Origin of the sequence: Candidatus Nitrosotalea bavarica, from assembly GCF_900167955.1 — an archaeon.
Classification (GTDB): domain Archaea; phylum Thermoproteota; class Nitrososphaeria; order Nitrososphaerales; family Nitrosopumilaceae; genus Nitrosotalea; species Nitrosotalea bavarica.
In genome coordinates this window covers 368,260-424,330 of record NZ_FUYK01000007.1, presented here as the reverse complement: position 1 = coordinate 424,330, position 56,071 = coordinate 368,260, and the positions used below count along the sequence as shown (strand labels likewise).

61 protein-coding genes and 1 pseudogene (1 of these 62 cut by a window edge) are annotated in these 56,071 nt (G+C 36.3%); 29 read left to right on the top strand and 33 right to left on the bottom strand.

Features of this window, described 5'->3' with window-relative positions; all coding sequences use genetic code 11:
- The coding region (locus C0Q33_RS05705) for a beta strand repeat-containing protein (RefSeq protein ID WP_133121021.1) at positions 1 to 2,439 on the bottom strand (2,439 nt) is incomplete at its 3' end.
- Positions 2,440 to 2,689: 250 nt separating this feature from the next.
- On the opposite strand from C0Q33_RS05705, the gene C0Q33_RS05700 reads away from it, so the two are divergent.
- Positions 2,690 to 3,019 carry a hypothetical protein gene (locus tag C0Q33_RS05700; RefSeq protein ID WP_101477586.1) on the top strand — a complete coding sequence of 110 codons (330 nt, stop codon included), beginning with the start codon at positions 2,690 to 2,692 and terminating at the stop codon, positions 3,017 to 3,019.
- 61 nt (positions 3,020 to 3,080) lie between these two features.
- On the opposite strand, the gene purD is transcribed toward C0Q33_RS05700, so the two are convergent.
- Positions 3,081 to 4,346, bottom strand: a complete 1,266-nt coding sequence (gene purD / locus C0Q33_RS05695; RefSeq protein WP_101477585.1) for a phosphoribosylamine--glycine ligase — start codon at positions 4,344 to 4,346, stop codon at positions 3,081 to 3,083.
- 64 nt (positions 4,347 to 4,410) lie between these two features.
- Here purD and C0Q33_RS05690 point away from each other — a divergent pair, with 64 nt between their 5' ends.
- Positions 4,411 to 4,728, top strand: a complete 318-nt coding sequence (locus tag C0Q33_RS05690) for a hypothetical protein (protein ID WP_394336915.1) — start codon at positions 4,411 to 4,413, stop codon at positions 4,726 to 4,728.
- Positions 4,729 to 4,775: 47 nt separating this feature from the next.
- Here C0Q33_RS05690 and C0Q33_RS05685 read toward each other — a convergent pair whose 3' ends face one another.
- Positions 4,776 to 5,078 carry a hypothetical protein gene (locus C0Q33_RS05685; RefSeq protein ID WP_101477584.1) on the bottom strand — a complete coding sequence of 101 codons (303 nt, stop codon included), beginning with the start codon at positions 5,076 to 5,078 and terminating at the stop codon, positions 4,776 to 4,778.
- Between the two features lie 35 nt (positions 5,079 to 5,113).
- Here C0Q33_RS05685 and C0Q33_RS05680 point away from each other — a divergent pair, with 35 nt between their 5' ends.
- The gene (locus C0Q33_RS05680; protein WP_101477583.1) at positions 5,114 to 5,860 is read left to right on the top strand and encodes a metallophosphoesterase; all 747 of its coding nucleotides are present in this window, start codon (positions 5,114 to 5,116) and stop codon (positions 5,858 to 5,860) included.
- 3 nt (positions 5,861 to 5,863) lie between these two features.
- Here the strand turns inward: C0Q33_RS05680 and carB are convergent.
- The 5 genes and pseudogenes from carB to C0Q33_RS05655 all read right to left on the bottom strand — a co-directional run bounded on the left by carB (position 5,864) and on the right by C0Q33_RS05655 (position 12,730).
- Positions 5,864 to 9,131 (bottom strand): annotated as a pseudogene (gene carB / locus C0Q33_RS05675) (carbamoyl-phosphate synthase (glutamine-hydrolyzing) large subunit).
- A complete protein-coding gene (gene carA, locus C0Q33_RS05670) occupies positions 9,118 to 10,290 on the bottom strand; it encodes a glutamine-hydrolyzing carbamoyl-phosphate synthase small subunit (protein WP_177996810.1) in 1,173 nt (390 codons plus the stop codon). The pseudogene carB and the gene carA overlap by 14 nt, the downstream one beginning before the upstream one ends.
- A gap of 92 nt (positions 10,291 to 10,382) precedes the next feature.
- Positions 10,383 to 11,567, bottom strand: coding sequence for an AAA family ATPase (locus C0Q33_RS05665; RefSeq protein WP_101477581.1), 1,185 nt, complete (start codon positions 11,565 to 11,567; stop codon positions 10,383 to 10,385).
- Between the two features lie 11 nt (positions 11,568 to 11,578).
- Positions 11,579 to 12,157 carry a hypothetical protein gene (locus C0Q33_RS05660; protein ID WP_101477580.1) on the bottom strand — a complete coding sequence of 193 codons (579 nt, stop codon included), beginning with the start codon at positions 12,155 to 12,157 and terminating at the stop codon, positions 11,579 to 11,581.
- 9 nt (positions 12,158 to 12,166) lie between these two features.
- On the bottom strand, positions 12,167 to 12,730 hold the full coding sequence (locus C0Q33_RS05655) for a hypothetical protein (RefSeq protein ID WP_133121020.1): 564 nt from the start codon (positions 12,728 to 12,730) through the stop codon (positions 12,167 to 12,169).
- Between the two features lie 159 nt (positions 12,731 to 12,889).
- Here C0Q33_RS05655 and C0Q33_RS05650 point away from each other — a divergent pair, with 159 nt between their 5' ends.
- The 7 genes from C0Q33_RS05650 to C0Q33_RS05620 all read left to right on the top strand — a co-directional run bounded on the left by C0Q33_RS05650 (position 12,890) and on the right by C0Q33_RS05620 (position 20,820).
- Positions 12,890 to 14,065 (top strand): TrmB family transcriptional regulator, encoded by a 1,176-nt coding sequence (locus C0Q33_RS05650; RefSeq protein WP_101477578.1) that lies wholly within the window; start codon positions 12,890 to 12,892, stop codon positions 14,063 to 14,065.
- A gap of 97 nt (positions 14,066 to 14,162) precedes the next feature.
- On the top strand, positions 14,163 to 14,798 hold the full coding sequence (locus C0Q33_RS05645; protein ID WP_133121019.1) for a hypothetical protein: 636 nt from the start codon (positions 14,163 to 14,165) through the stop codon (positions 14,796 to 14,798).
- An 84-nt stretch (positions 14,799 to 14,882) separates the two neighbouring features.
- Positions 14,883 to 18,080, top strand: a complete 3,198-nt coding sequence (gene ileS, locus C0Q33_RS05640; RefSeq protein ID WP_101477576.1) for an isoleucine--tRNA ligase — start codon at positions 14,883 to 14,885, stop codon at positions 18,078 to 18,080.
- A gap of 45 nt (positions 18,081 to 18,125) precedes the next feature.
- The gene (locus tag C0Q33_RS05635; protein ID WP_101477575.1) at positions 18,126 to 18,455 is read left to right on the top strand and encodes a hypothetical protein; all 330 of its coding nucleotides are present in this window, start codon (positions 18,126 to 18,128) and stop codon (positions 18,453 to 18,455) included.
- Between the two features lie 149 nt (positions 18,456 to 18,604).
- Positions 18,605 to 19,717 (top strand): succinate--CoA ligase subunit beta, encoded by a 1,113-nt coding sequence (locus C0Q33_RS05630; protein WP_101477574.1) that lies wholly within the window; start codon positions 18,605 to 18,607, stop codon positions 19,715 to 19,717.
- Entirely contained in the window at positions 19,710 to 20,630 is a 921-nt protein-coding gene (gene sucD / locus C0Q33_RS05625) for a succinate--CoA ligase subunit alpha (protein ID WP_101477573.1), read from the top strand. The genes C0Q33_RS05630 and sucD overlap by 8 nt, the downstream gene beginning before the upstream one ends.
- Before the next feature lie 22 nt (positions 20,631 to 20,652).
- Entirely contained in the window at positions 20,653 to 20,820 is a 168-nt protein-coding gene (locus tag C0Q33_RS05620; RefSeq protein WP_101477572.1) for a 50S ribosomal protein L40e, read from the top strand.
- Here C0Q33_RS05620 and C0Q33_RS05615 read toward each other — a convergent pair whose 3' ends face one another.
- Positions 20,821 to 21,117: a hypothetical protein gene (locus C0Q33_RS05615; protein ID WP_101477571.1), complete on the bottom strand. Its 297-nt coding sequence runs from the start codon at positions 21,115 to 21,117 to the stop codon at positions 20,821 to 20,823.
- A gap of 83 nt (positions 21,118 to 21,200) precedes the next feature.
- Here C0Q33_RS05615 and tpiA point away from each other — a divergent pair, with 83 nt between their 5' ends.
- From tpiA to C0Q33_RS05600, 3 genes are all read left to right on the top strand, one after another.
- Positions 21,201 to 21,863 (top strand): triose-phosphate isomerase, encoded by a 663-nt coding sequence (gene tpiA / locus C0Q33_RS05610; protein WP_101477570.1) that lies wholly within the window; start codon positions 21,201 to 21,203, stop codon positions 21,861 to 21,863.
- 46 nt (positions 21,864 to 21,909) lie between these two features.
- Positions 21,910 to 22,302 carry an MscL family protein gene (locus tag C0Q33_RS05605; protein ID WP_101477569.1) on the top strand — a complete coding sequence of 131 codons (393 nt, stop codon included), beginning with the start codon at positions 21,910 to 21,912 and terminating at the stop codon, positions 22,300 to 22,302.
- Between the two features lie 84 nt (positions 22,303 to 22,386).
- Positions 22,387 to 22,941, top strand: coding sequence for a CBS domain-containing protein (locus C0Q33_RS05600; protein ID WP_101477568.1), 555 nt, complete (start codon positions 22,387 to 22,389; stop codon positions 22,939 to 22,941).
- Positions 22,942 to 22,945: 4 nt separating this feature from the next.
- On the opposite strand, the gene mce is transcribed toward C0Q33_RS05600, so the two are convergent.
- From mce to meaB, 3 genes are read right to left on the bottom strand one after another with little or no spacing between them, the layout of a single operon-like run.
- Positions 22,946 to 23,341, bottom strand: a complete 396-nt coding sequence (gene mce / locus C0Q33_RS05595; RefSeq protein ID WP_101477567.1) for a methylmalonyl-CoA epimerase — start codon at positions 23,339 to 23,341, stop codon at positions 22,946 to 22,948.
- Position 23,342: 1 nt separating this feature from the next.
- Positions 23,343 to 24,917 carry an acyl-CoA mutase large subunit family protein gene (locus C0Q33_RS05590; protein WP_101477566.1) on the bottom strand — a complete coding sequence of 525 codons (1,575 nt, stop codon included), beginning with the start codon at positions 24,915 to 24,917 and terminating at the stop codon, positions 23,343 to 23,345.
- Between the two features lies 1 nt (position 24,918).
- Positions 24,919 to 25,833 (bottom strand): methylmalonyl Co-A mutase-associated GTPase MeaB, encoded by a 915-nt coding sequence (gene meaB, locus C0Q33_RS05585; RefSeq protein ID WP_101477565.1) that lies wholly within the window; start codon positions 25,831 to 25,833, stop codon positions 24,919 to 24,921.
- Between the two features lie 161 nt (positions 25,834 to 25,994).
- Here meaB and C0Q33_RS05580 point away from each other — a divergent pair, with 161 nt between their 5' ends.
- Both C0Q33_RS05580 and C0Q33_RS05575 read left to right on the top strand, forming a co-directional pair.
- A complete protein-coding gene (locus C0Q33_RS05580) occupies positions 25,995 to 26,288 on the top strand; it encodes a hypothetical protein (RefSeq protein ID WP_101477564.1) in 294 nt (97 codons plus the stop codon).
- A 97-nt stretch (positions 26,289 to 26,385) separates the two neighbouring features.
- On the top strand, positions 26,386 to 26,802 hold the full coding sequence (locus tag C0Q33_RS05575; RefSeq protein WP_101477563.1) for a cobalamin B12-binding domain-containing protein: 417 nt from the start codon (positions 26,386 to 26,388) through the stop codon (positions 26,800 to 26,802).
- Between the two features lie 33 nt (positions 26,803 to 26,835).
- On the opposite strand, the gene ilvC is transcribed toward C0Q33_RS05575, so the two are convergent.
- A complete protein-coding gene (gene ilvC, locus C0Q33_RS05570; protein ID WP_101477562.1) occupies positions 26,836 to 27,834 on the bottom strand; it encodes a ketol-acid reductoisomerase in 999 nt (332 codons plus the stop codon).
- Between the two features lie 225 nt (positions 27,835 to 28,059).
- On the opposite strand from ilvC, the gene C0Q33_RS05565 reads away from it, so the two are divergent.
- On the top strand, positions 28,060 to 29,007 hold the full coding sequence (locus tag C0Q33_RS05565; RefSeq protein ID WP_320416817.1) for an NAD(P)-dependent oxidoreductase: 948 nt from the start codon (positions 28,060 to 28,062) through the stop codon (positions 29,005 to 29,007).
- A gap of 2 nt (positions 29,008 to 29,009) precedes the next feature.
- On the opposite strand, the gene C0Q33_RS05560 is transcribed toward C0Q33_RS05565, so the two are convergent.
- From C0Q33_RS05560 to ahcY, 3 genes are read right to left on the bottom strand one after another with little or no spacing between them, the layout of a single operon-like run.
- Complete coding sequence (locus C0Q33_RS05560) at positions 29,010 to 30,239, bottom strand: MFS transporter (RefSeq protein ID WP_101477560.1); 1,230 nt, start codon at positions 30,237 to 30,239, stop codon at positions 29,010 to 29,012.
- Complete coding sequence (gene metG, locus C0Q33_RS05555) at positions 30,239 to 31,888, bottom strand: methionine--tRNA ligase (RefSeq protein ID WP_101477559.1); 1,650 nt, start codon at positions 31,886 to 31,888, stop codon at positions 30,239 to 30,241. The genes C0Q33_RS05560 and metG overlap by 1 nt, the downstream gene beginning before the upstream one ends.
- Before the next feature lie 27 nt (positions 31,889 to 31,915).
- Complete coding sequence (gene ahcY / locus C0Q33_RS05550; protein WP_101477558.1) at positions 31,916 to 33,157, bottom strand: adenosylhomocysteinase; 1,242 nt, start codon at positions 33,155 to 33,157, stop codon at positions 31,916 to 31,918.
- 80 nt (positions 33,158 to 33,237) lie between these two features.
- On the opposite strand from ahcY, the gene C0Q33_RS05545 reads away from it, so the two are divergent.
- A complete protein-coding gene (locus tag C0Q33_RS05545) occupies positions 33,238 to 33,540 on the top strand; it encodes a Rieske (2Fe-2S) protein (RefSeq protein ID WP_101477557.1) in 303 nt (100 codons plus the stop codon).
- A 63-nt stretch (positions 33,541 to 33,603) separates the two neighbouring features.
- Here C0Q33_RS05545 and C0Q33_RS05540 read toward each other — a convergent pair whose 3' ends face one another.
- From C0Q33_RS05540 to C0Q33_RS05505, 8 genes are all read right to left on the bottom strand, one after another.
- Positions 33,604 to 34,743, bottom strand: a complete 1,140-nt coding sequence (locus C0Q33_RS05540; protein WP_165776442.1) for a chitobiase/beta-hexosaminidase C-terminal domain-containing protein — start codon at positions 34,741 to 34,743, stop codon at positions 33,604 to 33,606.
- Positions 34,744 to 34,995: 252 nt separating this feature from the next.
- A complete protein-coding gene (locus tag C0Q33_RS05535; protein ID WP_245867333.1) occupies positions 34,996 to 35,745 on the bottom strand; it encodes a transporter in 750 nt (249 codons plus the stop codon).
- Positions 35,746 to 35,844: 99 nt separating this feature from the next.
- Positions 35,845 to 36,186, bottom strand: coding sequence for a winged helix-turn-helix domain-containing protein (locus C0Q33_RS09515; protein ID WP_245867332.1), 342 nt, complete (start codon positions 36,184 to 36,186; stop codon positions 35,845 to 35,847).
- A 10-nt stretch (positions 36,187 to 36,196) separates the two neighbouring features.
- Complete coding sequence (locus C0Q33_RS05525; protein ID WP_101477554.1) at positions 36,197 to 36,571, bottom strand: response regulator; 375 nt, start codon at positions 36,569 to 36,571, stop codon at positions 36,197 to 36,199.
- A gap of 75 nt (positions 36,572 to 36,646) precedes the next feature.
- Positions 36,647 to 38,308, bottom strand: coding sequence for a PAS domain S-box protein (locus C0Q33_RS05520; protein ID WP_101477553.1), 1,662 nt, complete (start codon positions 38,306 to 38,308; stop codon positions 36,647 to 36,649).
- 7 nt (positions 38,309 to 38,315) lie between these two features.
- The gene (locus tag C0Q33_RS05515) at positions 38,316 to 39,080 is read right to left on the bottom strand and encodes a hypothetical protein (RefSeq protein ID WP_101477552.1); all 765 of its coding nucleotides are present in this window, start codon (positions 39,078 to 39,080) and stop codon (positions 38,316 to 38,318) included.
- 1,260 nt (positions 39,081 to 40,340) lie between these two features.
- Entirely contained in the window at positions 40,341 to 40,523 is a 183-nt protein-coding gene (locus C0Q33_RS05510) for a hypothetical protein (protein ID WP_101477551.1), read from the bottom strand.
- Positions 40,524 to 40,533: 10 nt separating this feature from the next.
- Positions 40,534 to 41,616, bottom strand: a complete 1,083-nt coding sequence (locus C0Q33_RS05505) for a site-specific integrase (protein ID WP_101477550.1) — start codon at positions 41,614 to 41,616, stop codon at positions 40,534 to 40,536.
- A gap of 82 nt (positions 41,617 to 41,698) precedes the next feature.
- Here C0Q33_RS05505 and C0Q33_RS05500 point away from each other — a divergent pair, with 82 nt between their 5' ends.
- Complete coding sequence (locus C0Q33_RS05500) at positions 41,699 to 42,487, top strand: NAD+ synthase (RefSeq protein WP_101477549.1); 789 nt, start codon at positions 41,699 to 41,701, stop codon at positions 42,485 to 42,487.
- A 13-nt stretch (positions 42,488 to 42,500) separates the two neighbouring features.
- Positions 42,501 to 43,904 (top strand): cysteine--tRNA ligase, encoded by a 1,404-nt coding sequence (gene cysS / locus C0Q33_RS05495; RefSeq protein ID WP_101477548.1) that lies wholly within the window; start codon positions 42,501 to 42,503, stop codon positions 43,902 to 43,904.
- On the opposite strand, the gene C0Q33_RS05490 is transcribed toward cysS, so the two are convergent.
- Genes C0Q33_RS05490 through C0Q33_RS05480 form a run of 3 tightly spaced genes read right to left on the bottom strand, consistent with a single transcriptional unit; the run spans position 43,901 to position 45,939 of the window.
- The gene (locus C0Q33_RS05490) at positions 43,901 to 45,118 is read right to left on the bottom strand and encodes a redox-regulated ATPase YchF (protein WP_101477547.1); all 1,218 of its coding nucleotides are present in this window, start codon (positions 45,116 to 45,118) and stop codon (positions 43,901 to 43,903) included. The two genes, cysS and C0Q33_RS05490, sit on opposite strands and share 4 nt — an antisense overlap.
- A gap of 42 nt (positions 45,119 to 45,160) precedes the next feature.
- Positions 45,161 to 45,526, bottom strand: a complete 366-nt coding sequence (locus tag C0Q33_RS09510) for a hypothetical protein (protein WP_245867331.1) — start codon at positions 45,524 to 45,526, stop codon at positions 45,161 to 45,163.
- 2 nt (positions 45,527 to 45,528) lie between these two features.
- Positions 45,529 to 45,939 (bottom strand): CoA-binding protein, encoded by a 411-nt coding sequence (locus C0Q33_RS05480; protein ID WP_101477546.1) that lies wholly within the window; start codon positions 45,937 to 45,939, stop codon positions 45,529 to 45,531.
- Positions 45,940 to 46,014: 75 nt separating this feature from the next.
- Here C0Q33_RS05480 and C0Q33_RS05475 point away from each other — a divergent pair, with 75 nt between their 5' ends.
- A complete protein-coding gene (locus C0Q33_RS05475) occupies positions 46,015 to 46,575 on the top strand; it encodes a helix-turn-helix domain-containing protein (protein ID WP_101477545.1) in 561 nt (186 codons plus the stop codon).
- A gap of 79 nt (positions 46,576 to 46,654) precedes the next feature.
- Here C0Q33_RS05475 and C0Q33_RS05470 read toward each other — a convergent pair whose 3' ends face one another.
- The 3 genes from C0Q33_RS05470 to C0Q33_RS05460 all read right to left on the bottom strand — a co-directional run bounded on the left by C0Q33_RS05470 (position 46,655) and on the right by C0Q33_RS05460 (position 47,939).
- On the bottom strand, positions 46,655 to 46,963 hold the full coding sequence (locus C0Q33_RS05470) for a hypothetical protein (RefSeq protein WP_101477544.1): 309 nt from the start codon (positions 46,961 to 46,963) through the stop codon (positions 46,655 to 46,657).
- Positions 46,964 to 47,045: 82 nt separating this feature from the next.
- Positions 47,046 to 47,438, bottom strand: coding sequence for a hypothetical protein (locus C0Q33_RS05465; protein WP_101477543.1), 393 nt, complete (start codon positions 47,436 to 47,438; stop codon positions 47,046 to 47,048).
- 81 nt (positions 47,439 to 47,519) lie between these two features.
- Entirely contained in the window at positions 47,520 to 47,939 is a 420-nt protein-coding gene (locus C0Q33_RS05460) for a hypothetical protein (RefSeq protein WP_101477542.1), read from the bottom strand.
- Between the two features lie 136 nt (positions 47,940 to 48,075).
- Between C0Q33_RS05460 and C0Q33_RS05455 the strand changes: the two genes are divergently transcribed.
- The 7 genes from C0Q33_RS05455 (at position 48,076) to C0Q33_RS05425 (ending at position 53,662) form a co-directional block, all read left to right on the top strand.
- Complete coding sequence (locus C0Q33_RS05455; RefSeq protein WP_101477541.1) at positions 48,076 to 48,738, top strand: thioredoxin domain-containing protein; 663 nt, start codon at positions 48,076 to 48,078, stop codon at positions 48,736 to 48,738.
- A 38-nt stretch (positions 48,739 to 48,776) separates the two neighbouring features.
- Positions 48,777 to 49,781 carry a biotin--[acetyl-CoA-carboxylase] ligase gene (locus C0Q33_RS05450; protein ID WP_101477540.1) on the top strand — a complete coding sequence of 335 codons (1,005 nt, stop codon included), beginning with the start codon at positions 48,777 to 48,779 and terminating at the stop codon, positions 49,779 to 49,781.
- Positions 49,782 to 50,091: 310 nt separating this feature from the next.
- Positions 50,092 to 50,928 (top strand): arginase family protein, encoded by an 837-nt coding sequence (locus tag C0Q33_RS05445; RefSeq protein WP_101477539.1) that lies wholly within the window; start codon positions 50,092 to 50,094, stop codon positions 50,926 to 50,928.
- Positions 50,929 to 50,979: 51 nt separating this feature from the next.
- Positions 50,980 to 51,384, top strand: a complete 405-nt coding sequence (locus tag C0Q33_RS05440; protein WP_101477538.1) for a DUF2203 domain-containing protein — start codon at positions 50,980 to 50,982, stop codon at positions 51,382 to 51,384.
- Positions 51,385 to 51,430: 46 nt separating this feature from the next.
- Entirely contained in the window at positions 51,431 to 52,339 is a 909-nt protein-coding gene (locus tag C0Q33_RS05435; RefSeq protein ID WP_101477537.1) for a prenyltransferase, read from the top strand.
- 30 nt (positions 52,340 to 52,369) lie between these two features.
- Positions 52,370 to 53,476, top strand: coding sequence for an aldo/keto reductase (locus tag C0Q33_RS05430; protein ID WP_101477536.1), 1,107 nt, complete (start codon positions 52,370 to 52,372; stop codon positions 53,474 to 53,476).
- A gap of 39 nt (positions 53,477 to 53,515) precedes the next feature.
- The gene (locus tag C0Q33_RS05425) at positions 53,516 to 53,662 is read left to right on the top strand and encodes a heavy metal translocating P-type ATPase metal-binding domain-containing protein (protein WP_101477535.1); all 147 of its coding nucleotides are present in this window, start codon (positions 53,516 to 53,518) and stop codon (positions 53,660 to 53,662) included.
- Here the strand turns inward: C0Q33_RS05425 and C0Q33_RS05420 are convergent.
- The gene (locus C0Q33_RS05420) at positions 53,655 to 54,605 is read right to left on the bottom strand and encodes an asparagine synthase C-terminal domain-containing protein (RefSeq protein WP_101477534.1); all 951 of its coding nucleotides are present in this window, start codon (positions 54,603 to 54,605) and stop codon (positions 53,655 to 53,657) included. The genes C0Q33_RS05425 and C0Q33_RS05420 overlap by 8 nt on opposite strands.
- 86 nt (positions 54,606 to 54,691) lie before the next feature.
- On the opposite strand from C0Q33_RS05420, the gene C0Q33_RS05415 reads away from it, so the two are divergent.
- Positions 54,692 to 55,108, top strand: coding sequence for a transcriptional regulator (locus C0Q33_RS05415; protein ID WP_101477533.1), 417 nt, complete (start codon positions 54,692 to 54,694; stop codon positions 55,106 to 55,108).
- On the opposite strand, the gene C0Q33_RS05410 is transcribed toward C0Q33_RS05415, so the two are convergent.
- The gene (locus C0Q33_RS05410; protein WP_165776441.1) at positions 55,105 to 55,422 is read right to left on the bottom strand and encodes an AlbA family DNA/RNA-binding protein; all 318 of its coding nucleotides are present in this window, start codon (positions 55,420 to 55,422) and stop codon (positions 55,105 to 55,107) included. The two genes, C0Q33_RS05415 and C0Q33_RS05410, sit on opposite strands and share 4 nt — an antisense overlap.
- Before the next feature lie 57 nt (positions 55,423 to 55,479).
- Complete coding sequence (locus C0Q33_RS05405) at positions 55,480 to 55,986, bottom strand: DNA-directed RNA polymerase subunit K (RefSeq protein WP_101477531.1); 507 nt, start codon at positions 55,984 to 55,986, stop codon at positions 55,480 to 55,482.
- Between the two features lie 51 nt (positions 55,987 to 56,037).
- Between C0Q33_RS05405 and C0Q33_RS05400 the strand changes: the two genes are divergently transcribed.
- A protein-coding gene (locus tag C0Q33_RS05400) for a cyclophilin-like fold protein (protein ID WP_101477530.1) crosses the window boundary here: on the top strand, positions 56,038 to 56,071 show its 5' end (the start). 200 nt of this gene lie beyond the right edge of the window; the window shows 34 of its 234 coding nt (coding positions 1-34); it begins with the start codon at positions 56,038 to 56,040; its stop codon lies off the right edge, out of view.

Here is a 56,071-nt window from a genome sequence, read left to right as displayed (position 1 = left end):
GGGAGTTGGTGTAGAGGGAGTTGGTGTAGAGGGAGTTGGTGTAGAGGGAGTTGGTGTAGAGGGCGTAGGAGAAGGCGATGACGGTGATACAGTATTTACTGACACTGTGGATGTGCCAGTACTTCCTGAGTGAGTCGAGTCACCTGCATAAGTTGCAGTTATTGTTATACTATTAGTTGGATTTGATGGAGGAGTATATGCAAGACCACACTGATTATTTACCACTACACAGCTAGATGGACTAAATGAACCACCAGCCCCATTATCAGTCCATGTTACCAATCCTGCAATGGTTGAAGAAGGATTTGTAGTATCTGCTATTGATACGATAAAGGAGATTTGAGTTCCAACAGAAAATGTGGCAGGATTTGGCGTAATGGTTGAGGTTGTAGGATCAACTACACTTGCAGACAACGTGGATGAACCAGTACTGGACTGATGTGTGCCATCACCCGCGTAACTTGCAGTTATTGTTATTGCATTTGGAGGATTCACTGCAGGAATATACGTAACAGTACATGAACCTGATGAGGATAGGGTACATGAAGATGAGCTAAATGAACCTGCAGCATTTCCATCACTCCAAGATACAGAACTAGTGGGAGTAGTAGGAGAACTAGAAGTATCAGCAACTGTTGCTGTGAATATCACAGAACCACCAAGGGGCGCTGTAGACGGATTTGGTGTAACAGATAAAGTTGTAGAATCAGTTGTGTTTACGGTTAGATTTGATGTTCCAGAACTTGTTTGATACATAGTATCCCCACTATAGCTTGCAGTAATTACCACATTATTTGGAGAAGTGGTAGATGGAGTGTATGTAACATTACATGTGCCAGTTGCCAATGTGCAAGAAGTTGGATTAAAGTTTCCACCTATATTTCCGTCACCCCAAGTTATTGTTCCTGTTGGAGTGTTTTGAGAATTTGTAGAGCCTACAACTGTTACTGTAAATGTCACTTGTCCCCCAGAGGACACAGATGATGTAGATGATGTCATAGTAACTGTTGCAGGCGAGAGTGAACTTGGTGCCAAGATAGATGTTCCTGAATTGGCAGTATGACCTGTATCACCACTATAGCTTGCTGTAATAGTAATAGTATTTTGTACACTGGAGGATGCCGTATATGTTACATTACACGTGCCAGATGCTAATGTACAGGAAGAAGAACTAAATGTTCCTCCTACACTTCCATCACTCCAAGTTATGGTTCCTGTTGGAGCATTTTGAGAATTCGTAGGATCTGTAACTGTTGCAGTAACTGTCACTTGGGCTCCTGAAGATACGGTTGTTGTAGAGGATGTTACTGCGACAGACGCAGTATCTTGTGTACGTAATAATGATGATGTTCCAGAACTTGTTTGGTGTGTGGCATCTCCGCCATAGCTTGCAGTAATTGTTATGGAATTGGAAGCACTTACAGCCGGAGTGTATGAAGTGGTGCATGTGTTTGCTGACAAGACACATGTTGATGAGCTAAATGAACCTCCTGCATTTCCATCATTCCAAGAGACTTGTCCACTTGGTGTCGTAGGCGAACTGGAGGTATCAGTAACTGTGACAGTAAATGCAATGGCAGTTCCAGACACAAATGGGGAGGAATTTGGAGATATGACAACTGATGGAGTATCCAGTGGGGCAATTGCAACAGAATATGTTGAATAACTTGTCTTATGAGTGGTATCACCAGCATATGTTGCAGTAATTATTACATTGCTTGGAGAAGTGGTAGATGCAATGTATGTTACACTACAGGTACCAGATGATAAAGTGCAGGAAGTGGGATTAAAGTTTCCACCAACGTTTCCGTCACCCCAAGTTATTGTCCCTGTTGGAGCGTTTTGAGAATTTGTCGAGTCGGTAACTGTAGCAGTAACTGTCACCTGTCCTCCAGATGATATGGAAGATGCAGATGATGCCAATATTATTGTCGTAGTATCCTGAGCATTTGATAATGATGATGTTCCAGAACTTGTTTGGTGTGTAGTATCTCCACTATAACTTGCAGTGATCACCACATTACTTGGAGAAGTAGCAGATGTGGTGTATGTGACATTACATGTACTTGATGACAAAGTACAGGAAGATGAACTAAATGTTCCACCAGCATTTCCAGCATTCCAAGTTACTGTGCCTGTAGGCGTGGTAGGTGAACTCGAGGTATCTGTTACCGTTGCAGTTAGAATAACCTGACCTCCTGCAGATATAGTATTGGGATTGGATGTAACTGTAAGAGAAGTATTATCGATAGTAGGAGTATTATTTGTAGTGGCATTATTTCCCGTACTGGTTGTGTTACCACTTGCCATTGCCTGAGAAACAAGAGAACCATTTGAAAATAATGACGAGAACATCACAATTGTGAATAGAAATATGATGAGAATATTTTTTATGCTTTTTTTATTACTTTGTAATAGTGAATTATTATTAATTTCCACGTAAAACAGTAGGAATGATATGGTTTACAGGTATAATCCATTGTGTATCTTTGTTCACTAACATTGTTAATGAACAATGTTTGGCAAATTCTATATCTCAAACTGTCTAATTTCAATACATGTGGGCATTTTTGGATACTAGTGTATGGTCCAGAAATATTATCGCCAATTCCCCAATTCGCCGATAGAAAATCCGTACAGTAGATCCCCCCACAAAGATATTTAGTCTACATAACTCATGAAATCACATATGACACTGATTAAAAAATCGGAATTTTTAGATACCCTAAAAAATAAAATTGGTAAGATTGACAAGAAATCGATCATAGGGTTAATTCTATTACTATCACCATACGTTGTAGGTGTCATAACTCGCCAATCTGCCTCTATTGATAACACACTTCCAAAAAGATTCCCGGCATGTGACAGTTTCATTCATGGGCTCTGCATCCCTACAATGTACATTCCCGTACCTTTAGGAGTTGGTTTTCTTGTCATCAATTTGACCTCATTTCTTTTGAGCGCTTCACTCTTCCTCACAGGTTACTTCATAGTAAAGAAAAAAACAGTTTCAAAGTAAGTGTCATTACAGCAACTATTTAGTTTCTAAAATTATATTTTAAAAATAGGACATTCTATTTTTATTTATATAAAACAAGGCCTTTTTTGCCAATATCTGTTCTACAATATTTAGAAGGCCAAGTAATGGTATCCACTCGGACATAGGCATTTTTTATTGCATCCTCCAGTGTATCACCACTTGCAGTTACTCCTAGTACCCTTCCACCACTTGTCAATACTTTGCCATTTTCTTGTCTAGTACCAGAATGAAAGACCTGTGAATTTGGAGTTATGACATCAAGGCCCAGTATCTCTTCATTTTTGGGATAGGATTCAGGATATCCATTAGATGCCAATACAACACATACCGCACTTTGTTTCTTCCACAAAATAAGTGGTAATGAAGATAGAGTTCCATCGATGCTTGCCTTGATGTAATCAAACAAGTCAGAATCCATGCGCATCATTATTGGCTGACATTCCGGGTCACCCATTCTTGCATTAAACTCCAAGACATATGGCTTACCATCTTTTAGCATTATTCCAGCATACAAAAATCCCTTGAATACAATTCCTTCTTTTTTCATAGAGTGTATAGTCTTTTCAATTACATTTTTTTGAATCTCTTTTGCAGTAGAATTGTCAATTACAGGAGTAGGAGAATATGTCCCCATTCCGCCAGTGTTTGGTCCCTTGTCATCATCATAGATTCTCTTATGATCTTGGCTTGTTGCCATAGGATATGCGACATTTCCATCAGATATTGCAATAAAGGATGCTTCTATTCCATCAATTCTCTCTTCTAGAATAATTCTAGAGCCGGCATTACCAAAGTTTTTCTCAACTAACATCTTGTTTATGGCATCAATTGTTTCAAAAGAATTACTGCAAACAATCACTCCTTTTCCTGCTGCAAGCCCATCTGCTTTAACAACTAAAGGATAATCCACTGACTTTGCAAATTCAATTGCTTTTTTTGGATCGTCAAAGACTTCAAACCTTGCAGTCAATATACCATTTCTTTTCATAAAATTTTTTGCCCAGATCTTGCTTGATTCTAGCTGTGCAGCATTTTTTGTAGGACCAAATATTAAAAGACCTTTTTTTGTAAACTCGTCAACTATGCCCATAGATAATGGAACTTCTGGACCTACAACTGTTACACAGTTGTTCTCTTTAGCAAATTTGGCAAGACCTTCAATGTCATCAGATGAAATATCTACATTGTTTGGAGTGCCACCATTTCCAGGGGCAAAATAAATTTTGTCCACTTTATCACTTTGAGCAAGCTTCCAGCCCATAGCATGCTCTCGTCCACCAGAACCTACAACTAGAACATTGACCAATGCTTTCGGCTTTGATTATGAGGTATATAATCCAAGATTGAATTTAGCAATATTGATTAAAGCAATGATTAGATGTACTTTATTGATTCAAGTAGATACAACAAAAGCTGTTTATCTTTTCACACATGGTAGAAGAGATTTAGAACAAGCCGCAACAGATGCACTTGTTGCAAACGGTTTTGCAAAAGACAAGATATCATCGGCAAGCCCTGACGCTGTAGGAAATATCGGTGATTATATGGCAATGCTTTGGATGCCACCAACTCCTGATCATATAAAAATCCAAAAAATAACAAAGGTGGAAGCAGTAAAACCAGAAGGGATGATCGGACTATGGAAAGGAGTCTCAAAAGAAGATGTATTTACAATACCTCTAAAGTAAATCACAGATAATTTTTATTTTCAATCGAGATTTAGGTGGTATATTGTCTATACAAGATCTTGTACTAGAGCTAAAATAAAACTCTCAAACTCTGAATCTTGAAATTTTACCACCTCAATTTTGTCTTGTTCCACTGCAGCCTTGACTGCACTTAGATGATAACATTGTCTTCCAGTTTCCATTGCGTTATAGAAATAATCCTCACATGAGCAATACCCCAGATCCAAGTCAAGCCAGTGCTCATTTTCTTTTCCCACTACAGTCCAGATCTTTCTGTTGCTTGGCTCAAACAAGTGTAATTTTACACCATTTGATGATATGATAGATTCTACATTTCCAGACTCTTTCACAAGAATTTAATTGAAAAAAGTTACGTATATCTTAAATGGTAAAGACCAGAATCATCCCTTCACAACCAGCCTTAATTTTAGAAGATGAGCAGAGGTTTCTTGTTGTAACGGATTTACACATAGGATTTGAGCTTGGCATGATCTCAAATTATATCAATGTAAGACCAGAGGATATGATCCAAGAGATACATTCTAGTCTTTATTCCCTGATAGAATCTGAAAAGCCCGATACACTCATTCTCCTAGGAGATATAAAATCAGGAATAGAGTCAATCTCAAAGATAGAGTGGCAGACAGTGCCAATGTTTTTTGAGATTGGAAAAAAAATAAACACCATAGTAATACCAGGAAATCATGATGGTAATTTGTCCCGTCTGGTTCCAGAGTATATTACAATGACAGGTCCATCAGGTCTAGTTATAGGAGATACATTGCTGACACATGGGCATGTAATGCCATCTGAGAATTTCTCTCAGATAAACAGAATTGTAATGGGTCATCTTCATCCAGTATATTTCCAAGAAGATTCTGTTTTGGATGGACAACGATTATGGGTATCACTCAAGGCAGACAAGAGCAAAATATTTCCATCAAGTAAAGGTGAGATTGAAATAATCATCGTCCCATCTTTTAACAAGTATTTTTATGCCACAACTAAAAGATATCACAAAAAATCAATCTCTCCAATACTTGAGAGAATAAAAGATCTCTACTCTGCAAAGATTGTAACACTTGATGGAACAATAATTGGAGACGAATCCATACTCAAAAATGTAATTTGATATCTAGCCTATTTTCTCGTATGATTCCAATGGCTTTTTCGTAGTCTCATTATGCTTTAGCCACTCCAAAGTCTTTGCAAAAGAATCTGCAAGCTCTGTAGTTATCAATACAGGAATTCCAAGCTCTACTGCCTTTCTTCTAATTTGATATTCATCATAAAGCATGCCAACATATTTTTCAAGTGTCGAAGTGCTTGGGACGTTTATGATAAAATCAATTTTTCGCTCATATAACAAATCTGCAATGTTTGGTTTTCTTTCAGGCTCACTAATTTTATAGACCACTTCAACATCGCCTATTCTTTTATCAGACAAAAATTCAGCAGTGTGCTCTGTTGCAAGTAATTTGTATCCCAGACTTTTGAGCAAAAGTGCAGTCTGCAACAGTTTTTCCTTGTTCTCAGACCCACCTGCACTGATAAGTACAGAGCCTTCTTTTGGAAGAGAATATCCTACAGATGTCAAACCCTTTGCAAGTGCATCATAGAAACTCTCACCAAAGCATGCAGCCTCACCAGTTGATTGCATTTCTACACCCAATACAACATCGGCACCCTCAAGCTGCATAAAGGAAAACTGTGGTACCTTGATTCCATAATTATGAATTTTACGCCACCTATCTTTTGGAACATGTGGAAGGGTTTTACCCAATACCGCTCGTGCTGCCAAGTTGATAAGATTCATCCTTACAAATTTTGAGACAAAAGGCATGGAGCGTGATGCCCTGATGTTAAGCTCTATCACATAGACTTGATCTTGGTGAATCAAAAATTGCAGATTAAACGGTCCTTTGATCTTAAACGCAACAGCTACTTTTTGGGTATAATCAAGTATAGTATCAATTGCTTTGTTGTTTAGAGTCCAAGGCGGAATACACATCATCGAATCTCCAGAATGAACTCCTGCACCTTCAATATGTTCAATCACTGCACCAATTACAATATTTTCTCCATCACCCACACCATCAACTTCTGCTTCAAGTGAATTTAGCATGAACTTTGTAATAACTACAGGATAATCCGGTGATACATTGGTTGCCTCTTGAAGGTATTTTTTGAGCTGAGTTTCAGACCATACAACTTTCATTGCAGCCCCACTTAGGACATATGATGGTCTTACAAGAACTGGATATCCGACCTTGACTGCAAATTTTTTGGCATCAACGAGACTTGAAAATGCTTGCCATGGAGGCTGCCTGATATTTAGATCATCAAGTACTTTACTAAATGTAGAACGATTCTCCGCTCTATCAATATCTTCAAAAGACGTTCCAATAATTTTAATTCCATTTTGAGCAAGTTTTGGAGTTAGATTATTTGCAGTCTGTCCCCCTACTGCTGTAACAATGCCGTCTAATTTTTCAAATTCTGCAATATCTAAAACTCGTTCTAGTGTTAGCTCTTCAAAGTATAACCTATCACAGATATCATAATCAGTAGATACAGTCTCTGGATTGCAGTTAATTACAGACACTTCTTTTACACCATTTTCTTTTAATCCCCAAACCATGTTTACTGTTCCCCAGTCAAACTCCACACTGCTACCAATCCTGTATGGACCTGCGCCAAGTACTGCAATCTTTTGAGAGTCAGATGTTATCTCAAAATCGCTAGTCTTTCCACCATATGTTAGATACAGATAGTTAGTCTTGGCAGGCCACTCTGCTGCAAGCGTGTCAATTCGTTTTACTACAGGTAAAATTCCCTCCTTTTTCCTTATTTTTCTAATCTCAAGATCATCTCTTCCAGCAAGTCTTCCAATTTGTTTGTCAGAAAAGCCCAAGATTTTTGCCTCATGAAGCACGTCTTTTTCAAGTTTAGACTCTTTGATTCTTTTTTCAGAATGTACTATATTTTGAATTTTTTCTATAAACCACGGGTCAATTGCAGAGAGCTTGTAGATGCGCTCAACAGACATTTCTTGTCTTAATGCCTCTGCCACATAGTACAAGATCCGGTCATCTGCATGTTGAAGTTTATTTTCAATCTCTTCAATGTCGTATTTTTTATCGCCGTTACGATTTGCAACTAGGCCATCATTTCCAATCTCTAGCATTCGTATTGATTTTTGCAATGACTCTTCAAAGCATCTTCCAATTGCCATGACCTCACCTACTGATTTCATGGTAGGACCAAGATTACGATTAGCAAGCTCAAACTTGCCAAAATCCCATCTAGGATGTTTGCATACAATATAATCCAAAGACGGCTCAAAACATGCAGTTGTAGTTTTTGTGATACGATTTACAAGTTCTGGCAAAGTATACCCCATCACAATTTTTGCTGCCATGTATGCAATAGGATATCCGGTAGCTTTACTTGCAAGAGCAGATGATCGAGAAAGTCTCGGATTCATCTCAATTGCAACATACTTATCAGAATCAGGGTCTAGTGCAAATTGGACATTGCATTCTCCGACAATTCCCACATGTTTTGCCGCACGTAATGCTGCAGAACGCAATAACTGATATTCATAATTATCAAGTGTCTGCGATGGTGCAACTACAATATTGTCACCAGTATGAACCCTCATTGAAAGTACATTTTCCATATTACAGATTATCACGTTGTTTCCAGCATAGTCGGCCATCACTTCATACTCGATTTGTTTCCAATGACCCACATATTCTTCAATTAGAACTTGGCCTACAAGACTAGCATTAAGACCACGTGAAACGATTTCATGTAATTCTATTTCATTATGTGCAACGCCTCCACCTTTTCCACCTAGTGTATATGCAACCCTTACGATGACAGGATAACCCAATTCATTTGCAATCTTTTTTGCATCCTCAAAGTTGTATACAGTCCTACTTTTGAGGACAGGTACGTTGCATGCAATCATAGAATCCTTGAAGAGTTGTCTGTCTTCAGTGGCTCGTATTCCAAGCACCTGAGTTCCAAGTACTTTAATGCCATATTTTTTCAAGATTCCAAGTTCGTCTAGTTTTACTCCACAGTTGAGTGCAGTCTGGCCTCCAAAGCCAAGCATTAGACCATCGGGTCTTTCTGCTTCTATGATAGATTCCACATATGCTGGATTTACTGGAATAGAGTATACCTTGTCTGCAAATCTTGTATCAGTTTGAATTGTTGCAATGTTTGGATTTACAAGTACACTCTTGATTCCGTCTTCCTGGATGGCTTTGAGGCATTGGCTACCGGAGTAGTCGAATTGACGGTCACTTGAAGTGACTTTCGCCTGCTTCTCCGATTTTGATTGCCCCACTACCAAGAACTAGAATCTTCTTTAACGACTCATCTTTTGGCATTGTCCTCCCCTATGAGTTTCTTGAGCTCTTCAAAAATAAACATGCAATCAAAAGGTCCAGGTGATGCCTCTGGATGAAATTGTACAGCGATTATCTTTTTTTGTTTATGTTTTATTCCTTCTACTGTTTTATCATCTGCGTTTGTAAACCATAATTTAAAATCAGTATTTTTCAAAGACTCTGGGTCAATACAGTATCCATGATTTTGACTAGTAACATAGACTTGATTATTATCAAGATCAATACAGGATTTGTTTTGTCCTCGGTGACCATACTTTAGCTTGTAAGTATTTGCACCACCTGCCAGTCCCAATATTTGTGCACCGAGGCAAATTCCTAGTGTTGGAATGTTTTTTTCAATGAGTGATTTTGCAGTCTTCATTGTTTCACCACAATTGAGAGGATCACCCGGTCCATTTGAAATTACAACTCCTTTTGGATTATATGATAAAATTTTCTCAATAGAGTAATTCCATGGAACTTTGATTACCTTGTAACCCAGGCTGCGAATATTTCGCAGTATTGCATTTTTTACTCCAGTGTCAATTACTACAATTGATTCTGATTCTGAACCAAATGTTTGTGGCTCTTTTGTAGATACAATATTCATAAACTCCTCATCGTTGTATTTTGTAGCAGATACCAACTTCTTCTTAAGTTCAGATACATCAATTGGAGTATCAGATACTGCAAGTGCCGCCATCATTACCCCACTTGTTCGAAGTTTTATTGTAAGTTCCCTTGTATCAATTCCAGAAATTCCCGGAATTTTTTCATTATAGAGCCATTCATCAAGTGTCAGTGATAAATTCCAGTGGCTTGCAGTAAGGGATAATTCGTGTACGACTAGTCCCCTTACCTGTATCATTTCTGATTCAATGTTCTTTCGCATACCATCAGAGTCTTTTGCCACAGGGTCGGGAACACCATAGTTTCCTACAAGAGGATAGGTAAGTGTCAAAATCTGTCCGCTATAGGAAGGATCTGTGAGCGCCTCAGTGTAACCAGTCATACCAGTATTGAATACGGCTTCACCAAAGACAATAGTGGAATAACCAAAACCCATGCCCTCAAAGACAGTCCCGTCTTCTAAAATTAATACACCAAACTTGTTTGCGTGTTTGGCTTTTTTTGTTGGAATCCTTGAAACCCTCTGCATGTGGATTTTGATAGGAATTTAAATTTTATGCCGATCTAAATTTTTAAAACAGAGATTTCCAACAACTAGAACAAAATTTTTAAAAAATAAATCTAGAGTGCTTTGAATTGTTCAGTCCACTTGTAGTATGCCCTAATCATTTCCATGCTTACACTTGGTTTTCTTCTGGATATAATCTCCTTGAAGTCAGCTGTTGTCAATATACGTGGTTGTGATTTTGGTTCTCCCAATACTTCTTCTCCAAAGTTTGGAGAGTGGAATAAATCATTTACAACCATCAATTGTGCAGATTGACAGATGTCTTTGACATCAGATGCACTATACCCATCTGCAAGTTTTGCAAGCTCGGTGGACTTTACTTTATCATCCTTGTGCAATGGTGCAGTATAGAGATTGAAGAGTGCTTCTCTTGCTTCAAGAGATGGAAGTGAAACATAGACCCTCTTGGTAAATCTCCTAAGAAATGGCCAGTCAAGACTCCATGGCTTGTTTGTTGCACCGATGACATAGAGTTTGAGGTCTTTTCCTTTACCATTGATTCCGTCCATCTCGGTCAAGAATTGGTTTTTGACACGAATCTCTCCACCAATCTCACTGTTACGGTTACCAAGAAGTGAATCTACCTCATCAATGAATAGTATAACTGGAAGTCCTTCTTTTTCTGCCAATCCTCTCGCCATTTGAAATAGCTTGGATACATTTTTCTCAGCTTCGCCTAACCATTTACTCATCATAGAGGCTGCATCTACGTTGATAAAGTAACCATCAATTTCATTTGCAGTAGCTGCTGCAATGACTGTCTTTCCACAACCCGGTGGACCATAAAGTAAGATTCCTCTTGGCCATCCAAGCGGGAACAGGTCTGGTCTCTTTGCTGGATATACAATTGATTCTCGTAAAGCATTCTTTGCGTCATCTAAACCGATAACTTCTTGCCATGTTACGTTTGGCTTTTCCTTCATTATCAGTGAATCTAGTTCATTTTTGGTAAGAGATTGTTTTTGTTCTTCAGGAGTTGCCTTTGGATCTACAGCTGGCTCCAATTCAACATTGTTCATCTGTAATGCCTTGATGCGATTCTGATATGCTGCAGTTCTCTCTTGATATACCCTATTTAGTTTGTTTTCTGGATAAAGCTGGATTAATTTAACAAGTGATTCAATTGCTCTTTGATAATTTGCAATTGCCATTCCTCTGGCACCTTGTGAATCAAGTTTTATTGCCTCTGCGGCAAATTTGCTTGCACTATTTTCTAATTCTTGTGGGGCTAGACTCATAATATCATCAACTACATCTCGACTGCGGTTCTTTCAAGGTAATCACCAGTGTTAACTCGTCTAGCAGAATTTGTTAAATTAATTGAACCAACTTCAATTCTTGGTATTTCGGACTTTTCAGGTTCAATTGTCACAGGTTCAGATTTAGTGGTAAGAGTACTTAGAAGAGAAGGAATCCTAAAGTCATCAATATTTGTTCGAGTCGTTTTACCAAAGGCAAGGTTCTCAGTCACATCATCATGCAGTGTCTGAATCTGGTGTAGTGCAAATTCGGCAGATATTACAAGGTCTTCAAGTTCGGCCTTTAATCCATTAACAAAGTTTGATGCATTTAATATGATTTCAATAAACTCTTGCAAAAAGACTTTGATATCGCGTTTATCTTGATATTTCGTAAGTAAATACTCTGCAGCTAGCATCACCTGTCTTATGTCTTTTAGCTCATCTACAGAAAGTGTCTCAATAAAAGAATCATTTTCATCCTTGCCCTTTTGAGATATTTTTTGTTCAATTTTTGAAGACAATGTCTTGATTTTATCAAGATGGTTAGACAAGTCAGATTGATTATCGTTCTTTGTAAAATTTAGCATGTCAAGGCCTTACCAGAAATCTAGATTAGGGAACTGCTTGTATATTTTAGAGTCGGCGATCAATTTAGCTTCATCCAATAACCTGCTTGATACCTCATTTGCCTTGCCAAAGTCCAAGTTTGTGCTTGCCAAGTGGGCAGCGTCAATTATTATCCCTCCCAATAGCAAGGATAACTCTCCTAACTGAAAGTCCATGGCTGGCATAAGTGCCAAGAGTTTGGACCTAATCGTTCTAACAACAGATATTGTTGGAGATAGTACAGTGGGAACATTTCCAAGTCCAACTATACAATCAATACTTCGTCTTACCTGCCTTAGCGATTCAATTGTATAATATAGTTCAAGTTCATATCTAACTTGTTTCTCAAGCGTAGAAAGTAACTGGTAGTCTTTGTCTAGCCTGCCATACAAATCCAAATTATTTTTGTTTACATCTTGTCGATGTCGTGTAAGAACATCGAGTAAATCATCTACAATTTCAGTTGCATAGTCTATTCTTGGCTTGATTGTACTTGCCCGTACAAGTTGACTTTTACTATTATTTTCAATTATCCATTTTGATTGATTTATCATTCCCAACAAGAGACTTGGCTTTGCACTTATACGGTCCTTGTTACGTCAAGTCATGTCACTACAGTCACACAATCTGGAGTTACAGCTTAGTATTTTTTCAAAGCTTTGTTCAATGAATTTAGCTATTCAGCTTACCTTCCAACTTGATAAATCCAAGTAATGGTAAAAGGGCAAGACCTAGCCGTAAGTCTAGAAGAGTTTGGATTGAGCAAGTATGAGGCTCAAGCCTATGTCGCCTTGATTACAAAAGGTACGATTTCTGCAGGCGAACTTGCCTATTATTCCAATTTACCAAGAACCAAAGTCTATCCAACATTGCTTAAACTTGAGAAAAAAAAGATTGCAATAATATCAAAAAGCAAGCCAATCATGTGTACTGCAATTGCACCAGAAGATGCTTTTGATGAAATTATCCAAGAACAGATTAACCGAGTAAATGCCATGAATAGTCTAATTACTAAATTAAAAGAGCTAAGCGAAGACAGCAAAAAGGCAAGAGGATCAGAGGAGCAAAGATATTTCCACTTGGCCGCAAATTATGTATTCAAACAACTTCAGACAATGATAGAAGGTTCCAAGACATCAATACATGTAGTAATAGATTCATGGGGACTTAATCTTTTATCGCAATGCAAAGATGTTTTGCTACATGTTTTAAGAAAAGATATTGATGTCAAGATAGTAATTCCTCCAAGTCTTGTTGGCTCTGAGACTTTTCATGGACTTCCAACAGGAATCAAGATCAAGACAGCAGACATATCACAAAACGTATTCATCTTTGATGATTCTGAAATTCTCATGATAAACAGCAATAATGGAAAAGGTGCAATATTTCACTCAACGGATGTTCTAGGAACTAATCAAGTCAAATCATTTGAGCAAATATGGAAGAATGGAATCAAGATAAGCAATTTGGCAGACATGACAAAAAGTGATGCGCAGGAGACATTAAAAGCAATTCAAGTGATAACTGAAAATGGATTAGGGTATGTGCTCAATTCCATGATAAACTCAAAGGGTAAGGGAATAGACATATTAAATTTCTTGAATAAAAATGGCATAGATCTTGAATCAAAGACACTTGATGAAATAATAGCACTTGTTGATTCTACACTAGACATAACATGTTCTGGACATCTAAAGTATGAATCAAATGCAAACCACTTTGTTATCGAATCCAAAGTAAATAGTGGTCATTCTATTCCTTGGGCTTTGCTGCTTGAAGGGTATCTCAATAAAAAAGGAATCAAGACAAAGATGATCTACAATGGTCATGTTCACAATGGTGAGCGAATCCATATCAAGGTTGATTCAAAAATTAGCATAACATCATAGACTATAGAAATATTTTTTTATTTTCATACCATATCAAGCGTGATTGTGTGTCTGCATAGCATAAATAGTTATATGTACTCCACATAGAAAATAATTCATGAATAGCAAACTCGTTAAGGCAACAAGTGCTTTGACCCTGTTCGTTCTTATGGCATCAGTTGTTGCATCCAGTGCACCAGCTTTTGCGCTAAACGGACATGGTACAACTTATGGACGTGGACCACAGTTTGGTGGCGGAACCGGCATTACAGCATCAGGCGGTGCATATTTGACATATGATGATGGTCTTTCGATAAACGGTGCGTCGTTTGACATATCAAAATTCACAACTACCATCAATACACAAACATTGTATGTTAACATGCCATCAGACATAACATTCAAAATCTACGAACATGACGGAGTCCAATTGATTCAACATGGAGCATTATTCCTAGGCATTACAGGAACTCATCCTCAAGTATCTCAGAGCACTACATTCATCCAGTGGGACAAGACAAGTGGTGTATCAACATCAGATCCTAATGGATTGTTCAAAAGTGCAACTGCAACTGTGAAATATAGTGGCAAGTTCATGTACCTTACATTCCACATAACTCCAGCCCAAACATTGGATACAAGTCACATAATAGTCAGAGCATGGGATGAGAACCTTTCTCAGGGTCAAGTAATAGTACTTGATGCAATCAAGATAGGATATATTCCAAATGGATTCTCTGGCACTAGTCAATAAAAGACAAACATAAACAACAACTTTTCTTTTTCTATTTTTCAAGTTTGTACCTTTATAATATGATACAATTCATTTCAACCTTGAATGCAGTTAGCTACAGATTTTAATCCAAAAAAGATAGAAGATGAAGTAAAAGAACAATTGGCTAAACAAGATTTAGAGAAACTAATTTTTGAATCACAAAACAAGACAAAGAAGATTGCATTCATAGAAGGTCCTCCAACCATGAATGGAATACCGCATGCTGGTCACCTTCGTGGAAGGATAATGAAAGATTTGTGGTATAGATATGCAACTTTACGAGGCTACAAGGTAATTTTCAATGCCGGATGGGATACCCAGGGGCTTCCCGTGGAATTACAAGTAGAAAAAGAACTAGGCATTTCAGGAAGCAAATCCCAGGTTTTAGAATCTGCAGGGATTGAAAAAATAGTTTCAGAGTGTAAAAAAACAGTCCACAAATTTAATGAAAAATGGCTTGAAGTTGATAAACTTCTTGGCATGTCATTTAATCAACAAAAAGCATACTGGACATACAAGGATGAATATATCGAGCGAGAGTGGAAGTATCTAAAAAAGGCTCATGAAATAGGGATTTTATCAGAATCATACAAGGTAGTTGCATACTGTCCCAGCTGCCAGACATCACTTAGCCACACTGAAGCAACTCAAGAATATGATACTGTGGTAGATCCATCTCTATACTATAAAGTAAAATTGCAAGATGAGGATTTGTATCTAATCGTCTGGACCACAATGCCATTTACACTAGTAACAGATACCATGGTTGGGCTAAATCCTGATGAGAATTATGTTCATGTAAAAGTTGGAAGCGAGACATGGGTTGTTGGAGAAAAAAGATTAGAAGAATTTATGAAAGAAGCAAAAATAGAACAATATGTAATAATTAAAACTATCAAAGGAATAGAACTTGAAGGAAAAAAATACACACATCCATTACTAGATGAGATTACAGGACTACGAGAATTTTCAAAATCACCAAAATTTCACACCGCGGTTGCAGAAAGTTTTGTTGACATACAAACAGGCAGTGGTCTTGTCCATCTTTCTCCTGCAAACGGAGAGGAAGATTTTGAAATTGCATCAAAAAGATCAATACCAATATTTAATCCAATAAATGACGAGGCCAAATTCACAAAAGATGCAGGAGTCTATGCAGGATTATTTGTAAGAGACGCAGATGAAAAAATAGTAAACTCGCTAAAAGAAAAGGGTGCCCTAGTCAAGATTGGAAAGATAAAGCACCAATATCCACTGTGTTGGAGATCCCATCATAAAATTCTCTGGCTTGCGCGAAGAGGATTTTTCTATTTTTTGGATAGATTGGGCGACAAGGCAGTAAAAGCTGCAGAAAGTGTAGAGTATTTCTTTGAACCTCCGCGCAATAGATTTTTGGAGATAATAAAAGACAAACATCCTTGGTGTATCTCAAGGGAGCGCATATGGGGATGTCCACTACCCATATGGAATTGTAAAAAATGCAACCATAACAAATGGTTCTTCTCAAGAGATGAAATTGTAAAAGCAGCGTCTGAACTTCCAGATGGTCCAAATTTTGAACTTCACAAACCATGGATAGACAACATAATCATAAAATGTGAAAAATGTGGAAACAAGATGGAAAGAGAACAGTTTGTTTTAGACACATGGCACAATAGCGGTGCTGCACCTTATGCCTCACTTTCAGATTCAGAATACACCGAACTAATCCCCGCACTTTTTCTAACAGAAGGAATAGACCAGACAAGAGGATGGGCATATACACTTTTGATAGAAAATGTAATTTTCAATAATGCACCAATTGCACCATTCAAGTCATTTTTGTTTCAAGGTCATGTACTTGATGCAAACGGGAACAAGATGAGTAAGAGCAAAGGAAATGTGATGGATGCAGCAGAGCTGCTTGGAAAATATTCTGTTGATTTGATAAGACTATACTTTATGTGGAAATCAAGTCCAATTGAGCCAATTAATTTCAGTACAGATGAGCTTGTGTCAAGACCATATCAGATTCTAAGTACTTTGTATCATCTTCACCTATACTTTAAACAAAACAGTGAATACGACAAGTATGACAAAAACCATAACATCCAATGGGCAAAAGACAAAAACCTCTTAAAAGAATCAGAAGTCTGGGTTTTATCAAAACTTCAAAAATTAATTTCTTCAGTAATAGAATCTCAGGACAAGTGTAGATTTCATGAAGTTGCAAGATCGATTGATGATTATCTCATAAATTCGGTAAGTCAAGTATACATTCCAATCACCCGTGAAGAGTTATGGGCAGAAGATGAGTCTCAAAAGGATAGAAGATTTGCAATATATGCAACACTTGCAGAAATATTACGAAATTTGGACATACTGTTACATCCAATATGCCCCTTTACCACTCAGTATCTGTATAACATAATGTTTGCAGAAAAAACGAACATACTTTTGGAAGACTTTCCATCAGCACTTGATTCTCTTACAAATGACAAAGTCGAGGAAGCATTTGATTTGATGAAAGAGACAGTATCAGTTTCTGCAGCTGCAAGAATGAAAGGCAAACTCAAGAGAAGATGGCCATTAAACGATGCAATAATTTGTGTAGAACCAACTCAAAAGGCAAAACTAGAGACACTCTCAGAATTATTACTATCACAACTCAATGTAGAAAAATATAACATCATAGAACTACAAAAAGCAGAAGGACTTGATCTTGTGTCAAGTTTGTTACACGCAAAACTTCCAATAATTCCAAAAGTAGAACTTGAGAGGAAAAAAATAGGACCCAAAGCTAAACAAGATATGGGAAGACTATTAGACAAGTTTTCTCAGACTGATCCAAGTGTAATTGTAGATAGTCTTTTGAAAAACGGGGCATATACTTTTGATCTTGGAGACAGTAAAATCGAATTATCTAGAGATGATTTCATAGTAGGATATTCTGAAAAAGATGGCTTTGCAATGTCAAATCGTGATTCACTTATCGTATTTATCAGCACAACTAGAAACCATGAAATGCTTGCAAGGGGGTTGATACGTGACATTGCAAGAAGATTACAAGTATTAAGAAAAGAGAGAGGATACAACCCAACTGATGTATTAGAAGCGGCATATATCTTGGGTCTTGACGAAGAATCTCTTATGATGGCAAAAGAAAAACAATCGGATCTTTCATTTCTAGTCAGAGTAAAAAGAATTGAATTTGAAGACAAGGCCAAAAATTACAAAGATGAGGACTTGGATGGTCAAAAGATTCGAATCTCAGTGGAGTAGTGATTCATCCATTGAATTAAATAATAAAAAAGCACATAGTATTACATGCCAAAACAGATAACCCTAGACGGATGGCTCGTATCACATTTTGCAGTTTTACTAAAAAAAGCATCCTCACATGTTACAAAGACCAAAACACCTCTTGTTTTGTATCGAAATACATTAGAAGAAGAGGAAGAAGCATACCAAGAAACAGTATGTACTATAACAGATGGATATGTCGTAGTACAGGTCATCACATCGGGAGGAGGCGTAGTTCCAAGCTTTCAACAACAGTTTGTCTTCACATTAGACGAGTTTCCCAATTGGCTTATGCGAAAGAGTAAAGATTTGTTTCTACAATGTGTTGATCTCCTAGAAGAGCAATTCAGCTAAAGAGATTTACCAGTACAAGATTTGAAAATACTATGCTAGAAATAAAATGGCATATTTGCGATCAGAAATAAATTCAACGCCAAATAATGATTAAATCAATAACAAAGACATCAAACAGATTATAAAGACCATAAAAATGAAAAATCACAATGCGTTTACTAGAGTACCAAGCAAAGTCATTATTTGAAGACTATGGAATACCAATTCCAAAGGGACTTACATCTACAGACATCGAACAAGGTAGAAAGGATGCATCAGCATTAGGATTTCCGTTTGTAATCAAAGCTCAGATGGCAGTAGGAGGAAGAGGAAAAGCAGGAGCAATTCAGAAATGCCAAAACGCAGATGAGTTTGAATTAAAATATCCTGACATCATGCAGAAAGTGGTCAAGGGAGAAAAGACCAAAGCTATTTTACTTGAAAAAATGGCAGATATCAAAAAAGAACTTTATCTTTCATTGTTTTTGAACCGAGGCAAGAGATGCTATACAATAATAGCATCTGTAGATGGAGGTGTTGAAATTGAGTCTGTTAAAAATCAGATAATACATGAAGTTGGACTAGGAAACGTAGATGCAAAGACTGCAGAAGAAGTAGGAAAACAAATGGGATTGAAAGACAAGACTTTAACCCAGTTTATTGATATTTTACAAAAATTAGCAAAAATTACAGTAGAAAAAGAAGCAGAACTTGCAGAGATTAATCCTCTAGCAATACTAGGTGATGATTCAGTAGTGGCTTTAGATGGTAAAGTCATCATAGATGACAATGCAATGTTCAGACATGATGAATTACGCAAGTTCCAAGAAGTCTCAGAACTTGAAGAAAGAGCAGAAAAAAGCGGTTTTTCACTTGTAGAATTGGACGGAAATATTGCAGTAGTAGGGAATGGAGCAGGCCTAGTAATGTCTACTCTAGATATGTTATCAGATAACGGAGGAAAACCTGCTTGCTTTTTGGATGTAGGTGGAGGTGCAACTACTGAGACAGTATACGAGGCTCTAACTTTGATTAGTAAAATGAAAAAGGTAAAAGGAATTCTTGTAAATCTCTATGGTGGAATAGTCAAGACCACAACAGTTGCAACGGCATTTATCAAAGCATATGAAGATAAAGTAATTGATCTTCCAGTATTTGCAAGAATGTCAGGTGCAGAGGCAGACAAGTCAAAAGAAATGTTCAAAGGTTCAAGAACAAAGATGTTTGACACGATTGAAGAAGCAATAAATGCAGCAGTAATTGAGATGAATAAAAATGGTTGATCTTTTTGAAATATTAATTGGAAAAGAAGGTGACAAGGATTACCAGAAAAAACCAGTCATAGTACAAGGAATCACTGGCAAGTTTGGCGCGTTTCATACACAACAAATGTTAGCATATGGTACAAATATTGTTGCAGGAGTAACTCCTGGGAAGGGCGGACAAAAATTAGAGGGCGTTCCAATTTATGAAACAATGAACGAAGCTGTTGGTGCAACCGGTGCCAAGATTTCAATAATATTCGTACCAGCAAAATTCTTTCTTTCTGCAGCAAAAGATGCATTGGAGGCAGGAATCAAATTACTAATTGCAATACCAGAGCACGTACCTGTAAAAGACGCACTAACAATTGTAGAACTAGCAAAGAAAAAAGATGCCATAGTGATTGGTCCAAACACGCCAGGAATTATCATCCCAGGCGTAATGAAGATAGGAATCATGCCAGCATCACCTTTCAAACCAGGTAGAATTGCAGTCATATCTAGAAGTGGTACTTTGATGTACGAGTCATCCCATAATCTTTCAGTTGCAAATTTTGGTCAAAGCATATGCTTGGGAATTGGAGGAGATCCAATCAACGGAACTCCGTTAATTGAGGCATTTGACATCATAAGAAACGGTGCAAACATAGATGGAGTAATTGTCGTTGGAGAAATTGGAGGAGATGCAGAAGAGATGCTTGCACAGCATATCATTGATACCAAATTTGACAAACCAGTAGTTGCATATATTGCAGGAAGAGCAGCACCAAAAGAAAAGAGAATGGGGCATGCCGGTGCTATCGTATACGGAAATTATGGTTCTGCAGAATCCAAAGTATCCATGTATACCAAGGCAAACGTACCTGTTGCCAAGAGACCTGCTGAGATACCCATGCTTCTTGCAGGAAAACTTGGAAAAGGTAGAATCAAATAGCAGGAAAATGGAGAAATAGAAAATGCCTATCACCGATCCACTAAAAAAATCAATAGCCCAAAAGGCTAGACTTCACTTTAAAGTCTGTTTTTCATGTGGTGCTAAAAACCCAATTAGTGCAACAAGGTGTAGAAAGTGTCACAATATCTATCTGAGACTAAAGAATAGAACACTTGGAATTAAGAAGTAATTAACAATCTCCGCCGCAACCACAATCATCATGTGCCATTTTTAATGGATTTTTAGCATCAAATTTTGCTTTTTGATAATGGGCTACATTTAGAATTCTTTCAGCAATTACAGGATTGATTTTTTGTCCACCGTTAATCCAATTTTCAATCTCATTTATTGTATACATATCACCACTTGATAGAATTTTTTTGAACGTTTCCCGAATCAAATCATCCTGCTCACTTCCAATGATTTTATCAGGGTCTATAGATTTGAGATGATTTAGTAAAACAAGTGATCTTTCCGAGAGTGGCACAAATCATTTAATGTACAGTCAGTATAATAATTTTCTAAGATCTCTTGATATATGGGTAACTGTAAGATTTTTTTGAAAATAATTTGTTCATTATCAACTTTAAAAATTATGACGAGATTGCAGGTTCAAAATCACTGCGTTTGGCAAAGAGTGCTTCAAAGATTGCAAAAAAATACAAACTAAGAATTCCAGTATGTCCTCCCCAGCATCTCATGTCAGAAGTTACCAGGGTTTCTGCAGATGTGTTTGCTCAACATCTGGATAATTCAAAAGTAGGTAGTACAACAGGATTTGTCATCCCCGAGATTGTAAAAAAATCAAGAATTGCAGGCTCTCTCATAAATCATAGCGAGCACCGCATACCATCAAATGAAATCGAAGATTTAGTTGTAAGACTAAGAGAATTGAAAATGACATCGGTTGTTTGTGTCCAAGATGTAAATGAAGCATGGATGTATGCCAAGCTAAACCCAGACTTTATTGCAATAGAGCCCCCAGAGCTCATAGGTAGTGGAAAGGCAGTTTCTAAAGAAAAACCTGAAATCATAACAGAATCAGTCAAGGCAGTAAAGAAAGCAAACAATTCTACCCAACTATTATGCGGAGCAGGAATTGTTTCAGGCGAAGATGTATCACGAGCTCTGGAGCTTGGTGCAAAAGGCATACTTGTTGCAAGTGGAATAGTAAAGGCCAAGAATTGGGAAAAAACAATAGAAGAATTTGCAATGGCATTTACCAGAAAATGATTTGTTTTTTGTATAGATGATATACCCAGACTAGCAATTGTAAGGCATGGTCTTAGAAAATGACATACTTGAAGAGCTAAAGAAGATCAGAGAAGCAGTTACTCCTAAAGTTGCACCCCCAACACCAGAGCCAAAAGGTCTCATTGCAGAATTTAGAGACTTTATTGGCAAAGCTGGAGTTTTGGGGTTAGCAATTGGTTTCATCATGGGAGGTGCAATTGGAAAGCTGGTTTCAGCTCTAGTCCAAGATATCATCATGCCAATTCCGGGAGCGATCATTCCTGGCGGAGATTGGCGAAAAGGCATGATAACCATACCAGTAGGACATGGTATGAATTTTGGAATAGGAGATTTCATAGGTGCAATAATTGATTTTAGTATAATTGCTCTAGTAATCTTCATGATAGCAAAATTCGGACGAAAGGCGGGCGTAAAGTAGCCCTTACATAATTTTTTTTCTTTTGTACACATATTCATCCATTAAAGAACACTGAAATATTGAATCAGATATTTTATTCGCATAATGCTTCCAAGACTGGAATCAATAAAGCAAGGTAGAATGAAGATTGGACTGACTCAGCAAAAACTTGCGTCTCTAACAGGAGTCAGTACATCAATGATAAATCAAATCGAGTCTGGAAGATGTCAGCCAAGTTATTCTACTGCAAGAAAAATATTTGAAGTATTGTGGTCACTTGATAGTCAATCATCAACAAAGGCGGGAGATATCTGTAGTAAAGACATTGCCAAACTTAAAGCAAATGATTCATTGCAGGATGCAATAAAAAAGATGCAAGAATTATCAATTAGCCAGATACCAATCTTTGATGGACCTGAAGTAGTAGGTGTCATTACAGAAGACGGCATTGTAAGACATATTTTGGATAGTGACGAGACTGAACGAAAAAAGATCAAATTAGCTGAGATAATGGATGCACGACCTCCGATTGTAGACCATAACACTCCAGTCAAGACACTCGTATCATTAATCAGATATTCAAAATGCGTTCTGGTGTCAAAACAAAGTAAGATTGTAGGAATAATTACTGCATCAGATACTCTAAAGCTTGTAGATTAAGGCATTATTGTGGATGAGAGCAAAGCTCTGTCAATACACCATGTAATGATTTTGGGTGAATGAATGTTATTTTAGTTCCTCTTGAACCTGGTCTTACATCTCCCAAAAATTTTATTCCACACTCTTTCATTCTGTTTACTTCACCGTCAATACCATCAGTTTCAAGTGCAATGTGATGCAACCCTTCTCCTTTAGTTGCAAGGAATTTTTTAATTGGACTTGTTTCCTTAGTTGCCTCCATTAATTCAATTCTAGAATTGTCAAGATGAAGAATTGCTACCCTGACTCCTTCTGTTTCTACTGTCTCAAATTCTACTTCGCGTATTCCAAGTGCGGCTTGATATTCTTTTACAGCGTCATCTAGATTATTTACTGCAATTGCAACATGATCTATTCGCATTTTAGAATGTCTCCTTTGGTTGATAAATTCCAAAGACTTCTCTGAATGTGTTACTAATCTCTCCCAAAGTAGCATAACTTTTTACTGCATCTAAGATGTACGGCATTAGATTTTCATCCTTGTCAGCGGCATTCTTCATCTTTCCAAGCGCAGATTCAACTTTGGCATTATCACGCGTACTACGAAGTTCTTTTAGATGCTGTACTTGTTGTGTTTGTATACTATCATCTATTTTCATAATGTCTGATTTGTCTTTTGTCGAGTCTGTGAACTTATTGACACCAACTATAATTCTCTCTCCCCCGTCAATCTCTTTCTTAAGACGATAAGCATTTTGTCTAATCTCAGATTGGAAGAATCCACGTTCAATTCCAACAAGAGATCCTCCCATTCGGTCAATTTTCTTCAGATACTTATTTGCCTCTGCTTCTATAGTATCAGTCAGTTGCTCTACATAGTATGAACCGGCAAGTGGGTCTACAGTCTTTGTAATTCCACTTTCATGTCCAACTATCTGCTGAGTTCTCAGAGCAATTTTGACTGCTGCTTCTGTAGGCAAAGCTAGTGCTTCATCTTTTGAATTAGTATGAAGTGATTGGCACCCACCAAGTACAGCTGCCATAGATTGCATTGCAACACGAACAATGTTATTGTCTGGCTGTTGCGCAGTAAGAGATTCTCCACTTGTTTGGACATGGAATTTTAGCTGAATAGATCTTTTGTCTTTTGCGTGGAATCTGTCTTTTAGTATCTTGGCATAAATTCTTCGTGCAGCTCTGAACTTTGCAATCTCTTCCAAGAATTCACTAGTACAGCAAAAAAAGAAAGATAATCTTGGTGCAAATGAATCAATTTTCAATCCACGGTCAACACATGTCTCGATGTATTCTATTGCATTTGCAAGTGTAAATGCAACTTCTTGTACTGCATTGCACCCCGCTTCACGCATGTGATATCCAGATATCGATATTGGATACCACTGAGGAACTTTCTTTGAGCAATACTCAATCATGTCACCAATCAATCTCATAGATGGACGCGGTGGATAGATGTACGTATTTCTTGCAATGTATTCTTTGAGTATATCATTTTGAGTTGTACCTCGGAGTTGTTTACTGTCTACACCTTGTGATTCACCTGCTGCAATGTATAATGCAAGCAACGTCGAAGCTGTAGAATTTATTGTCATCGAGGTGCTAACCTTGTCAAGTGGAATTCCGTTAAAGCATTTCATCATGTCTTTAAGCGATGTAATTGATACACCCACCTTACCTACCTCACCTTCTGCATGAGAGTCATCTGCATCATATCCTATCTGAGTGGGTAAATCAAATGCCATAGAAAGGCCTGTTTGGCCCCTTTCAAGAAGATACTTGAATCTTTGATTTGTCTGCTCGGCAGTTCCAAAACCAGTGTATTGTCGCATTGTCCATAGTCTATCTCGGTACATTCCAGGATGAATTCCCCTGGTGTACGGATGTTTACCTGGCTCTTCGGTCTTACTTTTTGGTTTTACCTTGGAATCATAGAATCGTTTTACAGTAATATTAGAATCAGTTTTTATTGTTTTTATCATATCACATTAATCCCTTTGATATTTTATCTGCGGCTTCAAACGGATCAATTTTCTTTGATCGTACTTTTTTAAGATAAGATGCATATGATTTACTTGAATCAAGCATTGTGCTAACTTTAGACTTGACATTATTTAAAACAATATCTCTTAGTTCAGAATCAAGTCTAGATTCTTCCTCCTTGACTTTTGTCTTTTTCCGTGCCTTCATCAATTCTTCCAATTTCCTAGCAAAATCAGTAACCCCCTTGTTAGATTTTGCAGAAGTTAGCATTACAATAGGATTCTTTTCTGACATTCCAATAAAGTCTCGTACAGAGTCAAATAGTTGATTGGAACCGGGTAGATCACTTTTGTTTATCAAATATACATCACCAATTTCTGTTAGTCCAGCTTTTATGGTCTGGATATTATCGCCAGTATTTGGATTAAAGACTACGACTGTAATATCTACAACTTTTTCTATATCAACTTCGGTTTGTCCTGCTCCAACACTCTCTATTATTATTGGATCAAATCCTGCATATTCTAAAATTCTAATACTATTCCTAAGTGATAATGAGATTGCCCCAGTTGCTCCTCGTGAAGCCATACTTCTAATGTATGTTCCAGAATCAGTTGATTCTGTCATCCTTACTCGGTCACCAAGTATTGCACCACCTGTGATGTGACTTGTAGGATCGATTGCAAGAACCGCAGTCTTGTAACCAAGTTTGTTTAATTCAATACTTGTTCTGTTAATCAGAGTGCTTTTTCCTGCTCCAGCAGGTCCTGTAATTCCAATTTTCATAGATTTTCCGGAACTTTTGAATATCTTTTTTATGATTAACTTTGCTTCTTTTTCGTTATTTTCTACAATAGATATTGCACGTGCAATTGCTCTTCGGTTACCTTTTTTGAGTTCTGCCACAATATCCATAGAAAAGTCAGATAAGGAATACACAATAAATCTTGTTGTTATGCCAGATATGATATTAAAGAGAGTTCTTGGCCTAAAATGAACAAAACATGAAGTTAAAATTATGATTTGTTTGTATTGCATTTACATCTTTTTTTATACTCTTTATAACGACACGTTACATGAATCAGAAATTACTTGAAAATAGTGAGCGAATTGAACATGCAGTTGGATTAATTCTTGAGAATGCACTTCTCAAAACTGGGAAATCATACCATGACAAGGTGTCTAAAAAACTACAAAAAGAAGGTCTTGTTTTTTCAGATAGTTATCACAGGCCAGAAGTTCTAAAAAAAATCTTGAGTAAAACATATGGTAAAAGTCAGACAGCGTTAAGAAAAGAAGTTACAAAAGAGTTACTAGATTTTGCAGCGGGTAAAGATACGACCCATTTCATGGCAATAATAAACAAATGAGTGACTCAGATTTTAGAGACTTTAAACACGAAAGTATCAGAGGTTTTTAATCTTCTCAAATAAACCTTTTAAAAGCCAAAACCATAATTGAAAGTACATGTCACAAAAGGCCCAGACAAAGAGGATCAGAATCCTAGTCTCAAAGTTAGGTCTTGACGGTCATGATAGAGGAGCTCTTGTCTTATGCAGAGCGTTTAGAGATGCAGGAATGGAAGTAATCTATTCAGGATTATTTGCAACTCCTGAAAGAATTGCCCAAATAGTTGAAGATGAAGACATTGACGTTGTAGCACTCAGTCTTCTAAATGGAGCTCATCTTACATTATTTCCAAGAGTAGCCAAGGCAATCAAGGACAAAGGCATCAAGGATGTTCTAGTAATAGGAGGAGGGGTCATTCCAGAAGATGACAAGCCACAACTTGAAAAAGGTGGAGTATTAGGAAATTTTGGTCCAGGAACTCCACTTTCAGCAATAATTGATTTTATTCAGACCAATCTAGTAAAGAAAAAGTAATTTTATTCAGACCAATCTAGTAAAGAAANNATTTTATTCAGTAGAATCAGGCCACATCATCTTTCTCATGTTCTTTCCTACTTTTTCTATCTGATGTGCATCTATCTGTTGCATGTATTTGTCAAATGAGTTCTTACCATTCTTTTGATAATCAGAGATCCATTCTTGGTTAAATGTTCCATCCTGAATCATCTTCAATGCTTTCTTCATCTTTTCTTTAACATCTTTATCCATAACCATGGGACCTCTTGTCAGCCCACCATATCGTGCAGTCTCACTTACTCTTCGGTACATTCCTGCAATGCCGTATCTTTGAATCATATCTACTATCAATTTCAATTCATGTAGAACCTCAAAGTATGCAATCTCTGGCTGATATCCCGCTTCTACCAAAGTCTCAAATGCATTCATTACCATTGATGCAGAACCGCCACAGAGGTCTACTTGTTCTCCAAACCAATCAGTTTCCACTTCTTCTTTGAATGTAGTTTCAATAACACCAGCTCTTGTACTACCAAGACCCTTTGCAATTCCAAGTGTTCGCTCCCAAGCTTTCTTTGTATAATCCTGAAATACTGCAACAATTGATGGAGTTCCAAATCCTTGTTGATATGTTTCACGAACTTTGGAACCAGGTCCCTTTGGCGCAACCATAATTACATCCACATCTTTTGGAGCATGTATCCAGCCCCAGTGAATTGCAGCTGCATGAGAAAATGATAATGCTTTTCCTGCCTTCAAGTTTGACTCAATTAGATCTTTGTAGACCTTTGACTGGACCATGTCTGGAATCAAAATATGAATAATGTCTGCTTTTTCACACGCCTGTGGAATAGACATTACTTGATGACCATCCTGCTGGGCTTTTTTCCAGCTTGCACCTGATTCTTGCAAGCCAACAATAACCTTGAGACCAGAATCCTTGAGATTATTTGCCTGGGCGTGTCCTTGAATGCCATAGCCAATTACTGCAATTGTTTGATTTTTTACAAGATCTAAATTTACATCTGCATCTTTCCAACTTTTAGCCATGACGGACACTGGAAATCAAGGAAATAAAAACTTACAATTATTCAAAAACAAGCAAAAATTTACGGTAGAATCAGATATTGGACAAAATTAGCAGGTACTGTTAGAGCACTATCTGTTTTCCACAGTTTACGCATTTTACGATTGTTTCATCAGAAGGAATCCTATCAAACTTTTTTGAACCACAATTTGGACATATTGGGCATGCTCTAATTTTTTCCACAATTAATCATCTCTAGTCCCAGAGATATCATTTGCGCTCATTTTCATGCCAATAGAAAAAAATACCATCAAAGAAATCACCTTGTGATGAATGTTGGAATAATAGGTACCGGTCTTCTTGGAAGTGCCATAGCAAAGCGTTTGGCCTCATCAGGTCACAAAATTTTAGTACATAATAGAACTAGACAAAAAGCAGAATCTCTAAAAAATTTTGGAATTGAAGTTTTAGACTCACCAAAAGAAGTTGCAAATAAATGTGAATTAGTTATAACCATACTAAAAGACGCTTCAGTTATAGAACAAATGGCTTTTGGAGATAACGGGATAATCCATGGAAAACATGATGGATTAATTGTTGCAGACATGAGTACAATCAGTCCCACCTCATCAAGAAGCATATCTAAGAAATTTTCAGATGAGGGAATTTCAATGATTGATACCCCCGTAATGGGAGGACCAAGTTTGGCTGAAAAAGGTCAGATGATTGTAATGGTAGGAGGTAAAAAAGAGATTTATGAAAAATGCAAAAAAGTTTTTGATTTAATTGGAGAGAAAACATTTCTTTTGGGAGAGAACGGTTCTGGACATGCAATGAAGCTTACAATGAATTCACAGATTGCAATTCTTGCCCTTGCATTATCCGAAGGAATCATACTTGCAAAAAAATCAGGGCTTGACCCCATGACATTTCTTGAGGTTCTAAATTCGACATATTTTAAGACAGGAATGAGTGTCAACAAGGGGCCCAAAATGGTAAATGGAAATTTTGAACCTAGTTTCTTTCTTAAAATGATGCAAAAAGATCTTGATGAAATCAGTCATACTGCAAAAGAATTTGGAGCAAATATGCCAATGTCCAAACTTGCAAATGAAATTTATCAAAAAGCAATCAAGGAAGGACTTGGAGATATTGACTACACTGGAATTTTATCTTATCTTGAAAAATCTAGGTAGAACTATAGTTCTTCAGGCGGCTTTATCTTTCTAAAACTAAAAAACAGTCCTACGTCATATACAATTTTTAAGACTCCCCCAAAGACAAATGGTGCAGAAAGTGAGAGTGCCTGAATTATAATTCCACTAAGGGAGGGGCTTACTGCTTGAGCAATATTTCTTGAGGTATTTGTTATTGCAGCGGCTTGAATTCTCTCATTTTCACGTACTACTCCCATAAGGTATGACTGCCTAGTTGGCACATCCATCTGAGAGATACTCATCCTTGCAAAGTATATAGAAATGGCAATTGAGAATGTGGGAGCAAATGCAAGTATTATCAATAAAATATTTGATGGAATATGAGTAAACACCATCGTGTTTACCAGTCCAATTTTTGAGGCAAGTTTTGTAGAGGCCATAAAAGATAAGGCGGTGAGCACTCCAGCAATTGCAAAGATGTAAGATAGTGTAGACAGATCTGCTCCAAATCTAGTATAAAACCAGAATGAGACTATACTTTGTATTACAAAACCACCTCCAAAAGAATCAACTGCAAAAAGTGAAGACATTTTTGCAATGATGCCCCTAGATTTTGGAGATATGTTTTTTGTTGAAAGACCTGATTTTGGTGCACCGTCTTTTACTTCAATACTTTTAGAAAGTACTAGGTAAATTGCAAGAACTACTATTGCACATGCCGCATAAATTAGAAAAAGAGATTTTATTGCACCAATTTGATCAAATCCATAATGTTGTTGTAGTATAGATGGTAAACCTGAAACTAGTACTCCTGCAGACATGGCAAAAGTTCCGACAGTATTATAAATTGCAAATATAGAATTTCTTTTTTGTACATCACGTACAGTTTGTGGTAATAATGCTTGTTCTAATGACAAAAATGCTCCAACTTCAGATCCTGTGACGTTTATAGTTCCGACAAGTGCCGCAATAATAAGAGCTACATAGTTGTCTGTTACAAAAAATATAACAGATGAAATTATCATTAAAACTGCATACAAGACAAGAATTTTTCTTCGGCCTATCTTATCGGCATAAGCACTTGAAAAAAGATTGAAAAATACGCTGTTTACTAGAGTAGCGGTAAGTACTAGACCAATTAGAATATCATTAAACCCGATTAGTTTTAGATAGATTGCAAGAATTACACTTAGAAATCCATATGAAAAAGTTCGAACAATTCTTGCCCCAAGCAATAGTTTACCGTCTCGTGAAATCCATTCAAGGCTCATTATTTTCCAAGTCTTGCTTTGTGCAATTCAATATCAGATGCTTCCACCTTTTTGAAGAGAGGAGAGGCAGGACCTATCTTGTGGCCTTCTTTTATTTCAATTTTAGATATAGAACTCCAAGATTGTTCCGACACATTACCACTCATGCCAAGTTGCTCCCATATTCTTTGAGAGGATTCAGGCAAAAATGGACAAAGTGAAATTGCCAAGCTCTTGACAGCATTTACAGATATGAAGACACAGTTGTTTGAACCATCTCCACCTTTCCACGGTTCCTTTTTCTGAAAATATTGATTAAAATGGGCAGAAAACTCTATAATTTTTTTCAGTGCTTTATCAAGACTGTTATCTTCCATCAATCCAGTAAGTTCACTTGAAAAATTATTTATTTTATCTTGAGCCTCTTTGTCACTTACATCAAATTCGTTTGTATTTGGTACAACTCCTGATAGAGTTTTTTGCGTAAAACCAAGAGCTCTGTTTACAAAATTTCCAACATTTCCAATCAATTCAGAATTAATTCTTGAAGCAAATTCCTCCCAATCAAAATTAAGATCATCTTGACTATATGGAGTAATCAGTGCAAGATAAAATCTAAGATAATCTGCAGGATAAATTGCGACAAAGTCCTTAAGACCAATATACCAATTACGACTCTTTGAGATCTTTTTAGATTGCAACATGAGATGCCCCCGAGTTGGGATATAATCAGGGAGTTTGAACTCATTTTGTATTCCAATCCTCATTGCAGGCAAGAAAAGATAGTGATGATATACGATATCTTTTCCAATGAAATGATAAATATCTGCAGAGTTCCAAAAGTCTTTTCCGTTAATACCTTTATCGTTTAGAAATTTCATTGCAGTAGAAATGTAGGCAAGGTGATTGTCAAACCAACCATAGAATACCTGTCCTTTTGCAGATTCAAGAGGAATCGGAACTCCCCAATTCATGTCTCTTGTAATATCCCAGTCTACAAGGCCTTCTTTTATCCAGTTTTGTACATATTTTTTAACATCCTTTTGCAGGTGAGAGTCTGCCTCTAACCATTGATTTAGTTCGTTAACAAAGTTGGTTAGTTTAAAGAAATAGTGTCTTGTCTTTTCTTTCGTTGGAGGATTCTTGCATATTGAACATTTTGGATCTTCAATCTCCTCTGGCACTCTCCCACATTTTTCACATAAATCAGAATACTGGTCTTCTGCTTTACAATAAGGACATCTGCCTAGCACATATCTATCAGGTAGAAATTTTTTATCCACAGTACAATAGAACTGGATGATCTCTTTTTCGTAAATGTGGCCATTTGACTGTAATTTTTTAAAGACTTCCTGAACAAATGCCACATTTTCCGGTGAACTTGTTCTATAAAAAAAATCAAACCCTATTCCAAAAGCAGTAAAGTCTTCATAATCACGTTTGTTCCAGACTTTAACATATTCTTCTGGAGTCTTGTTCTCTTTCTCAGCCTGGATTAGAATTGGAGTTCCAAAATCATCTGACGCGCAAAAATAATATGCTTCAACTCCACTTAATTTTAGAAATCTAGTTGTTATATCAGCGGGCAAGTATGTAGATGCAACATGTCCAAGATGTATTTCGCCATTGGCATATGGTAATGCACTTGTAATAATTGCCCTTTTCATTATCAGAGTAAAGTCTGTGTATGATTTAAGCTATGCCCAACTTTGCCCGTATTTTATCTGAGCTGCAGTTGGCTTGTCCATGTCAACATTCATTGCTTTTAGTGCATCCACTGCAATCTGTTTGTCTATTTCTTGTGGAACTGTAATCACATTCTTTCCAATCTTCTTGTGATTCTTTGCAATGTATATCATTGAGAGTAACTGATTTGAAAATGATTGAGCCATAACTTCTGGTGGGTGTCCTTCTGCTGCAACAAGATTTGCAATTCGTCCCTTTCCAATAAGGTAAACATGTTTACCATTCTTGAGAACACATTCGTCAAGATGTGGTCGGACTTCTCGCACAGATTTTGATTCAGTTAGCAAGAATTTGGCATCGACTTCAACATCAAAGTGACCAACATTACCCATGATAGCACCATTTCTCATAGTCAAGATGTGCTCTTTTCTTATTACTCCAGTTTGACCTGTTGCAGTTACAAAAATTTCACCTATCTTTGCTGCATCGGCCATTGGCAAAACATCAAAACCATCCATATGAGCTTCTAATGCTCTTATTGGATCAATTTCAGTAACACAAACTTTAGCACCCATTCCACGACATCTTGATGCAACACCTCTTCCCACCCAACCATATCCTGCTATAACTACACGTTTTCCTGCAAATAACAAATTCATTGATCTGAGATAACCATCAATTGTACTCTGTCCAGTTCCATATCTATTGTCAAACATGTGTTTTGTATATGCGTCATTAACTGCAATTACAGGATACTTGAGTCTCTTTTCTTTTGCAAGTGCCTTCAATCGTATAACACCAGTTGTTGTCTCTTCTGTTCCTCCCAAGACTTTCAGTGACGCAAACTTTTTGTTTCCATGTATTTTGCTATGACTGTCAGAACCATCATCGGTGATGATCTGTGGTTTATGACTAAGCATCTGATCTATGCACCAGTCATATTCTTCAGTGGTCTGACCTGTCCAGGCGTAAATATGAATTCCATTTTCGGCTAAAAATGCAGCAATGTCATCTTGTGTTGAGAGAGGGTTTGCAGCACATGCACTTACATCTGCGCCCAACTCTTTTGCACCCATAATCAAAACTGATGTTTCTTTTGTAATGTGTAAGCATATTCCTATACGCAATCCCTTCAATGGTTGAGATTTCTTTAATCTTGAAACAGTATTAGTGAGAATTTGCATATGATCCCTTGCCCATTCATATGAGAGTTTTCCTTTTTCTGAAAGACTAGGATCTTTTACTTGACTCATAACAGTTCACGATTTTAAGGGGTATAAAACAGTATCAAAAATAACAATCTAAATATTGGATTGATTTAGTTTTACAAAACATGGCATGGAAAAAGGTAGCGGAGAAAGACGCAGTTGCACCAGGAAAGGGCCGAGAGTTTGTCGTAGATGGAAAGAGAATAGCTATATTCAATCAAAACGGCTTTCATGCACTAGATTCAGTGTGCGCACATCAAGATGGCTCTCTTGCACCAGGTAAACTAGATGGGGACATAGTAGAGTGTCCACTTCATTTCTGGCACTACAACATCAAGACAGGGGAGTTACTAGATTACATAAAAGGAGTAAAATTGCAGACCTATAATGTAGAAGTAAAAAAAGACGGAATATATCTAGACGTCTGATAAGTTTAATTGATTCCCACTAAAGATCCCTTTAGATAATTCTGTAAAATTTGCTCCAGAATACTATCTAGTATCATTAACAGGTATGATGATGGTACTGTTGGTCTTTGCTAAGACAGGCAATGTAGAGTTGGTATGTACTGCAGTCATGTTTTGAATAATTGCATGAACACTTGCAGTGCTGTTAGATGGTGTCAAGGTAGGTAATGTAGAGTTGGTATGTACTGCAGTCATGTTTTGAATAATTGCGTGAACACTTGCAGTGCTGTTAGATTGTACCATGACAGACAATGTGGAATTGGTATGTACTGCAGTCATGTTTGGAGTAATTGCAAGAACACTTGCAGTGCTGTTAGATGCTATCAAGGTAGGCAATGTAGAGTTGGTATGTGCCATAGTCATGTTTTGAGATGGTATTGTGAGTGTACTTGAAACAACGGAGGATACAGGTAAGACTGGAGTAACCAAGTGTACAGATACTGACGATACTGTTTTGTTTTCAAGCATACTTGTAGTGTATATTTTTTGTGTACTTTGCACCACAGTGCTAGCATTGGATAATACTGCTGGTGATGATGTTACATTGTCAATCATGTAAACCAGTGTATTTACATCAGACTTTGCTCCATAAGCATCTACTGCAAAGAATTTGAGAATTGTATTAGATCTAATTTCTGGCAGTGTAATAGAATCTTGTCCGTGTGGGCTAGACATGGCAGGTGTTGTACCATCCAAAGTATAGAATATAACAGCAGGTTCATTTGATTCAAGTTTCACAATTTGGGATTCCTTGTATGTGCCATTAGGCAATGATGCAATTGTTACAGGAGAATCATTATAGAGTGTAAACAATATTGTTTTGGATGTAACTAATCCTGCAGAGTTGGTAGCATTGATTTGTAAAGCATGTAGTCCGTTGGATAAATCAGGTATGCCAAGTGACCAAGAAATTGAGTTACCTGGAATAGTTCCAGGAATTGTCATAACATTTCCATTGTCTACATTCCATGTGAGAGATGAAATTTGTAGATTATCTGTAGCAGTACCAGATACTGAAACCGTAGGAGTCATAATAATTGCATTGTTAGACATAGATATAGAAAGATTCGGAGTATCGCCAACCAAATCAGATGCAAAAATAAGATGCGTGTTAATTATGAAAGAAATCATCACCACTAGTACAGGAAGTACGAGTATTTTCATGTATGTCATTATCATTTTAATTGTTGATAATGCTATTAGGTCGCGCTTACGTTTGTGTTAGTTTCATGGACGAATTTGTCACATAGATTCCAAACATGGGTTTTGTACTCTATCGTACATCTTTTTCTAGTTTCCAAGTGTTCAATCTGTTTATTCTCAAAATTCCATTTCCTCTGCTCTTCCATTGAAAAATGTTACATGATCATTAATTCAGTTTAATGATAAAAATAAAAAAAGGGAAGCGTGCTTAGATTAAGCTGCGCAGATTTGTTGTACTGTATTACCCGCTATTGTTCCTGAATTTGTGATTGATCCGCCGCATAGGTTGAATATGTTACCACTGTTAGTAATTGTATTACTATTGGTAATCAAACCTTGATTTGTCATGTCACCTGTGTTTCCAACTGGACCACTATTGGTAAATGTACCAGATGTCATCATAGTGCCGCTGTTAACCAGATTCAGTGTATTGGTAAATATACCACTGTTGACTAGTGCACCAGATTGGTTTATGGTGATTGCGCCAGATGATGTGATTACACCGCTGCTGGTTATGATACCGTCACTTTGTATGACGCCGGTTGGGCCGTTAGTTATTGTGCCAGATGAGGTGATTATGCCGAGGTTGTTGAATGGACCACTGTTTGTGATTGTGCCGCCATTGCTAGCAATGATACCGTTATTGTTAACAGTACCAGAGGTTGTCATGACGCCGCCGGTCACGATATGGATTGCTCCATTATTTGTGATAACGCCGCTGCTAGTCAATGTTCCAATGTTGAAAACAACATTTGATGCTACAACTAGTGTGTCACCAGGACCAATTACAAGAGTGCCGATATCACATACAGAAGTGGCGTTGTTCCATACTCCGCCTACGGATGGAGATTGGCACGATAGTAGATCAGACACTGTAAAGGTTTCTGCCATTGCATTTTGGGCAGAAATTCCCAGTACAGAAATCATCACTGCTAGTACAGGAAGTACGAGTGCTTTTTTCATGTATGTCATTATCAGTTTAATTGTTGGTAATGCTATTAGGTCGCGCTTACGTTTGTGTCAGTATCATGGACGAATTTGTCAGTGTTCTATACTAATCTATTAGATAATTTTTGAAATCACTGACGCAAATTCCCTGCCAGTTGTAGTCAAGGCAACACTAATTTTGTTATCTTCAATTGTTGATTTAGCAAGGCCTTTTTTCTCTAGCCAAACAATATGCTTTGCAAGTCTTGCATAGTTCAGATTGGTATCAAGGGATAACTGGGTCTTGCCTTTAGTGCCGTTTTCCATCATAACTTTCATGATACGTGATAGAGTTTTCATGCTTGGTTCAAAACTAGTCTCTAATTTTTTGCTCTTTACAATTTTGATTATTTTTGCTATCCTATTTTCCAACAGTTTGATCTGTTGAGCTTCACGAATTGTGTGCGTGTCTTTCATCGAAAGTCCTTCATATTGTTTTTATATTTTCAAACTGTTGCAAGTGACCCAAGAGAACGTCTGGATCGATTGGTTTTTTTAAACATGAATGAACTCCTTTGCTTTTCATTGTTGATTCGTCCTCATAGCTTATTGAAGATGCCGTCAATGTTACGATGTTTTGATTTTCTATTTTTCCACTTTTACACAATGCATCTATAACATCACTACCTGAAAATTCAGGCATTGCAAGGTCAAGTATTACCACATCAAATGTTTTATTCTCAATAAGGTTAAGGCCACTCCGACCATCATTGGCAACAGAACACGAGTGTCCTTTAATTGTAAAATACTTGGAGAACATTTTTGCAATATCTGCATTATCGTCAATGATGAGAATTTTCATAATCTAATTCCATATCTCAGTAATAGCATATAAGAACACGTATACCATACAAATTACGTTATATCTTATTTGCAATCATGATAAAAATTTCATGTAAAAAGTAGTTCCTGTTTTCCCATCACTTTCAACTGAGATAGTACCACCAAGTTTTTCCACTATTCCTTTTGAGATGGCAAGACCAAGCCCTGTTCCACCTATAGATCTTCTTTCCGACGTATCAATTTGATAGAATTTTTGGAAGAGTTCTTTTTGTTTTTCTTGTGATATTCCAATTCCATTGTCTCTTACATAAAAAACAAGGCTGTTGTTTTCTTTCATGCAACCAGTCTCAATCTTTCCCTTGTTCTCTGGAACAAACTTTATTGCATTACCTATCAAGTTGTCAAAAACTTGTCTCAATCTTGATTTGTCTGTTTTGATGACTAGGTTCTTGGCATATGGGTTTGTTGTAAACTGACATTTTTTATTTTCTAAGACCTTCCCATAATCAGAATCAAGATTAGAGAAAAACTCATCCAGAGATAGATCATCTATTCTGAATTTCAGCTGATTAAGATCAAGCTTTCTTACATCCATAATGTCAGCTATTAGAGCCTCAAGTCTTTTGGCATTTTTTTCTATTACTTCAATTGCTTCTAATTGTTCTTGGTCAATCTTGCCAAGCATTGATGTTTTTAACATCTTGCAGTATCCCAGTATTGGTACAAGCGGTGTGTTTAACTCATGGGTGATCATAGCAGAAAACTCATCTTTTGCAACTCCCTTTAATTTTTCTGACACTTCTTTTGCTAAAGTTTGTTCTGCTTGTCGTGTTTCTTTTGCTAAAGTTTGTTCTGCTTGTCGTATTTCTTTTGCTAAAGTTTGTTCTGCTTGTCGTTTTTCTTTTGCGTCAGTGTATTCTAATTGTAGTTTTTCTTTTGCTAAAGTATACTCTGCTTGTAGTTTTTCTTTTGTATCAGTTTGTTCTGCTTGTAGTTTTTCTTTTGTATCAGTTTGTTCTGCTTGTAGTTTTTCCACTTTCTTGCGTTCAGTGATATCTCTTGCTGCAGCAAAGACACCTAACACATTTCCTTTATCATCTTTATAGACAGATGCGTTGTAAAGTACATCTGTGATCTGTCCAGATGAATTTCTAATAGATAGAGGATAATCTGCGACAAATCCTTCTTTAAACACACGCTCATATCCCTCACGAGCCTTCTTTGGCTCTGTAAAGTAGTCTGAGAAATCACTACCGATGAGATTCTCTCTTTGTACACCTGTAATCTTGACTGTAGCTTCGTTTACGTCGGTAACCTTTCCTTTTGCACTAATTGTAACTAGCGGATCAAGACTTGCTTCTATAAGACTACGCGCATATGCGGATGCACGTTTTTGTCCAGATATGTCTCGAATGATTTTTGCAATTCCTACAATATTTCCCTTCTCGTTATTTATTGGCGATATGCTAAGAGATACATATATCAGACTTCCATCTTTACGCTTTCTCTCTGTTTCAAAATGTTCAATACGTTCATTTTTTTTGAGCTTAGCAATGATCTCATCGAATTCAGATTCCTTACCTGTAGGATAGATAGAATAAATTGATTTACCCATAATCTCCTTTGATGAATATCCGAACATTTTTTCAGATCCAGTGTTCCAACTAGTAACAATACCATCAAAATCCATACTCAAAATAGCATCTTCGGATGACTCCACAATAGATGCTAAAAGAAAATTGTAAGTATCAGGCAAGATGAAGTTAACTCCTTACACTTTCCACTAAATTCTTAGCTTTAATCCTTGCAGTTTTTTTCAGGTTTTCAGCTGTAATCCTTGCGCTCTCCATTAAATTCTCAGCTGTAACCCTTGCGCTCTCCATTAAATTATCAGCTTCACCCATTGCACTTTCTATTAGATTATCAGCTTCACCAATTGCGCTCTCTATTAGATTCTCAGCTGTAATCCTTGCAGTTTTTTTCAGGTTTTCATCTCCCATATTGACAGTTTTTTTCAGGTTTTCAGATGTAATCCTTGCAGTTTTTTTCAGGTTTTTAGCTGTAATCCTTACAGTTTTTTTCAGGTTTTCAGCTGTAATCCTTACAGTTTTTTTCAGGTTTTCAGCTGTAATCATTGCAGTTTTTTTCAGGTTTTCAACTTCAACTCTGGCACTTTCTTTCACATTAATGATTTCCATATCCGTATTCTCTTCCAGACTCTTGACCTCAACCATTGTACTCTTTATCAGATTCTCAGCTTTGTCCATTGAACTCCCTATTAGATTCTCAGCTGTAATCTTTGCACCCCCTATTAGATTCTCAGCTTCAACCCTTGCACTTTCTATTAGATTTTCAGCTTTACCCATTGCACTCCCTATTAGATTCTCAGCTTTGTCCATTGAACTCCCTATTAGATTCTCAGCTGTAATCTTTGCACCCCCTATTAGATTCTCAGCTTCAACCCTTGCACTTTCTATTAGATCCTCAGCTACTTTCTCAATAGTCTGTACTGTATTTTTATCATTCATTTTGATTTTTACCTGCTAACAATACAATACTAATCATAACACTTGGTAAAGAAAGTATTGAGGTTTGTTTCATGTTTGTCATTTAGTTATTATCGGCAAAACAATTAAGTCACACTTACATTTGTGTCTGTGTGATATGCAAATTTGTCAATACGGTGGACTAGATCTCGCAGAAAATTTTAGAAATATCTGTTTTCTGCAATTCTAGACAGCGAGTGACTTGATTTTCATTTAGTCACCATGTTCTTTCAAATTATTGAAATGACATTCCACCCTGTCAAATACCGAGTAACCTTGATTCTACAAACATTACACCATTCATACCTTAAGCTTCTGTCAGCACAATCAGGATTAAGACAATCTGATTCTTTTCTGCATAGAGGACAGACATGTTTTTCCATTTATGATCTCCTACTAGTATTTTGAATCAAGGTTATCCATTTGTTTTCACCATTGATCTCAATTCCACAAGCTTCACTTGGAGTTTTTCCGTTTAATCCCTCGTGTGTTCTGATATAATTATGGAATATCTCATAGTATCCACATAGAATATGATTTCGTATCTTCACCAGTTTATAGACATAAAGTAGTATCCTAAGTGCCCAGAAATAATTGTAATTTCAGTATCAAAACGGTGGTATCATTCCAGATCAGAGGTAAGACAGCATAGAAAAAAGGTGCAAAGAAGCGTGGTTTAGAACACATTCTCAAGATATCACACATTATGTATCCAAATCATTGTTTTAAGATGCATATTTCAGATATATTTTTCCAAAAATATATCATATCAGACATATTTGATAATAATCATTCATGTCAATTATCGAGAAACATATCTTATCAATGATAATTAGCACATGCCATTAATGAAACATATCATAGCCAATAGTGACATCATATCATTGGCGATATCTCTAGACAGTGGCATTGTATCAATATCATCAATATCCGCACAATATCTATCATTTTGTCATTGTTGGTAAATACGCCAGCGAATAAAACATATCATAAATTATATCACATGAATGCCTCTATGCCTGACCGCATGCTAATGCTATCGAAATATTATGCATTAGATTATGCATTGATATATCAAAATATCAAAGATAGTGTTATCCTACCTTTTTATGCCTAAAGTATAATTTGTAGAAATGATCTAATCCTATCTTTAAAATAATTTTTCAATATTATTTTCATGGTAAAATCAGATTAAAAATAAGATATGCTCTTTCTTTAACTAACAAAAATTATTTGAAAGAACTATTCGCCTCTACTTCCAAGATCAACGATTTTGGCAGGGAGTTTTGGAGGCAAGTCATATCCCAATTCTAACGACTTTAAGAGATTTGGATTGCCCGTTATTTTTCTCAAGGAATCCACAATGCCTGAGAAAGAGTCCATCATTGCATCGTATGTTTTCATCTTGGACTTGATTTCTTTCATGTCGATGCCTTCATTTTTTTTCTTCGAGTTCTTCTATTCGAATTGATTTGCGTTCAGAATCATCAATAGTAAGATCAATTATTGCCTTCTTAAATTCTGTAAAACATTCCTCCCTAGTAGGTGTTAGATATCTTCCATCAAGGCCTTTCTTATGATGCATTAGTTTCTCAGCTATGTTCGGATTAATAGAATTTCCAAGTTTCAAAATAGTGTTGAATCTCTTTCTGAATCCATAAACTATAGCCTTGTCAAATCTTTCATCGATTTTCTTTCTCTCTATACCCGCAGATTTTATGACAAGTTCTAGCGCGTCATAAATTCCAGCAACCTCCATGTGTCTATTTTTGACTATTCCGGTTCCAGGTTTAGAATATGTTACAAGTAATGGGTTTTCCTTGTCAAAAACCTCACCATTTAGTTTTCTAGATTTGAAATATACGTCAAGTGCGTTCCTTGCTTCAGGAGTTAAAAAGGCCCAATAGCCATGTTTGGAATTTTCAGAAAAGCCTTCTGGAGAATTATCATAAATTCGAACGGCATAACATCCCGTATCCTTGCCACTTTTATCATATTGAATGAAAAGATGTTTCATTCGCAATATTGGATCTGTAAAAGATTGCGGTCTTGCGCCAGTAGAATTAAAGAAGTGAATTATTGCTTTTGTTCTTAGTTTTTTTGTTCCTTCCAACATTCGTTTAATGTCGGTACCAGTATACGGTACATTACCAGATATCTCATCAGACTTGTTCCCATTTTCTCGGACCAAGCCCATCAATGCTTTTTTGTGATACAATCTACGATTCATATCCAAAAATTTCATTGGTCCTGCAAGCATCTTTTTGGTAGTGACTCCTTTGAGTCCTCGTTCAGTTAGGCTCATGACCCAATCTTCTAGATGATTTTGAAGAATGTCAATTTCCAATTTTACTATCTGATCATAATTCATCGATATGTGCTTACAAAACTTGTCTAGATTTTTTTTATAATCAAGATATGTTTTTTCTTCCTCAATGCCATTTCTAAAACGTCTTAATACTTGAGACTCTGATTTTTCTTCTTTTTGTTGAAATTTAGATTTTAATGCGTTTTGCACGTCATTTTAGCGTAAAAGTATTATTTATTTAGGATCTTTAGTATGTGATAAGTTTAATTCTTTATCAATATTTTAAAAAATATTGAATCGTCAAATAATAGAAGAATTAGTCAAAAAAGATTACGATTTAATTCAAAATAAAATTGGAAGTTTTTTAAAAAATGAGATAGAATTAAGAAGATCAAACGGAGTTGTTTTTGGATTAAGTGGAGGGATAGACTCTGCAGTTATGGCTACATTATGTGCCAAATTCATAAAAGAAAAATCACTTGCACTCATAATGCCAAATTCAAAGATTACACCAAAGAGTGAGACAGAGGATGCAATAAAGATAGTAGATAGTCATTTGATAGAATACAAACTAATTGATATTGGGTTTATTCATAAAGAATATTCCAAATACTTGGAAACCAGCCCTCTAGCATTTGCAAACTTGGGAGCAAGAATTAGAGCCAACATGTTGTACTATTATGCAAATGCAAGAAATTGTCTAGTACTCGGTTCCTCAGATAGGAGTGAATTTTTGATAGGATACTTTACAAAATTTGGAGATGGAGCATCCGATTTATTACCAATAGTTTCATTATACAAAACCCAAATAAGAGAACTTGCAAAAAGTATGGGTATTTTACCAGAGATAATTTCCAAACCGAGTGGTCCACATCTATGGGAGGGCCATACTGCTGAAACAGAATTAGGTTTAGCATACGAAGAAATTGATTCCATACTTCATTGTACGATTGATAAGAATCTTTCAATCGAAGAAACATCAAAAATAACAGAGATTTCAATTTCAGAAGTAGATAAGATTTACAGAATGTACAAAAAAAGCGAACATAAAAGAACAATGGCTACACCATGCATCCTATGAGGATAAGAGAAAATTGAGAATTCTTGATACATTAACAGTAACAGAAAAAAATGTAGATACATCTAATGCGGTAAGAATTTACCTATGCGGCGTAACAGTATATGATGAAAGTCACATAGGCCATGCACGAACAATTATCGTATTTGATACACTTCGAAGATATCTAGAATCAAATGGAATCAAAGTAAATCTTGTTCAAAATTTTACTGATGTGGATGACAAGATAATCAATCGTGCCAATAAAGAAAATACATCTGCAGAGGAAATATCCACTAGATACATAACAAATTATTTTAATGATTTTGACAAACTCAACGTAAAACGAGCTGATTCTTACCCCAAGGCTACAGAACACATTACTGAGATGATCAATCTAATACAAGGATTAATAGACAAAGGATTTGCATATACAGCCAAAAATGGAGTATATTTTTCAGTTTTAAAATTTAAAGAGTATGGAAAACTTTCCAAGAAAAAAATAGAAGAATTGATCGTAGGTGCTAGAGTTGAAGTTGACGAAACAAAAAATGAGCCAGTAGATTTTGCCTTGTGGAAGTTTGCAGATGACAGTCCAATATGGGAAAGCCCATGGGGTAAAGGAAGACCAGGTTGGCACATCGAGTGCTCTGCAATGAGTCTAAAATATCTCGGAAGTAATTTTGAGATTCATGGTGGTGGACGAGATCTGATATTTCCACATCATGAAAACGAGATAGCACAGTCAGAGTCTTTTTCTGGAATAAATTTTGCCAAGATTTGGATGCATGTTGGAATGGTGACAATCAATGGTGAGAAGATGTCAAAATCTTTGGGAAATACAAAGTCAATTGATTTTGTGCTCAACAAATGGGGTCCTAACATAGTCAGATTATTTTGTCTGTCAGGGCATTATTCAAAACCAATTGATTATTCCGAAGATCTTTTAAAGGAAACCATAACAAAATGGCGCCAAGTAGAAAATTGTTATTTTGAACTGGCTCTAGCAGACAATTTTATTTCAGAATCTGAAGAATTGGAAAAAATCAAAGAAATGGTAAGAGAATCAAAGATTGAATTCGATAATGCGTTAGATTCGGACTTTAACACACCACTTGCACTCTCTGCCTTTTTCAAACTAGTCAAGAGTGTAAATCAACTGGCATCTTCAGAGAAACTTATGCGTTCAATATCAGATACAATTTTACCAACATTTCATCAAATGTTATCAATTCTAGGTCTAAGTGTAATTCAAGTCAACGAGGATGAGAAAAACAAAATTTCAAATTTAATTGAACAACGAAACATGTTGCGTAATCAGAAAAAATTCCAAGAGGCAGATGTCATAAGAAAACAGATATCAGATATGAATATCATCCTAATAGATCATAAGAACAAAACGCTTTGGATGAAACAGGAAAAAATAGGTATAGAAAATTAAGATTTTTTGGTTTTTGTACTAACTAGAGAGACAACATCCCGATCTCTTAATTGATAGTTAACTGGCAATCTTACTCCGTATCTCACATCTTTTGCATAAAGCAATCCCTTTGTCAGATCAGTGTGTATTTCTTTTGCCAAATCTTCCACAGTCGCACCATCCTTGAGCAAAAGTAAATCAGGGAGAATACGACCTTTCTTATCAGAGAAATTTTCAGGATTTGCTACTGGATATATAGAATTCATCTTCAGCAATTTGAATACTGTAACATTGATTGCAAACTGGACACCTGTTCTCATATATTCTCCCAGTATTCCCTGAGTGATAAAATCAAGTGCTTCAAGTTGTTTTTTATTTAGTTTATCTTTTTGAAGAATTTCAAATTGTTCGGAACCTGGAACATATTTGATGAGGCCTTTCTGTTCTGCCCTTCTTAGTGAGAGTTCACTATCAGTACTGGCAGGAATTATTATACTATCAATGTACTTTTCCCTAAGCCTATCAAAGTTTTTTTCAGCACCTGGAACATCAATCTTGTTTGCAACTATCAAGGTGGGCTTGGAGATCTTTCTTAGATAGGCAGCAAACTTTTTGCTATCATGTATATCAAAATTTTCAAAGTGTTTATCTTCAAGACCTGTAGTTTTTAGTGTCTCTTTGACATGACTTTCTTTTACACCTATTCCTCTGAATACATCAGTTATTGCCACAACAGGATCTGTCTCAGACTGGATAAGCTTTGATATTTTATCTCGATTTCCTTCCAAGAGTTTTAGATACCACATGATAAGTTCCTCTTCAATATCAGAAACATCAGCTATTGGATCACCACTTCCTACTTCCGCTATTCTTCCTGCTGCATCTACACTTCCTGAAACATCTACAACATGCAAAATAGCATCAGATTGAGTAGCTATCGAAAGGAATTGATTTCCTAATCCTTTTCCTGCCCAAGCATCTTTTATCAATCCAGGAAGATCAATTAGTTCAATTGGAATAAACCTCCAGCCATCAACACATTTTGAATTTTGAGGGTTATCTTTGATATTAAATTCAGTATGGACACAAGGAGTAATAGCATTTCCTAATGCTTTTTCAGGTTTTTTTGTTGTGAATGGGTAAGTTGAGATTTCTCCGCCTGCCAATGTAGCAGCATTAAAAAAAGTAGTTTTACCAGTGTTTGTCTTACCTAAAAGGCCAATTTTTATTGGCATGTTTTCATCTGATGGTGCTTTGCTATTTATCTCTGCCGTAGATTATTCGCCATGACTATGAGAGGTGACATTGCTAGATGAATTCTTTATTTCTTCAACATACCACAGAATTTCTTTTATTTCATCTTCTGTAAGTTTATCATTCCATTTCTCCAGTACAATCTTTAAGATTTGTGAACTGTTGTATAAAAGACTCCAGTAAGGATGATGTTCAGCTGTAGTAAGAGCAAGTTCTTCAATTTCTTCAAGACCTATTTTTGCTAAAGTCAATCCATTAGATAGTTCTCCATATATTCTGATAATGCTAGAATCAGGATCTGAATTTAATTTCACTAGAACATTTTTCTTTTCAAATGATTTTACCAGTTCTAAAAGAGATTCATGAAATGTTGAAAAATTATCAGTCATGTCTAGAATAGTCTTTGATGTTCTGCAAGCATGCACCTATTATAAACAACATCAATTCCGGATTTTTGTGCAATTCTCTCTGCCTCGGGATTGTGTATTCCCTCTTGCAACCATACCACTTTGGGCTTGATCTTGATAGATTCTTCAATAACTTGTAGTACTTGATCAGAAGGTCGAAAGATGTCTACAATATCAATCTTAACAGGAATATCAAGCAGACTAGAATAACACTTTTTCCCTAAAATTTCAGTTGCAGTGGGATTTACTGGAATTATATTGTAACCTTGTTCGTAAAGATATTTTGGTACATAATGTGCCGCTTTATCAGGATTCTTTGACATTCCCACTACTGCAATATTTTTTAGTGAATAAATTTTCCTTATCTCATCATCTGTATGAGAATCGTGTTCCATATTTTGTAAATGACGTCATATGGCTTAATATCTTGTGGAATAACCGATTTATAGGGCAATTGCAATTATTTTTTTGTGGAACAAGAACCCAATGATGTTATGATATTAAGTGCAATAAGTCAAGGAGTAAAAAAGTTTGATAAGATTTCAAAAAAGACAAAGATAGATTCACAGGAGGTGCAAAATCTTCTTGAACGTCTCGAAGATAAAGGCTTCATCATAGTAATTGAGAAAAAAGGCCTTTTTGGTCTCAAGAAGGAAATAGTGCTTACAGATAAGGGCAGAAAGGAATTAGAGGAGAGAAAGTTTGAGCTGCAACAAAACTGGAATCAAATGATAGAAATATGGAAAGGTGGGGATAAACAAAAGCTTCAACAACACATGGATGAGAATCGTAGTATAATTCCATCAATGATGTTTCTAGGGATAATGGATATGATGATGTTCTCCACTATGATGGGATTCATGGGTATGACCATGACAAGTTTCATACCAGATCAATACACAGATGGAGGCGGTCACGACATGGGTAATCAGGACATGGGCCATGATACAGGTCAGGATTTTAGTAGTGGAGGAAGCGGTTTTGGAGACGGGGGACCTGGAGACATGGGTGGATTTGATGTTAATTTTTAATAACACCAAAAATACTAGAAGATTAAAAAACCGTTTTTTGAATTCCTCGTGAATTCGAATTTAATCGAAGTTTATTTTATCACGGGTTTTTGGTTGGTGCAGGAGTTGAGACTGCCAATTGTGCCATGACATCTTCACCAAGTGTATCTTTTGGGATTTTGCCATTAATACCCTTTTGTGATTGCCATACTGCATTATACCACTGAGTATGCTCACCGGGTGCACATTTATGATCTCCACAAATATTACTACTGCCATGAGTTGCTGTGGCAATATAATTTCTCACAGTAGCAGTAGTCAAAGCACTAGCTTGTGGAACAATCATTATTGCAGTGGATGTCAAAAGAACTATTGCTGCAAACATCAATAATGCTATTTTACTAGTCATCAATCAGGATACTCTAAATGGCATATAAAAGAATTATGCATCATTAATACGCTGAAAAATATTAAAATCAGATTTAGTGTTACTACTTGGTACCTTTTGTCATGTTACCATTAGCAGCCATATTTGTGCCCATGTTCATGTTGCCAGACATTGTATTTCCATGCATTGTTGTTGATCCAGCAGTTGAACCAGCCATGTTGTGCAAAACAGATTCGCCATGTTGTGATGTGCTAGAGATTTTGCCTTGAGATATGTTTTGATGATCCCATACTGCTTTCTCCCATGCTGTTCTCTCTCCAAGTGCGCATAAATGATCACCACAGACATTTTTTGCACCCTCAAATCTAGCCGTTACGGGAGTTTTGTTATATTCACCCATATTTTGATTGAGTGCGCTAGCCTGAGGAATAACCATTATAGCAAATGATGTCAAAATCACAGACATTGTAAACAAGAGCATCATGTTGTTAGACATGTATGGTAATTCAGAAGTGGGTTATAAAAGAATTATGCATTATAAATACGCTGAAAAATATTAAAATCAGATTTAGTGTTACTACTTGGTACCTTTTGTCATATTTCCAGCACTAGTCATGTTTTCACCCACGTTCATTTTTTCTGCCATGTTTAGGTTTCCATGCACAGATGTGGAATTAGACATTGGTGTGGTATTTGATGTAGGTGCAGGCGTTGTATTAGATGTGGGACTCAAGGTAGCTAGATAGGTATAGGCATTGGCAATTTTTCCAGGACCAGTACGCTGTAATTGAGATAACTTTTCAAGCCATTGTGTTTTTTCTCCAGATGCACATATGTGGTCACCACATACGTTAGTGCCACCATATGAGGCAGTACTATGATTATCGTTGAAAACAGTTCTTTGGGTCAATGCACTTGCCATCGGTAAAACAGATGCTGCAAAAGATGATGTTAAGACTGCAGTAACAAATAACAGTGCAAGCAATTTTTTCTGCATTTAGTTTGATATTCAATAGATCTATAAAAAAATTACCCCTCTGAGATCCTTTTCCTCACAAATTTGCAATTCGATTCATGTAATTCCGAGGCATACCAAACAAATAGATACAGAATATTTTCAAGAACGAATCAAAATGGTGGCAAAGATAGGCGCAAAAGCACCAAATCTGGGCGTATCAAAGTGGATTCAAGGATTACCGACTAATATCGATAAAGAAAAGGATAATGTTGTCCTAGTCGAAGTATTCCAAGTTAATTGTCCAGGTTGTTTTCTATATGGAATTCCTCAGGCAATTGACATTTATCAGAAATATAGAAAAGAAGGAGTTACTGTTTTAGGAATAGCAACAGCGTTTGAAGATTTTGATAAAAATACAATTGAGAATTTAGAATTATTACTTGCCAAGGGGGAAGTAATTGGTGAAACTCTAAAGGCACTTAGTCAATACGGACAGCTCATTGATGGAAATAAACTCCCTTACAAGATTCCATTTCCAGTTGGCATGGATTTACTAAAAAAAGAAGATGAGCCCATAAGCAAGACAAAGATGGATGAGATCATTCAAGCCAATGTTCCAGGATTTGAATCATATAGTGATAGTCAAAAATCTGAAATCATTGAAAGAGTAAAGCAATATCTAAAAAGTAAAGAATATTCAGCCCAAACTTTTGAAGAATTTGCATTACGTGGTACACCATCGACAATTTTAATAGACAAGAAAGGAGTATTACGAGATGTCTCATTTGGAACCAATAATTTTCTTGAAGAGAATATAAAAAAAATGTTAAATGAATAAGCATCAACTTATGAACTTGGAATAATTGTAAATACAACATGTATACATCGTTTGATGAAACACCACTTGACAAAATAATTACTTTATTAAAATCTCACCAATCAGAATTTTTATCAGGGGAAAAACTAAGTAAATCATTAAATCTTAGTAGAGCAGCAGTTTGGAAGAATATCAAAAAACTCCAGTCGTTAGGATACAAGATAGAGTCAAAACAAAGGACAGGTTACAAATTACATTTTGGTACTAATTTTCTTTTACCATGGGAGATTTCAGATGGACTTCAGACCGATATAATTGGAAGAAAAATATACTATTTTGATACAATAGACTCGACTCAAAATTTTGCTCTAAAATTATCCCAGAAACCTCATGAAAACGGATCTGTGGTTATTGCTAAGAGACAAACCAAGGGAAGAGGAAGATTAAATCGAAAGTGGGTATCGCCAAAAGGAGGAATATGGCTATCAATTCTTTTAAGACCAAACTTTGAGTTATCACAGACTTCGTTATTCCCTATGATCACATCTCTTGCCGTATCTATTGCAATAGAAAAAATATTAAAAATTAAACCAGAATTAAAGTGGCCAAACGATGTAACGCTGAAAGGGAAAAAAGTTGCAGGCATTCTAATTGATGTCGCTATAGAATCGAACAAGATCGATTATCTTGTAATTGGAGTAGGCATTAATTTTAGAATTCAGTCAGAAAAAATATCAAGACTTGTCAAGAGATCTCATAGACGTTATGGAATCACTACACTAGTAAAAGAAAAGCAAGATGGTAATCCTGTCGAATTGGTACAACAATTCCTATTAGAACTTGAACAAATGTATAACAAAGTAATATCAAACTCAGTTGAAGAAATTAGAAAAGAGTGGATCAGAAGATCTTCCACCATAGGAAAAAATGTAACTGCAATTACAACTACAGGAGTGTTAAAAGGTAAAGCAATAGGAATAGATGAAACAGGGGCACTTCTTTTATCAAATAGAGGAAAAATCCAACGTCTATTAGCTGGAGACATAACATACAAAAATCCATAATGAAGGAAATCGTATTTCGACAAAGATTTCTTTAGGATAGATCTTTATTTGTGAGATATGAGAATCAGACTAGTTCCTATTAGTATTCCTGCAGTTATCTCCAACAAGTGTGGTAAAAATATTCTTCGTAGAAGAGTTTCACCAGATTTTTGCTTCATATAAACATACTTTAAAAATTCCTTATAATAATGTTTTATCAGATTTAATTATTAGAATAAAGCTAATTTGTTTTAGGTTACCAGAATATTTTATACAGTAATGATCGCAGTAATTAACGAATTTTTAATAATAGTATAGTCTCAATTAAAAGATGAAAATTTGCTGGGCAAATACTGATAATTTTGACGAAGCAGACATTGTGATCATAGGAATCCCCGATGAATCAAAATCCCATGCACTTAGAAAGGGTACATCTGAGGCACCACATAAAATCAGAGAAATTTCATCCATCAGGGATTCATACAAGCGTGGTGATGTGATATCTCTGGGTTTGCCTTTAGACGGAATTACCAAGAAAGTATATGATTATGGAAACATAGAACGTAGTCAAATAGAATATTCCATAGACAATATAGTTTCCAAATCAAGAATTCCCATATCTATTGGAGGAGATCATTCCATATCAACAGAATTAATAAAATCAATCTCAAAAAAATTTGGTCCTCTATCACTAGTGTACTTTGACGCACATCCAGATTTTGTAAGTTCAGTGCAAGGATACTATGGTTCAGTATTCCATGATGTTTTGCAGTATATCGACATAAAATCAAGTATCATGATAGGAGTCAGAACACCAGAAAAAGAAGAAATTGACAATATAAAAAAATATGACTTGCCAATAATTACGCCATTTGACATAATTAGACAAGGAATACAGAAAACTGAAGAAATAATCCTTAACAGAATCGGAAAAAACACATATGTTTCATTAGACATGGATGTAATTGATCCAGCTTTTGCTCCAGGAGTTTCTGTTCCTGTTCCACTTGGTCTGAGAAATATTGAGGTGGCTCTTCTTCTCAAGTCTATTGTGAAAAAAGGCATTTGTGGACTAGATATAATGGAAGTATGTCCCAATTATGATATCAAGGATAGAACATCACATCTTGCTTCAAGAATTATTTCTGAAGTAATATCATCAGCATAATCATACCAGACTCTCCTAATACTTTTAACTACCCAGATTATTAAAAAAACAATGTTTTCTCATTTTACATTAAATCAAGCAAACGAAATGCTCCCTTCAGTAATTAAAAAATTTCAAAACATTGTAAATACGAAAAACGAAGTTATCAGAATCCAGTCAGATTTAGAAAACAATCCAAAATACATGACAACTTTTAAGGATTATATCATAAAAAAACAAGAACTCAATACTGCAATAACTAATTTTTACAAATCAATTGAGGATTTAGAAGCCATAGGAGTTTCCATAAAAAGCATAGATCAGGGATTACTTGATTTTCCATCTTTAATGTTCAATGAAGAGATTTGGCTCTGTTGGAAAGAAGGAGAGACGGAAATAAAATTCTGGCATGGAAAGGATGAAGGATTCAACGGTAGAAAACCAATAGAAAGTATGGATTTGGAAAAATTAAGATAATCCTTCCATCCAAACATATATTCAAACAATTCAACATCTAACAGAAATGTCAACTCTCAAAGTGTGGCTACGTGTAGTACGAATAAAATTTCTTCTTGCATCAATTATTTCAGTTTGTTTAGGTCTTGCAATTAATGGATGGCAAAACAAGACATTCGATATCGGATTTGCAATATTGACATTTGTTGGAGTTGCCGCATTACATGCAAGTGTAGATTTACTAAATGACTATTGGGACTATAAAAGACAGATTGATACGGATACTAAAAGAACAAAATTCAGTGGCGGAACCGGGGTTTTGCCAGAGGGATTACTCAAACCAAGTCAAGTATATCGTGCAGGAATAGCCATGTTAATAATTGGCTCTTCAGTTGGAGCATTTTTCATATTTGAAAGAGGAATAACTATAGCAGTAATTTTGGGATTTGCAATTGTTTCAATCTATTTTTATTCAACAAGAATTGTAGATTCTGGACTTGGAGAGATCTTTGTTGCCATCAAGGGTTCAATGATAGTACTTGGTACGTATTTTGTTCAGAGTTCACATATAACAATAGAACCAATCTTGGCAGGAATTGTTTCAGGTATTCTTTCATCGATGGTCTTGTTTGTAAATTCATTTCCAGATTTTGATGCAGATAAAAAACATGGAAGAAAAACCCTAGTCATAGTACTAGGAAAAGACAAAGCTTCGTCAGCAGTATGGATCTTCCCGGCCACAATATATGGAATTATCATCACATCAGTCATTATAGGAATTTTTCCAATAAGTTCTCTTATTACACTAGCAACCATGCCGCTTGCAATAAAATTTGGAATTTCTCTTAAACGGCATTATCAGGACATTGAAGGACTCGTCCCAGTGATGTATGGATTTGTATCATTTGGAAGAATAACTGGAGCGTTGTTTGTCATTTCATTTGTTTTAGACATATTTTTGAAAAATCTTCAGTAGAATTAAATCGTCCAAATTTCAATCCAATATATGATATCAGGTTATGCTACCTCAGATGGCACTTCAAATTTTTCAAAAAGACAGTCAAATGTAGCAAAAAATCACTTTAAGAGTTTTGCAGGGCTTTCACTTTCATCCATAGGAATTGGCACATATCTTGGAAATCCGGATGATGCCACTGACAAACTAGTTGTAGAAGCAATCAAGTGGTCAGTAAAATCAGGAATTAATGTAATAGATACGGCAATTAACTACAGATCACAAAAGGCAGAAAGATCAGTAGGAAAAGCAGTCTCGGAACTAGTAGAAGCAAAAGAGGTGAGAAGAGATGAGCTTTTCATCAGCTCAAAGAATGGATACATAACAAACGATGGAGATGTTAATGAAGAATTTTGGATTAACATACAAAATACACTTGTAAAAACAGGAGTGATAAATTCTGGAGACATATCTTCTGGTTACCACTGCATGACTATACCATATTTACAGGATCAGCTAAATCGTAGCCTAAAAAATTTGGGACTAGATTGTATAGACTTGATGTACATCCACAACGCTGCAGAAGGTCAACTCCAAGATATTTCAAAGGAAAAGTTTATGAAAAATCTCAAAGATGTATTCGAGTTTTATGAAAAACAGAGAAAGGAGAACGTCATACGATATTATGGCATGGCAACATGGGAGTGTTTCAGAGTTCCAAAAGAGCATCCCCAATATTTATCACTTTATGACATTGTAAAAATTTCAAAACAAGTTGGAGGTGAAGATAATGGATTCAAGTTCATTCAACTTCCATACAACATGTACCTTGATCAGGCACTTACTTTAAAGAGTCAGGAAATTGACACAGCACAACATAGCATACTAGAAGCAGCAATAAAACTTGGAATGGGAGTATTTGCAAGTGTTCCACTCATGCAGGCGAAGTTACTTGCACCAAACATTTTACCAGAATTTGGAGGGTTGACAAAACCCTCTCATCGTGCAATCCAGTTTGTAAGATCCACACCAGGAATAATAGCACCACTTGTAGGACAAAAATCTCAAGTGCATGTGCAAGAAAATTTAGATATTACATCTACGCCAGTTTTGAGTGATTCAGAGTTTTCAGAACTGATAAAGAAGTTATCATCTTAATTGTAAGTTTTAAATACAAACCTTAGGACGAATTCCATTATGCCGGTAGATCCAGTATGCGGAATTGAACTAGATGAAAGCCTTGCTTTAGTACACGAATACAAAGGCAAAAAATATTATTTCTGTTGTCATGGTTGTAAGAGAATTTTTGCTAAAAAACCAGACAAGTGGAAAAAAACTAAATAGGATAGGTACCACACATGCGGCAAAAATGCGAATCTGTACTCAGAGCATAACTACAACACGGACACTTTATTTCTGATTTTAGCAAATTATACGGAGCATCAAAATGCTTTCGGTATATGCCATAATAGTAAAGAGACTCTTTTGAAGATAGATTGACTTTGTCTTTTGCCAAATATTGTTTAGATTTTTCATCATACACAGAATCTGGAATTAGATTATCAAGAAAAGTAGTCAATCCGCTTGTTCCAGAACCATCTTGCATTGCAGATTTTTCTCTCCAGACTATAGACTCTGGAAGAATATCTTCAAAGGCCTTGCGTAGGATCCATTTACCATACATTACTCTTTTTTCTTCATGTACCTTCAGATGTGATGGGATATTTTTTGCATACTCAGATACAACATCGTCAAGAAAGGGTGTGCAAAGGTGTATTCCAATAGATTTTGAAATAGATTTTGAAGGATAGTGCATTACTTTCCAAATTCTAGCTAGATCATCATCTAGTTCCTTTCCAGATAATCTCTTGAAAAAATTATATCCTGCAAAAAGTTCATCCGCGCCATCACCAGTCATCATAGAATGACATCCCGAATCTTTGGCAGTCTTCATTGTAAGATATACTACAACATTATTTCGAATCTCTATTGGATTGAATACACGGAGGATCTTGATAGTCTCTTCTGCGGCTGACAATAGATCTTCAATATTTGCAGAAATAACTCTGAGATCTAGTTGGTTTTGTTTTGCCACAAGCTGAGCATACATTAGATCACTTGATACAAAATCTTTTGCAACAAGAGCAAATGCTGGAATTTTTTTATTTGTGATACAAGAGGCAAGTATCGAGCTATCAAGACCTCCAGAAAGAGCAACACAGTCATAATTACAATTTTTCACTGCTTGTAATACTAATGATTTTATTTCTTTTACAAATTCTTGCAATAGGCAGATCTTTTCTGTTCTCTAAATTAAGTCATCATAAAAAATATGATTAGGTTTAAATATTTTATAACAACATTTTGGCATATATGCTTCTTCCTTCGGAAATAGAAACAAAGACTCTGATACCTGCGTTGAGAGCAATTTTGGCAAAGAAGCTAATAGAAGAACACAAGATAAGAGAAGAGGAAGTCTCAAAACTATTAGGGGTGACTCAAGCAGCCATAAGCAATTACGTCAGAGGAACAAGAGGTGATCCAGTTCTGATAAACAAGTTGTTGTCAGTAAAGGAAGTATCTGACATGATAAATGACATTTCTAACAATCTTGCTTCAAAAATGGCATATACCCCAGCAAGCCTCTCAAAGTTCATAGGTCTTTGCAACTACATAAAATCAAGTTTACTAATATGTGACATACACCACAAGCTTGAATCAAACATAGATGAGGCAGTTTGCAAAGAATGTGAGAGTATGCTTCTAAAAGGTCCAGGTACTTCGTTTTAGTTCGTTTTTGCTACCGTAATTTTAATAATTGAAACCATCGAAGGTCCAGAACTTTCACGAGTCTCTTCACTATCTACAACAATGTCAAGAATTTTGGAATTTCCCTTCATCATGTTTTCAGTTACAATATTTGCAACAGCTACTGCAGTAGGTATTGACTGACCGCTTGCTACAAGTGTAACTGTTTTGTATTTTACTAGATCAGTTAAAAGATCAAGTGCACATGGTACAATATCCTGTTGATGTATGGTAACTATCTTACCTGTAGAGTTTGGGAAATTTCCATTTAACTGTGTTTTATCTTCGCTAATCAACAAACCCTATCACCACCATTTACGCATTCTATTAAAGTCTTATCGACCATTCATCCATTAATCGAAAAGATCGATTGGAATATTTTGAAAGTCGCCATTTGGTAAAACTCGTCTTATTGTAATAGGAATAACACGTTTTTCAAGTTCTGCATAAGCAAGATCAAGCGATGTTGCAACATCTTTTGGTATCGGTATGAAAGGTGGCGCTCCCAATGATAATTGTAATGCCCTAGCTCCAAGTATTCTTGCTTTTTCAAATCGTGTCAAGGTTGGAGGACCTATCATTATCTTACCTTTTCCAGTCATCTCGTACTCTACTGGAACATGAATTGGATCTACATCTATAATTTCACGAGCGTCAATTATCTTTCTTAGTCTCTCTTGTTCTGCGATTTCTTCGGCACTAAGCTCCTTCTTTCCTTTCTTTCCTGGTTTGACCTCCTCCTCTTCTTCTACGGGAGCTTCAGTTGTTTCAACTACAACAGGTCCTAAGACTGGTTCTTCTTCTTCTACTGGTTGAACCTCTTCAGTATCTACACTAACTTCCTCAGGTTCATCCGACATTGTGATGTTGGATAAAGAAACGTTATATATTCATAATCCTTCTCCTCAAAAATGAGCGCAGGCTCTGTCTCCAAGCAAGATCTGG

Excerpts from the sequence above, each read along its gene's own strand:
- C0Q33_RS05660 (WP_101477580.1), bottom strand. The coding sequence starts at position 12,157 with ATGCTAAATTTTACAAAGAACGATAATCAATCTGACTTGTCTAACCAT.
- C0Q33_RS05605 (WP_101477569.1), top strand. The coding sequence starts at position 21,910 with ATGGTCTTAGAAAATGACATACTTGAAGAGCTAAAGAAGATCAGAGAA.
- C0Q33_RS05460 (WP_101477542.1), bottom strand. The coding sequence starts at position 47,939 with ATGCAGAAAAAATTGCTTGCACTGTTATTTGTTACTGCAGTCTTAACA.
- C0Q33_RS05690 (WP_394336915.1), top strand. The coding sequence starts at position 4,411 with ATGATTAGATGTACTTTATTGATTCAAGTAGATACAACAAAAGCTGTT.
- C0Q33_RS05535 (WP_245867333.1), bottom strand. The coding sequence starts at position 35,745 with ATGAAAAAAGCACTCGTACTTCCTGTACTAGCAGTGATGATTTCTGTA.
- ileS (WP_101477576.1), top strand. The coding sequence starts at position 14,883 with ATGCAGTTAGCTACAGATTTTAATCCAAAAAAGATAGAAGATGAAGTA.
- sucD (WP_101477573.1), top strand. The coding sequence starts at position 19,710 with ATGGTTGATCTTTTTGAAATATTAATTGGAAAAGAAGGTGACAAGGAT.
- meaB (WP_101477565.1), bottom strand. The coding sequence starts at position 25,833 with ATGGATATTGTGGCAGAACTCAAAAAAGGTAACCGAAGAGCAATTGCA.
- C0Q33_RS05525 (WP_101477554.1), bottom strand. The coding sequence starts at position 36,571 with ATGAAAATTCTCATCATTGACGATAATGCAGATATTGCAAAAATGTTC.
- C0Q33_RS05580 (WP_101477564.1), top strand. The coding sequence starts at position 25,995 with ATGAATCAGAAATTACTTGAAAATAGTGAGCGAATTGAACATGCAGTT.
- C0Q33_RS05650 (WP_101477578.1), top strand. The coding sequence starts at position 12,890 with ATGGTAAAAGGGCAAGACCTAGCCGTAAGTCTAGAAGAGTTTGGATTG.
- C0Q33_RS05405 (WP_101477531.1), bottom strand. The coding sequence starts at position 55,986 with ATGTCGGATGAACCTGAGGAAGTTAGTGTAGATACTGAAGAGGTTCAA.
- C0Q33_RS05700 (WP_101477586.1), top strand. The coding sequence starts at position 2,690 with ATGACACTGATTAAAAAATCGGAATTTTTAGATACCCTAAAAAATAAA.
- C0Q33_RS05425 (WP_101477535.1), top strand. The coding sequence starts at position 53,516 with ATGCCGGTAGATCCAGTATGCGGAATTGAACTAGATGAAAGCCTTGCT.
- C0Q33_RS05515 (WP_101477552.1), bottom strand. The coding sequence starts at position 39,080 with ATGAATGATAAAAATACAGTACAGACTATTGAGAAAGTAGCTGAGGAT.
- C0Q33_RS05440 (WP_101477538.1), top strand. The coding sequence starts at position 50,980 with ATGTTTTCTCATTTTACATTAAATCAAGCAAACGAAATGCTCCCTTCA.
- C0Q33_RS05560 (WP_101477560.1), bottom strand. The coding sequence starts at position 30,239 with ATGAGCCTTGAATGGATTTCACGAGACGGTAAACTATTGCTTGGGGCA.
- C0Q33_RS05510 (WP_101477551.1), bottom strand. The coding sequence starts at position 40,523 with ATGAAAGAAATCAAGTCCAAGATGAAAACATACGATGCAATGATGGAC.
- C0Q33_RS05620 (WP_101477572.1), top strand. The coding sequence starts at position 20,653 with ATGCCTATCACCGATCCACTAAAAAAATCAATAGCCCAAAAGGCTAGA.
- carA (WP_177996810.1), bottom strand. The coding sequence starts at position 10,290 with ATGCAGAGGGTTTCAAGGATTCCAACAAAAAAAGCCAAACACGCAAAC.
- C0Q33_RS05435 (WP_101477537.1), top strand. The coding sequence starts at position 51,431 with ATGTCAACTCTCAAAGTGTGGCTACGTGTAGTACGAATAAAATTTCTT.
- C0Q33_RS05590 (WP_101477566.1), bottom strand. The coding sequence starts at position 24,917 with ATGATAAAAACAATAAAAACTGATTCTAATATTACTGTAAAACGATTC.
- C0Q33_RS05545 (WP_101477557.1), top strand. The coding sequence starts at position 33,238 with ATGGCATGGAAAAAGGTAGCGGAGAAAGACGCAGTTGCACCAGGAAAG.
- mce (WP_101477567.1), bottom strand. The coding sequence starts at position 23,341 with ATGCGAATAGATCATGTTGCAATTGCAGTAAATAATCTAGATGACGCT.
- C0Q33_RS05540 (WP_165776442.1), bottom strand. The coding sequence starts at position 34,743 with ATGAAAATACTCGTACTTCCTGTACTAGTGGTGATGATTTCTTTCATA.
- C0Q33_RS05575 (WP_101477563.1), top strand. The coding sequence starts at position 26,386 with ATGTCACAAAAGGCCCAGACAAAGAGGATCAGAATCCTAGTCTCAAAG.
- C0Q33_RS09515 (WP_245867332.1), bottom strand. The coding sequence starts at position 36,186 with ATGAAAGACACGCACACAATTCGTGAAGCTCAACAGATCAAACTGTTG.
- C0Q33_RS05455 (WP_101477541.1), top strand. The coding sequence starts at position 48,076 with ATGGTGGCAAAGATAGGCGCAAAAGCACCAAATCTGGGCGTATCAAAG.
- C0Q33_RS05415 (WP_101477533.1), top strand. The coding sequence starts at position 54,692 with ATGCTTCTTCCTTCGGAAATAGAAACAAAGACTCTGATACCTGCGTTG.
- C0Q33_RS05465 (WP_101477543.1), bottom strand. The coding sequence starts at position 47,438 with ATGTCTAACAACATGATGCTCTTGTTTACAATGTCTGTGATTTTGACA.
- C0Q33_RS05470 (WP_101477544.1), bottom strand. The coding sequence starts at position 46,963 with ATGACTAGTAAAATAGCATTATTGATGTTTGCAGCAATAGTTCTTTTG.
- C0Q33_RS05655 (WP_133121020.1), bottom strand. The coding sequence starts at position 12,730 with ATGATAAATCAATCAAAATGGATAATTGAAAATAATAGTAAAAGTCAA.
- C0Q33_RS05430 (WP_101477536.1), top strand. The coding sequence starts at position 52,370 with ATGATATCAGGTTATGCTACCTCAGATGGCACTTCAAATTTTTCAAAA.
- C0Q33_RS05635 (WP_101477575.1), top strand. The coding sequence starts at position 18,126 with ATGCCAAAACAGATAACCCTAGACGGATGGCTCGTATCACATTTTGCA.
- C0Q33_RS05600 (WP_101477568.1), top strand. The coding sequence starts at position 22,387 with ATGCTTCCAAGACTGGAATCAATAAAGCAAGGTAGAATGAAGATTGGA.
- C0Q33_RS09510 (WP_245867331.1), bottom strand. The coding sequence starts at position 45,526 with ATGACTGATAATTTTTCAACATTTCATGAATCTCTTTTAGAACTGGTA.
- ahcY (WP_101477558.1), bottom strand. The coding sequence starts at position 33,157 with ATGAGTCAAGTAAAAGATCCTAGTCTTTCAGAAAAAGGAAAACTCTCA.
- C0Q33_RS05645 (WP_133121019.1), top strand. The coding sequence starts at position 14,163 with ATGAATAGCAAACTCGTTAAGGCAACAAGTGCTTTGACCCTGTTCGTT.
- C0Q33_RS05445 (WP_101477539.1), top strand. The coding sequence starts at position 50,092 with ATGAAAATTTGCTGGGCAAATACTGATAATTTTGACGAAGCAGACATT.
- C0Q33_RS05450 (WP_101477540.1), top strand. The coding sequence starts at position 48,777 with ATGTATACATCGTTTGATGAAACACCACTTGACAAAATAATTACTTTA.
- C0Q33_RS05665 (WP_101477581.1), bottom strand. The coding sequence starts at position 11,567 with ATGAGTCTAGCCCCACAAGAATTAGAAAATAGTGCAAGCAAATTTGCC.
- ilvC (WP_101477562.1), bottom strand. The coding sequence starts at position 27,834 with ATGGCTAAAAGTTGGAAAGATGCAGATGTAAATTTAGATCTTGTAAAA.
- C0Q33_RS05680 (WP_101477583.1), top strand. The coding sequence starts at position 5,114 with ATGGTAAAGACCAGAATCATCCCTTCACAACCAGCCTTAATTTTAGAA.
- C0Q33_RS05490 (WP_101477547.1), bottom strand. The coding sequence starts at position 45,118 with ATGCCAATAAAAATTGGCCTTTTAGGTAAGACAAACACTGGTAAAACT.
- C0Q33_RS05480 (WP_101477546.1), bottom strand. The coding sequence starts at position 45,939 with ATGGAACACGATTCTCATACAGATGATGAGATAAGGAAAATTTATTCA.
- C0Q33_RS05630 (WP_101477574.1), top strand. The coding sequence starts at position 18,605 with ATGCGTTTACTAGAGTACCAAGCAAAGTCATTATTTGAAGACTATGGA.